Here is a 57,671-nt window from a genome sequence, read left to right as displayed (position 1 = left end):
GCTTTTCATCCTGGCCGGTTATATCCAGCAGGAGGCGGATGCGCGCGGCGGCGGACGTGGTGGTGGTGGACGGGGCGGCGGCGGATTCTCGCGCAGCGGTCCGGCGGCAAATGGCGGCTTCTCCTCGCGCGGCGGTTCCCAGCGCAGCAGCGCCTCCAGCCGAAGCAGCCAGCGTCCGCAGACATCGCAGCAGCGGCCCCCCCAAACATCCCAGCGCACGCAGGCCGCACAGCAGCCGGGCAATCAGCAGGCGCGGGCAGCGGACCAGCGTAGCCAGACCCGGCAGGACGGGCAGGTTGCCGCATCCGATCGCCAGACCCAGCGACAAGACACCAGCGGAGACAGGCAGACCCAGCGACAGGACACCAGCGGAGACAGGCAGACCCAACGCCAGGACACGGCCGGCGATCGTCAGCAGGATCGCCAGGACAACCAGGACCAGAACCGCGAGGACTGGCAGGAGCACGCCGATGATGCCCGCGAAGACCGGCAGGATTTCTACGACGACGAAATCGACGGTGACTGGGACAACGATTGGGACAATGACGACCTCGCCGAGGCAATCATCGTCGGTGCCGCTGTTGTCGGCACCGCAGCGGTGGTCGCCGCGGCAACGGCACCGGTCTATTACTCGACCCTGCCCTGCTCGGCAACGTTCTACAACGTGAGCGGCGTTGGCTATTACCGGTGCGGATCGTCGTGGTACTCACAATCCTATGCCAACAGCGGCGTGACCTATGTCATCGTCAACGCGCCGCCGGGCTACTGAGGCGGACCGCCCGGCGCTGCCCGCTCAGAATACCGCCCCGATCAGGCGGTTGAGCAGTTCCTCCAGAGGAATCATCGTGAAAACCAGAGGGGCGATGGGGGCCAGCGTCGCAACGAGCAGCATCCACAGCGTATCGCGCCCGAAGGGTACTGCCTTGATTTCCCGGATCACGCAGAACGCGGTGCCGAGGTCGGCCAGCGACTGCATATCGCCCGAACCGAGCATGCTCTCGCCGTCGTGGTCCGAACTGCGCAACCAGCGGCGATCGAATTCGCGCATGTAGTGACTGGCAAAGCGGCCGTATTCGCGCAGCCCTTGTCGCTTTGCGGCGAGGATTGCGGGCGCAAAGACGCAGAGCGGCAGCAGCACCATGAACAGCAGGATCAGGACCAGCAGGACGATCTCGAGCTTGAATGCCGCCAGCGAGGCCCCTTCATGAAAAATGTGGTTGGCGATGAGTCCGGCAACCGCGGCGCCGTGGGCCGCAAGCAGCGGAGCCTGTGCGTACGCGCTCTCACCGAGGAACCCGAGACCCGCCGCACGATCCGGGTGCGTTGGCAGCAGCGCAAGCTCGATTCGCGAAACCCGCCACAGGAAGCGCGCCCAGATGAAGAGGCGAAAGTACCACCTCAGTACCAGGAATTGCAGCAGGGGATTGCTGACCCACCAGTACCAGTATCCCGCAAGCGTGATATTGCCGCCCTCGACCAGCCGCGCGTACCAGGTTGGAACCTCCGGAGCGAGAAAATCCGCCCGCAGGTAGTAGGTGACCGGGACAATGATCGCCAGCAGCAACAGCTCGGCGAGCGTCGAATTGCGCAGCTCCATCGCCGACAGGAGAGCGGCACGAAATTGCCGCAGCGTGTGCCCCGAGACGAGCCTTCGCTCGAGAAACTGGGCCACGATACCACGCATGCGCAGATGCACGACGAGCTCCGCAACAACCAGGAGCGGCAATGCCAGCAAGAACCGTACATGGGTCTCGATGTCGCCGATGAAGGGGATTGCCACCCCGCCAAAGAGCGTTCCCTCTGCCAGGCACAGCAGCAGCAGCGGTATCCAGGCGATCCCGGCGAGGACGAAAATACGCCTCCTCAGATAATCCTCGGCCTGGTCCTCGAGGCGCAGCCTGCGGAACAGCTGGTACAGCGGCCCGCCGAGCACGAGCGAAAAATTGTCGAGCTCCGGAACGAGCTGCGGCGAGTCGCCGTCGTTCGCTGCATGCAGGGTATTTTCACTCATGGCCTTTGCCTATATTCTCAAATTGATTGTCCGGGAGCGTGAATCATGAGCAATTTCCAGCTGCTGTCCAGAACGCGCCAGATCACCGAGTATTCCTGCGGCGCATCGGCGCTGCAGGCGGTACTGGGCTATTGGGGGCGCGAGCTCGACGAGACCGCGATCATGAAGCTGATCGGCACGTCGTCCGACGTCGGCTCCTATCCCGAGAACATCGTGCGCGGCGTGCGGGCGCTGGGCCTCGAGGCGGAACTGCGCGATAACCTCAGCCTCGACGAGGTCCGGCGTTTTGGTCACCCGATGATCGCGCTGGCCCAGGTCTGGCGCAGTCAGCGCAGCTCCGCGTTGCGCCCGGAGGAAGACTGGGACAACGGCCATTACATCGTCGTGCTCGGCGTGGACGATGAGCATGTGTATTTCCAGGATCCCTACCTGCGCATGGGCAAGGCCTTTGTTCCCCGCGAGACATTCGAACGGCACTGGCACCAGATCATGGGTGGCGAGGCCGCGGCAAACCCGGTGCTCGATCATCTCGGCATCTTCATTCGCGGCGAACGCCCGGCAGCAGTAGCGACGACACCCGCCGCGCTGCCGCGCATGGACTTCGGCAAACTGGGCTCGCTCAACCTGATGGTGACGCACTTTCCGGGCGTGCTGTTGCCGTTCGATTTCATGGACGAACTGCGCGAGCTCTGGGCCAGCAGCGAAGTCAGGCCGGATGCGTTCGTGCTGGTGAGCAAGGATGCCAACGGCAAAATTTCGGCGATGGAGGGCGGCCGGCTCGAGAACGCCGACGACGCACCGGAAATCAACGCGCTGCTGGCCATGATCGCGAGCCGCCGGGCAGGTGCCGCGGAGTCCACGGCCGACCACATCGAATCTGCAATCCGTGCTGCCGCAGCGGGCGATTTCGGTCTGACGGTGGATGACATTCATTCGATAGCAGCGAAGTTGCTTCCGGATCACACCGCGATCATCGTTTTGTTCGAAAACGTCTGGGAGCGCCATTTCAGGGAGGTCGTGCACAAGTACGGCGGCGAGCTGCGTGCCCAGAGTTTCGTGTCGCCCGGCGAGCTGGTGCAACTGGCAAGCGAGATAAGAGCAGCCGGTAACTGATGTGCCATCCACGGTACGGCATGGCCGCGGATCAGTTGCCGCAGCCCCTCATACGAACATGATCAGCGTGCCGGCGACCGTGAGGATCACGTTGGCGAAGGCGTAGGTTCCGGTATAACCAAGTGCCGGTATCGCGCTCTTTGCCTCGCGATTGACCAGCGCCATGGCGGCCGCGCTGGTCATCGCACCGGTGAGCGCACCAAGCAGCAGCACCGGATGCAGGCGCAACACCTTGCGACCAAAGACATAACCGAGCAGGGCTGGTCCCGCGACCACCAGGATCGCGGCCAGGACCAGCGCCGGGCCCGCTTTTGCAAAAGTCGCGACGATCTGGCCACCGGCCTGCAAGCCGACGCCAACGATAAAGATCATCAACCCGAATTCCATCAGTATCCACCGCGCGGCCTCGGGAAACCTGCCGAAGGTCGGCCGAATGGCATTGAACCAGCCCACGAAAATCCCGGAGCCGAGCAAGCCCCCGGCCATGCCCAGTCCGATCGGCACCCCGCCCACATTGATGGCGAAAACGCCGATCAGGGCACCGAGCGCAATGCCAAACGCAAACGTCGCCATATCAGTCTCGGCAATGCCCGACTCCACCGGGCCGAGGACTTCCTGCATCTCTCGCAAGCCCGGCTTGGGTCCTGCCACGCTCAGCACATCGCTGCGCTGCAGACGCAGGTGACTGCTGAGCGGAAGCCGAACACCATCACGCCGCACCTCGGTGACGACGAGTCCGTGGTTGCGCGCGAGATTGAGTTCCGCGATCGTCTTGCCGACCGCGCCACGGCGCGCGATGACGACGTGGGTATAGTCCGCAGACATGTCGATTTCGGGCGAAACGGGAATTTCTTCCCCCAGTTCTTCGACTCCACCGCGGAAAAAGCTCGAGTCACCATAAGCGTGGAGCTCGTCGCCAAGCTGCAGGTGCTCATCGTCGCCGAGACGCACCCATTCGCCGTTGCGCAACAACTTCGTGACCGACATCGCGTCCCAGAAGCGGGCGCGAATCATCCTGACCGTGGGCTCGCATGCCTCGGGGCGGGTGACACGATAGGCGCGTGCCTGCAATTGACCGCCACGCTGCGGTTTGCCCGCTTCTTCCATCTTTGCCGCTTCCGCGGCCAGGTCGACGCCGACCACGCGCGGCAGCATGCGTATCGTCGCAATGATGCCAAGCAGACCCACGATATAGGTGATCGCATAGCTCGAGGCGATAGTGGCGAGCACGCTGTCCGCGCTTGCCCCTTCGGGCAGCGCCACGATGCCCGAACGGACCGCGTCCTGCGCCGCAGCGAGCGTGGGGGTAGTGGTCATCGCGCCGGCGAGCAGTCCCGCCGTGCCACCAAAAGGCAGATCGAGCAGCCGGCCGGCCGCGATCGCAATGGCTCCGCCGGTACCGGCCACGAACAGTGCCAGCGCCAGGTACTGCAGCCCCTGGGTTTTCAGCACTTCGAAAAAGCGCGGCCCCGCCTGGTAGCCAACCGCGAAAATAAACAGCGCGAAACCTACGGACTGGGCACCTTCGCTGACCTTGAACCCGAATTGCCCGAACACCAGGGACACGAGCAGCGCGCCGGCGACGGGCCCGAGCGAAACCGGCCCGATGCGCAACCGCCCCAGCAGATAACCACCGCCAAGAATGATGAACAGGGTAAAGACGGGGTTGGTCCGCAGAAAATCGATCACCAACGATCCTGATTGCACTTTCACTTACCCCATCGATTACCGGGAGTTACCAAACCGGGTGGCTGCGACGCGAACATGCACAAAGGAGCGCGATCGCACGGCGATGCCGATATCAGGCTGATTGCCGGCGTGCCGGCATCAGCCCCGCACCCTCAGTCGAAGCTGTACTTGAAGGACATCTGCATGCGCGTATCATCGGCCGTGCTGCCGTCCTTCAGCTCCAGTTCGCCATACATCAGCTCGCCACCGATCATGATCCCCGGCGCGGGATAGTACAACAGGTTCAGGTTGCCATACTGCGCGCTTTCGTAGGCGCTGCCGTACTGTCCTCGGGTGGTGTCCTGTTCCGCGATGCTCCAGCCGATGCTGCTGCTCCAGCGCTCGCTCCAGTAGTGGTCGTAATAGGCAAGTGCGCCCAGCAACGGAAGCAGTTCCGCACCCGTGAGATCGTCGTTCGGTGCAAGGTCGCTGCCGCCATCGTTGATATAACTCGCGATGCCCTCGCCATAGGCGAGCTGCAGGTGCAGCTTGTCGCGTCCGGTGACCGCAATGCTGGCGCTGCCATTCAAGCCCCAGCCGGTTTCCTCGCCCGAGGGATTGCCATTGGCGGTGTTGGCGGTCTCGAATCCCACCGAGCGCACGATGCCGGCCAGTTGCACATGGCCCCAGTCACCGCTCGAGCGCCACTGCGCGGTCAGGTCGGGCAGGTTGTTCTCGCTCTGGATCGACAGCGGGTTATCGTCGGGGTCGATGTCGGAGATCTTGCCGGTGTCCAGTGCCGAGGACGGCGATTCCAGGGCGATCGCAAACTGCTGGCCTGCCGTGCGGTACGGCGTCCAGCGCAGCTGCGGGTTACGCACGAAAATCATGCCGGTCGGACCCCAGTACTCGATGGTGTTGGGGAACACGTCCGGATCCATGAACAGCGACCAGGTCTGGCCGGCGCCGAATTCGCCGAGCTCCGCCCAGGCATGGCGCAGCCTCGGCGTGGTCTTCCCTTCGTCGGCACCTACGCCGAACAGTTCGAATTCGAGCTTGGTGTTCAGCTCGCCAATTTCCGTCGGGATCTTGCCGCGCACGCCGATGCGTGTCTGGCGCACCCCGAAAACGGTCTCGCCATCCTTGCCGCAGCCGGCGTCGTCGGGGCAGTTGATCGGGATCTTCGAGACGCGCAGCGCGTCCTTCCAGTTGGGGTCGGACTGATTGAAATCGTAGATCGTGTCGAGCTGCACGAAACCGTAGACATCGAGTTTGGCATCGTTGGAGGGCTGCGTCGCGGCTGCCGGCGCTACTGCCGGCGCCGTGGCAACGGCCGGAGCCATCGCTGCGGCGGCGGGAGCCGTGCGCGCGGATTCGAGATCGAGGATGCGCTGTTCCAGGCGCTCGATCGCGGCGCGCGAGGCCTCGAGCTCGCGTCTCAGGTCCGCGACATCGTCGGCGTGGGCCGACAATGGCAGCGCAAGCACCGACAACATCACCGCGAGGGCTGCGTGGGGGCGGGAAACCGTTCCGCGATGCGGCAATATCAGTTCTTTCATGTTGGGACTCCTGGATTTACGATCAAAAAATCAGTTGCAACTCTCGCCTCCGGCTCAGCTCATCAGCAATACGATTGCCACGCCCCACACGGTCAGCAGCGTATTGCCGACTGCATAGGTCACGGTATAGCCAAGGGCCGGAACCTTGCTCTTCGCCTCCTCTTCGATTGCGCCGAGCGCGGCCGTGGTGGTGCGTGCGCCGGCACAGGCGCCGAGGATGATCGGCGCCTTCATGCGAAACAGGTATTTCCCGGCGAGCAGGCCGATGATCAGGGGTACGGTGGTCACCACGATACCGGCGAGGAACAGCTCGAGACCCTGCGCCTTGAGTCCGGCGACGAACCCCGGGCCGGCGCTGATGCCCACCACTGCAATGAAAACATTCAACCCGATATTGTTGAACACCCACAAAGCCGGGCCGGGGATGCGGCCATAGGTACGATCCACGGAACGCAACCAGCCGCATACCAGCCCCGCGATCAGCGCACCGCCACTGGTACTCAGGCTGAGAGGCACGCCGCCGAGGCGGAATGTCAGCGCGCCGATCAGCGCACCGATCACGATACCCGCACCCATCACGACCATATCGGTCTCGTCGGTGGGACGATCGGCATAGCCCATCTGCGGCACCACGCGATCGACGTGGGTACGCGGACCCACCAGCGTGAGCGTGTCGCCACGCTCCAGCCTGAAGCCCATGGTGATCGGCATCTCGACCCCGGTGCGCAGGATCTTGCGCAAGAACACACCGCGCAGGTTGTCACCGAGCCCGCCGGTCGCGAGTTCCTGCAGCGACAGGCCGGCAACCTCCTTGCGCGTGATCACGACGTCGAGCCGCTCGATCTCGAGGTCGAGCAACTCGCGGTCATCGACTTCGACGCCAAGCTGCAGGGCGCGCTCGAGCACGACCTCTCGCCGCCCGGCGATGGCGATGATCGCGTCCTGTCGCAGCACCAGCTCGGGAGCCGGATCGAGCAGTTCACCGTCCTGGCGCAGACGCTCGACGAACACTCTCTGGCCGACGAAGCTGGCCTCGAATTCGGCGACCGTGCGCCCGACCCAGCTCGGGTCGGTGAGCCGGTAAGCACGCAACACGAATGTCGTGTAACCGGAAAGACGGTCGGGATCGTCGGCCAGCGCACCGCCCATCTCGGCCTCGTACTTGCGGCACTCCTCGGCGATATCCACGCCGAGGATCTTCGGCCCGAGGGTGGCGAGAAGCCACGCCGACCCGGCGGTGCCGAACAGGTAGGTCACCGCGTAGGCAACCGGCATCGCATCGAGCATCGCCTTCTTCCCGGAGGCGTCGAGCGCGAGCTGGTTGATGCTGTCGGTGGCGACGCCGAGTACCGCGGAGATGGTGCTGGCACCGGCCAGCAGGCCAGCCGTGCCGCCGGCGTCGTAGCCGAGCAGATAGCCGACGCCTGCCGCGGTAAGCAGCACCGCCACGCACTGCATCAGCGCGAACAATACCTGCGGAACACCGTCACCCTTCAGACCACGGAAAAACTGCGGTCCGACGCCATATCCCACCGCGAACAGGAACATCAGAAAGAACGTGGATTTGACGTGGGCAGAGATCGTGATGCCGAGCTGGCCAACGAGCACACCCGCGAGCAGGGTACTGGTCACGACTCCCAGGCTGAACGAACCGAACTTGAATTTCCCCGCCCAGAAGCCAAGTCCGAGGGTGAGGAATATCGCGATCTCGGGATTGCTCCGCAAGGTATCCGCGAACCACTGCCACATTGATTGTGTCTCCCGCCTGCGATGCCAACTACCCGTCAGCGCTTGCGCGCCGCGAGTACTTCCGGTTTGAGTATGCGCAGTCCCTGGGCGGCGTGGTAGCCGTGGATTTCCTTGACATCCAGCTCGCGCATGAAGGTGATGGTATCGGCCGTGATCACCTGCCCGGGCACCATGATCGGAAATCCGGGTGGATAGGGAATCACGAAATCGGCGGCGATGACCTGCGGCCCCTGCTCCAGACGGCGGTCCATTTCCGGCGAATTCACCGCCAGATACTCGCACTGGTCGGCGCGATAGGCGCTGTAGAAAGCCTCGCGCATATGACCCTCGGTGGTCGCGCTGCCCGGATCCTCGCGAAACGCATCATGGAAACTGCTGAAGTTCGGCAGGTCCGGCACGTCTTCCATCAGTGCTTTTACTCTTGCCGCGAATTCTGCCCGCGCGGCCGCGCCGCCACGGCGCAGTTGCTTGTCGATATCGCGGGCGATTTCGGCCAGCACGCGCACGATATGCGCTACATCGCTGCGCGTGTTGTTGATATTCGTCTGCAGCAGGATGCTGTTGCGCGAGGTCTTGTTGAGCTGGATGTCATAGCGCTCGGCCAGCAAGCCCTTGAACGCGGTGCCATCGTAGCCGGCCGTGCCGCAAACCAGGGTCAGGCGGGTCGGATCGAGTGCAATCTCGTCGTGATTCCAGGCGCTCGCCATCTGTTGCCAGTTGCCGTGCGGCGGGCCGTAGTCGCGGATGCCCGATGCGCGATGCGCGGCGGGCACCATCTCCTCCGGGCTGAGCACGCGAAAGTATTGCGCGATCTGCGGGTTGCCATTGACCTGGCGGCGGATGCGCAACGCGAGATCGGTCGAGCGCGACACCAGGCCGTAGCCTTCGAGTTCCATCTGCCGGCGCGCCAGATCGAGCGAGGCAATGATCTGCAGGTTCGGAGAGGTCGAGGTATGCGTGAAGAACGCTTCCTCGAACGCGCCGTGCACCTGCGCGAAGTCCTGATCGTGTACCAGGATCATCGAACCCTGGCGCAGCGCGGACATCGACTTGTGGGTCGACTGGGTGCCATAGACGCGGATGCGCACCAGATCCGGATCCGGCAGCAGGTGCATGTCGAGCAGCCGCGGGTCCGCCGGGTCGAGTTCACCGGCCTCGGCGCGAAACGCCGCATATTCCTCCCGGTAGGCAGCGCTGGCATAACGCTGTCCGAGTGCGGCGGCCGCGAACATCCCGGTACGCAGGCGATGGAAAGGCGAGAAACGGGCGAAGCCGAACCAGGCCTCGTCCCACACGAAAATCAGATCGGGCTTGATCGCCAGACACTGCTCCATCACCAGCCGCGGATTGTACATGTGGCCGTCGAAGGTGCAGTTGGTCAGGTCCACCATGCGCACGCGGTCGAGCTTGCCTTCGGCTTTCAATGCCAGCAGGGCCTGCTTGATGGCGCGCAGCGGCACGGCTCCGTACATCGAGTAGGCCGTCATCGGATAGGCCTCGAGATACAGTGGCTGCGCGCCGGAGAGCACCATGGCGTAATGGTGCGACTTGTGGCAATTGCGATCGATCAGCACGATATCGCCGGGGGCGAGCAGCGCCTGCAGCACGATCTTGTTCGAGGTCGAGGTGCCGTTGGTGACGAAATAGGCGTGCTCGGCACCGAAAGCGCGCGCCGCCAGTTCCTGCGCGCGCTTGATGTTGCCGGTCGGCTCGAGCAGGCTGTCGAGTCCGCCGGTGGTGGCGGACGATTCGGCCATGAACAGGTTGATGCCGTAGAACTGGCCCATGTCACGGATCCAGTGCGAGCGGAAAATCGATTTGCCGCGGGCAACGGGGAGCGCATGAAAAGTGCCGACGGGTTTGCGGCTGTAGCGTTTGAGGTTGTCGAAATACGGCGTTTCGTAACGCTCGCCGACCCCGTCGAGCAGGGCCAGGTGCATTTCCATGATTTCTTCGCGACCGTAGAAAATGCGCCGGATCGCCTCGGCTTCCGGTTGCGCGGCGAGCAGTTCCGGCCCGCGCTCGGTGAGAAAATAGATATCCAGTTCCGGACGCAGGCTTTTCAGCGTCGAGGCCAGCTTGAGCCCGTAGTCGCGCACATCGAGAGCCGCGGGATCGAATGGATTGGTGCGTGCCAGGGCCTCACGCAAGCCGGGAGCGTCGCGACTCGAACGGAACCCGAAACCGTCGCCGATCACGACCGCCTGCAGGTCGGGATTCGCCAGGGTCGCGAGGATCGCGTCCTCGAAACTGCCCGCTTGCAGCACTTCGTAGATGAACGGATCATCGGCGCGGCGCAGGCGCCTGAGTTCCCGGCGGTTGTGCTCGAAATGCGAGGTGTCGGCCGCGGCGACGATCAATACCTCGAAATAGGGGCGGTGACTGTCCTCGTGATCGAACGATGGCGGCAGAAATTCCGCCAGGGTGACCTCGGACTCTTCGCCCGGCTCCCACAGTACGGCATCATGGCGATAGGCACCCGAGGCAAGGCCTTCGTTGACACGCTGGGCCAGCGCGGCAAATCCACCGGCATCGGCGCCCTGCAGCCGCTCCTGAAGAGTCTGCATGAGACGCAGCCCGGGAAACGCAAAGAAATCCTCCAGCGTGACGATTTCCGCCAGCGCGCTGCGCGCGGCATCGCAGAGTTTCCCGGCGTCCTCGCCACGTGCCACGGCCGCAGCCCAGGCACGACCGACTATCGCTGCCTGGGCCCAATGGTCGGCGCGCGCATCCGGGATGGAAAAGCCATCGGAAATCATGCCGGTTCCACTCATGTACAACTCCTGATCATTGATGAATTCGTGAAGCCGTAGCGAAAGGCTGCGGCTTCACGCTGCTTAGCGGCGCGGTTGCACGGCGTAGGGGTTGCCGCCGAGCGCATTGGAAATATCCGCGATCGCATTCTGCGCGCGCACGCTGTTGCCTGCTGCATCCAATGGCGGAGAGATGACCGCGATACCGAAACGACCGGGCGATACCGCGAGAATGCCGCCACCGACGCCACTCTTCGCCGGCAGGCCGGTCCGGTAGAGCCATTTGCCCGAGTCGTCGTAAAGACCGGCCGTCGCCATCACCGCGAGCACGTTGGGCACATACTTGTTTTCCAGCACCTTCTTTCCACTCACCGGATTCTTGCCGCCGTTGGCCAGGGTCGCCGCCATGGTGGCGAGATCGCGCGCGTTGACGTTCACCGAGCACTGTTCGGTATAGATATCGGTGGCACGGTCGGGTTCGCTCTTGATATGGCCGTAGGCGTACATCAGCCGCCCGATCGCCTGGTTGCGCTGGTTGGTCGCGGCCTCGGATTCGAACACCTCACGATTGACCGCGAGCTTGCGACCGGCGAAATCGCTGTAATAGCCGAGGATCTTGTTCCAGATCTCCTCGCGCGAGGCACCGGATACCATGCTCGTCGCGGTGATGGCACCCGGGTTGACCATGGCGTTCATCTCCGAGCCGCGGTATTGCTCCACCGCAACGATCGAGTTGAACACCTGCCCGGTCGCATCCACGCCCATATTGGCGGCTATGGCGTCGGGCCCCTGCTCCTCGATCACCTTGGCCATGGTGAAAACCTTGGAGATCGACTGGATCGACACCTCCGAGCCTACGTCGCCGGCGGTGTACACCTTGCCGTCGGTGGTGACCAGCGCGATGCCGAAGATATTCGAATCGACCTTCGCGAGCGCCGGTATGTAATCCGCGTTGGCGCCCTCCTGCAGCGATTTGTACTTGTCATAGGCCGCATTCAACGCCGCCTCGATATCGGCCTTGCGCAGCTGCTCTGCCGCCTGTGCGCCAGCGCCGATGGCCAGCGCAAGCGCCAGCACGAACAGTCTTGAAATCATCGGGACTCTCATTTGATATCTCCTTCAAGCAAACGGGATTCGGTAAACAAAAAACCTCAGGCCGCATTCTCGAAATGCGGCGCCCTCGATCAGTACTCGTAGAACATCTGCTGGATACGCTTCGGGTCGCTGGTCCTGGTCAATGCGAGCTGCAGCAACACGCGCGATTTCGGCGGGTTCAGCTCACCCGAGGCGACGAAACCCATCTCGTCGTCATTGACTTCGTTGTTGCGCAGCACCAGGCCCATCGGCAACCGGGTGCTGCGCACCACGGCAACGCCGGACTTGGCGGCTTTCTTCAATGCCTCGAGCGCCGGGGTGGTCATGTTGCCGTCACCGACGCCAGCCACCACGAGTCCTTTCGCGCCGTTCCTGACTGCCGCATCGATCAGGTCCGCGCTCATGTTGGCATGCGCATAAATGATGTCCACCCGCGGCAGCTTGTCGAGGCCGTCAATCGAGAACTCGGTCGCCGCGCCGACTTTCCTGTCCATCGGCTCGAACCACTCGACGGTGCCGGTGTGCACCAGGCCCGCCGGTCCCCGGTTGAGGCTGCTGAAAGTCTGCACACTGGTGGTGTCTGTCTTCACCACGTTGCGCGCGTAGTGAAACTCGTCATTGAGGGACACCAGCGTGCCGCGACCCCTGGCTTGCGCGCTGGCCGCGATCGCGATGCCGTTGTAGATATTGCCCGGGCCATCGGCGCTGATCGCGGTGGCGGGACGCATCGAGCCGACCATCACGACCGGCTTGGGGCTCTTGGTGACGAGACTCAGAAAATAGCTGGTCTCCTCCAGCGTGTCGGTACCGTGCATGATCAGCGCGGCATCCACGTCGTCCGACTCGAGAGCCGTGGCGAGGCGCTTCGCGAGCGTGAGCCAGACTTCGTCGTTCATGTCCTGGCTGCCGATATTGACCACCTGCTCACCCGTGATGCGGGCGAGCTTGTCGAGGTTCGGCACCGCTTGAATCAGCGTGTTGACGTCATAGGCGCCGGATTTGTACCCGTAGTCCTGGGCGCTGGCCTGGGCACCGGCAATGGTGCCGCCGGTTGCGAGCACCCGGATGTTGGGCAGGGTTGCCGCCGCCTGCGGGGCCGCGCTTGCCACAGCCGCGACGGCGCTCAGGGCGAAAGCTGTCAGGAACCCGAATGTCTTTGCTGTCAGTCTCATGATCGCTCTCCCGTCTGATGTCTGGATGGGTCGTGGTGGCGGACCGGGGCGGTCGCAGCCGCAGCGCTGTTCACTCAGCGCTTGCCGGTCCCGCGGGGCTTGCCCGCTTTGCTGCCCTTGATGGTTTTGCCCGGCGCGGCGGTCTTGGCTTTGGTCACCGGTGGCGGCGCCAGCGACGCCTCGTAGGCCTGCTTGTAGCTGCGGGCGATGGCACGCACCGCGCGCCCGATATCGTCGTAGACATGGCTTTCGAGGTTGGCGAAAGATATCCGCACGGACCAGTCCGGCGCCTCGAAACCGCCACCGTTCAGCAACACGATGCCGTAGTCCTCGGCGAGCCGGAACACGATGTCGAGCGGATGGATATTCTCCCTGACCCAGTCGATCACTTCCTGGCCACCCGCATACTTCTTCAGCCAGAACTCGAAATCGATCAGCCCGTAGTAGTAATCGAACATCTCGTTCGGCGCGACCTCGATACCGAGGCCCTCGATGGTTGCCTCGACGCGCTTCTTGACGATGCCCAGACACGCCTTCTGATAGAGTTTTTTCTGGTCCATCAGTTCGTACAGCGAGAACAGGCTCATCATTACCTGCTGCGGCAGCGACAGCCCGGCGGTATGGTTCAACGCCACGTCGCGACTGTCGGCAACGATGCGGTCGATGAAACGGACCTTGCGCGGCTCGAGCACCAATGTGCCGTAACGCTTGTCGAGCTTTTTCTGTACCGGCTCCGGATGGCGGGCGATGAGTTCGTCGAGCAGGTTGTTCTCGTGCAGCGCGATCACGCCGAGGCGCCAGCCGGTACAACCGAAATATTTGCTGTATGAATACACGCCTATCGTGTTGCGCGGGAACGCGCCGAGCAGCGAGCGGAATCCGGGAACGAAGGTGCCGTAGACATCGTCGGTCAGCAATATCAGGTCGGGGCGCTTTTTCAGGATGGCGCCGATTTTCTCTATCGTCGCTGCATTCAGCGCCACCGCGCTCGGATTGCCCGGGTTGCACAGAAAGAATGCCTTGACCTTCGGATCCAGCAGCTTGGCCAGCTCCTCGTCGCCGAACTGAAAACGGTCCTCCTGTTTGGCCTCCACGTTGATCACCTTGAGATCGTAATCCTCGAGGTGGGGCATTTCGAGATAGGGCGTGAAGATCGGCGTGCCGAGCGCAATCGTGTCGCCGGCGTTGAGCAGGCGATTGGTCTTCAACGATTTGAAGATGTAGCACATCGCCGCCGTGCCGCCCTCGACGGCATAGAGCTCGAAGCTGCCCTTCGGGCGCGGCGTGCCGCACATCGCCCACTGCAGATACTCGCGCACGATTTTCTCGTTGTGCACCAGCATCCGGTCGGGGACGGGGTAGTTGTCACCGATGATCGAGTCGACCAGTTCGTGGACGAACGCGTCGGCATCGAAGCCGAACTCCCTGACGGCCCACGGCACCATCGCGGCAAGCACGGCGGCTCCCGGCAGCTCGTCATACTTTGCGAGCCAGGCAGCGAGGCGCGCGGCGACACCCTCCTTTCTTGGCATCCCGCCGACACCCGGGGGCAGATCGAGCACGCGCTTGCATTCGAGCACCGCAAACTGGCCGAGCAGGAAGAAGGCCTCGCGCGGTTCGGTCGCAACCCAGTTCGGATTGCCGCGCCCCGCGTTCATGTAACTGACGGCCGAAGCCTTGGTGGTCGAGGACGCGAGTCTCGCAAGGTCGTTCTTGATTTCGAAGGGTCCCAGGGATTCGTATTTTCGCAGCCTCAGCTGATCCACTTTCTCGTTACCTTTTGGCCGGACGCTATTACAGAAAGCATGAACATCATGTGACAGACCGACCGTAGGGCAGCGTTACAGTCAAATCTCTCGTCTCATGCGATTGCGGGATTTGATCATCAGGGAGGTCCGACAGTTCCATGCTAACAGCGGAATGTGGCAAAAAAAAGCTGGAACAAGCTTTTTTATGATGCGCATCAGAAAGCGCTTGCCATTCGTTCGAAAACCCATGACAGGAATCCGGGTGGATTGCGCGGGGAGGGGATTTGCGCAGCCACTTGCCGCGCGAATTGGCGCTCAGCGGCGCAGGATGTGAATCGCCAGCGCGGCCTCCTCGATCCCCTGCAGACCGCCACCGTTTTCCTGGATCGCATGGCGCGCTCCCGCAACCTGGCGCGCTCCTGCCTCACCCCGCAACTGCGTGACCAGTTCGTACAGCTGGCCCAGACCAGTCGCACCGAGCGGATGACCCTTGGACTCGAGGCCACCGGAGGTGTTGACGGGAATGCGTCCACCGAGGGTGAACTCGCCACGCTCGGCCGCCGGCCCGCCCATGCCGGGCGCGACCAGGCCGAGATTTTCCGCCTGGATGATCTCGCCCATCGCCGAGGCATCGTGCAACTCGGCGACATCCATGTCCTCGGGGCCGAGCCCGGCCTCGGCATAGGCCTGTTGCGCCGCCAGCCGCCCGATATGCAGTTCCGGCTGATCGAGGCCGCGATGGGTGAAGCTGCGAATCACGCTCGCCGCAATCCGGATGCAACGGCTGCGATCGGCGCCAATCCGCGCGAGACCCTCGTCGGTACCCAGGATTGCCGCGGCGGCGCCGTCCGAGAGCGGCGCGCACATCGGCAGCGTGATCGGATAGGTGATCGGTGGTGCAGCCAGGATCTCCTCGATGGTGAAGGCCTTGCGGAACTGCGAGTACGGATTGTGTACCGAGTGACCATGATTCTTCGCCGAAACCGCGGCGATCTGGCGCTGCGTGGTACCGTAGGTCTTCATGTGGTAACGGCACATCGCGGCGTAGATTGCCATGAACCGGCTGTAAGGCCGGTCCGATTCAGTGCCCGGCGGCACCTCGACCCCTTCACCCATTTTGGCCAGGGTCGCGAAATTCTCGTCGGCGCGCGATACATCCCAGCCCGCCTCGAAGATCGAGAACGCCCGCTGCTTGTCGGCAATGTTCATTTTTTCAGCACCGAGCACCAGCGCCACGTCGGTGGTGCCGGCGCGCAGGCTTTGCACCGCCAGGTTCACGGCTGAGCTACCCGAGGCACAGGCATTCTCGATATTGAAGATCGGAATGCCCTCGATGCCGATCTTGCTGAACACGACCTGACCGGGTATGGCGATCTGACCCTGCAGATAGCCATTGGTCATGCCGGAATAGAATGCGATGCCCGGATCCGCGCGGCTGCAGCCTGCATCGCCCAAGGCCCCGTCGAGAGCCTCGCGCGCAAGACTTTCGAGCGAGCGCTCGCCATGGCGACCGAAAACGGTCATCGCGATACCGGCGATATAGATCGGTGTCATGGTTGCTGCCCCGGGTTCAGATCTTGCGTTCGGCGTGCTGCCAGTAGTGCGCACGCAATTCCTTTTTCAGCACCTTGCCGACCGGACTGCGCGGCAGGGAGGCAACGAAATCGACCGACTTGGGCGCCATCACGCTGCCAAGACGTGTCTTGCACAGCGCGATCAGTTCCTGCCCGCTGACCTGTTGGCCCGCGTTGAGTTCGACCACCGCCTTGACCGCCTCGCCCCATTTTTCGTCAGGCACCCCGATCACCGCGCAATCCTGTACCGCCGGATGGCTCCAGATCACCTGCTCGACCTCGCTCGGATACACGTTGAAACCACCCGAGATGATCATGTCCTTTTTGCGATCGGTGATGTGCAGATAACCCTCACCGTCGATGTAGCCGATGTCGCCGGTATGCAGCCAGCCATCGACGATGGTCTCGGCGGTCTTTTCCGGCCGTTTGTAGTAGCCCTTCATCAGCAAGTCGCCGCGCACGCAGATCTCGCCGGCTTCGCCGCTGGCCAGCATCCGGTTGTTATCGTCCATGATCTCGACCCGGACCAGAGGGTTGGGGCGTCCCACCGAGGACAACCGCTCGTCGGAAGCCAGCGCACCGTCCACCAGGTGCTGATCGGGCGGCAGGTAGGCGATGCTGGCGGGTGCCTCGGTCTGGCCGTAGCCGCCGGTCATGATCGGCCCCCACAGCTTGATGGCTTTTTTCAGCTTCTCGATCGACATCGGTGCGGCGCCGTACATCAGGTACTTCACCGAGGAGAAATCCGCCTGCTCGATCCCCGGCAGTTCCAGCAGCTTGTAGATCACCGTCGGTGGCAGGAAAAATTCGCTGACCCGGTAGCTGGCGATTGCCGCCAGCATCAGCGCGGGCTCCGGTTTGCCGAGAATCACGACCGTACCACCCTGCGCGGTACACGGCAGCGACAGCAGGCCCGCGGTATGCGTCATCGGCGCAGCGGCAAGATTGACCGGTTTCTCGCTTGCCGTATAGCTGCAGGTGAGCAGGTAGTGCGCGACAAAGGTCTGCAGGCTGCGGTGCGTGTTCATCACGCCCTTGGGTTTGCCGCTGGTACCACCGGTCGGTGACAGCCACACGACATCATCCATGTCCACCGGCTGCTCGGGCCGCGTCGCGGGCGTGCCGGTGAGCCAGCGTTCCAGCGCCGGCGCATCCGCGCCTTCGGCATCGATGCAGATCCACAACCGAATCCTGCCCAGGCGCGGGCGCAGCGCCGCGATCACATCGGCGAACGCACTCTGGTAGAACAGCACATCGCAATCGAAGCCGTCGAGGACTAAGAGATTGTCCTCGGCCGAATTGCGCGGGTTCATCGGGATGCAGCTCATGTTGGCGCGCCACAGGCCGAGCGTGCAGATCCAGGCTGTCACATCATTCCCCGACCACACCGCACCCTTGGTCTCTTTCGGCAAGCCCAGTGCCAGCAGCCGGTTGGCGATGCGGCAGGACAGCTCGCCGACCTCATCGAAGCTGTGGGCGTGATCGTCCTGGATGTAGGCGGCGCCGCCCGGGTTGATGCGCCAGCCGCGGTCGAAAAAATCAATGATGGCCACGAGGCTGCCTCCTGCGCGGACTCAGAGTTGGGTGACCGATGCCCGAGCCAGACCGCGCTGCTCGAGGAAACCGAGCAGGTAGCGATGCCCGAAGGCCTTGGAGCCGGAAGCGAAGCCGACCTTGGCGGTCTCGCCATCGAGCAGCTTGAGCACCGCGGCGGCCTGCAACGCGCCGGTCGAGATATACGGCGTCACGCCATGCACGGTCGCACGCACCGCGCACAGCTGACCGCGCCCGATCGCGACATCGACACTGCGCTGAAGCGTGGTGCGCTCGCGCGGCGGCATGCTCGGCGTGGTGGTTTCGGCCAGGCTCTTGATTACCGCGTCCTGCTGCTCCTCGGGCAGATCCTTGTATTCCGCTTCCCACTTGCAGGCGAGTCCGTGCACCATGCGCATCATCGGTTCGGCGTCGTAGAAGCCGACCGCGGACAGGCAGCTGCGTACCCGTGCATCGTCCTGGAAATACACCGGCAGCGAAGTCCCGCTCCACGGCAACGCGAAAACCGGCTGGATGAATTCGGGCGCCACGATATTGAACGAGGCATCGACCGCATGCGCTACCAGCTCCTTCTCCCACAGGTAGAACGCCGGAGAACGCAGCAGTTCGAAAATCGACGCCGCCGAGCCCACGCTGACACCCGCCGAGCCGCCGCGCGGACCGCGGACCAGGGTCGCGGTTTCCAGCGCATCCACACCCTGGGTTTCCAGCGCCAGCTCGCAGGCAATCTCGGCAAAGCTGTACATATAGGAAACGGACGGCGCCACCAGCAGGCCGGCCTGGCGATACAGCTCACCGAACTGCTCGCGCACATTGCGCACATAGGACTGCTCGCCGGTGGTGTCGAGATGGTGACAGCCCGCCTTCAGCGCGGCCTCCACCGCGAGCAGACCGAACTTCACGAACGGGCCGACGGTGTTGCAGACGATCTTCGCGCCCTTGAATGCCTTGACCAGCGACTCGACCGTGTTCTCGGCCTCGATGATCTCGTAGGTCGCAGACTCGAGCCGTACCACGCGCTGCGCCATCATTTCCCTGGTGCGCTGCACATTGCGGGCAACCGCCGTGAACGGGATGTTCTGATCGATCAGCCAATCCATGATGAGCATGCCGGTATAGCCACTGGCGCCATAGATGACCACGGGATACTTTGCCATTTGAATTCTCCTTGAATCGAGCGGTGTTTGGCGGATTGCCGTCAGTGGGCTTGCTGCTCAGTTCCGGGCCCAGCCGTCTTCGTACAGTTGCTGGCAGAGGAAGCCGAGCCGGGTCGTGAGCATGGTGTTCTCGCCGTCCTCGATCAGCGCCGCGCGGACATCGCGCACCAGTTTTTCGATGGGGTATTCGCGCGTGGTGCCATTGCCGCCGAACAGCCGGAACGCATCGGCGACGATTTTCTCGGCTTCCTCGGTGACCGTGACCTTGGCGGAAGCCGTCGCCCAGGGATGGCCCGCGGGGGTCAGTCTCGCGTAGGCGAGAGAGCGCCGGGCAACGGAGCGACAGAGCTCGACACGACGCATCATGTCGCCCAGGCGGTAACGCGTCAGCTGCTGATCGATCAGCAGCTGGCCGCCCTGCTTGCGTTCGTGACAGTACTGCAAAGCCATCTCGAACGCGGCGCGCGCCACCCCGGTGAATATCTGGCTCATATGGGTCCCGGCAAAGGACCATGCCGATGCGACGTTGCCGTAGTACTCCTCGCGCAGCGCGACCGCGAAACGCTTCGGGATCCTGACATTGTCGAAATAGACTTCGCCCTGGGGCAGGGCACGCTGGCCGATCTTTTCCAGCGGCTTGCCTTTCGAGACACCAGGCAGATCGAGCGGCACGATCGCACAGACGCCGTTGGGGCGGCCATCGGCATCGAAATATCCGTCACCGTAGTCGGCGCTCATATAGGTCAGCGCAACCTGAGCGACCGCGCCGTTGGAGACCCAGGCCGAGCACTGGCCGTTGATCACGATCTCGTCCTTGCCGACCTTGGCCAGCAGACTGCCCTTGTTGCCCTGTTGCCGGGGCGCCCATTCGCGCTTCATGTCGAAGGCACCGACATCCGTGCCCTTGTCAGGATGGGTGATCATCCAGCAGCCGATCTTGCCGGTGCTCAACTCGATGAGCTCCTGGTTGCCGGCAGCCCTGGCCATTTCCAGCGGGAACTGCGTGACGACGAGCGAAACCGCGAGCCCCGCGTCGCCCCAGCCCATTTCCTCGCCGATCATCGATTCGACACGAATCGCCATCTCGGGCGGCAACTGCTCGAGCAGGCCAGGGTCCATGCCGAGCTTGGCCGCTTCCGCGAACAGCGTGTAATAAGGCGAGCCGGGGGCAACGACCTGCTCGGCGGTCAATTTGTCCAGCTCCCGACCCAGCGGGCGCAGCACATCCCTGGCAAACTGGTGCGCCGCGGACTGGATCGCGCGCTCTTCCTCCGCAAGCGGAGTTTCGAATCCGGTCAATGACACCGAGGGCAGGCTCAATTTGGATCCCAGCTTGAGCATGGCGACATCTCCTCTGGCTGACGTGGTGGCGAGGCGTGGAATCATGCGTCGTAATGACCACGATTGATTGCGCCGATCGCGCCATCTTTATCAAATTCCGCTCACCGCTGTTACACACGCTGACGGGCGCCCAATTCGCATTCGCCTGTTCGATGGATCGCCGCTGGACAGGGTGGCAACCCCGGAATATGGTTAGCGCCCTGCTTCCCCGGAAAGGCGCGCATGAGACCGCTTTACCCAAAGTCATTGTCGCGTGCCGCCATCTGCCTGCTGTTGTGGGCCAGTCACGTCGCAAGCGTCGTCGCCCAGGACATCGAACCCCGACGCTGGAGCCAGTTCCCGACCGGCAGCCGCTTCTCCGGCATCGGCTACATGTACACTTCCGGAGACGTCGAGTTCGACCCGGTGCTGCGTATCGACGAGGCAAAAGCCGACACCCACACGGTCGCGCTCTCGTATATCCAGTATTTCTCGCTGTTCGCACAAACGGCACGATTCGACCTGCAACTGCCACTGCACAACAGCGAGTGGGACGGCCTGGTCGATGGCGCGCCGACCTCGGTCGGCCGCAATGGACCGGGCGACCCGCACGCGCGCCTGTCATTCAACTTCGCCGGCGCGCCGGCACTCAACGGCAAGGAATTCCTGGCCTGGCGCGCCGCACACCCCGTCGGCACCTCGGCGGGAATCGCGCTCGACGTGCAGTTGCCGCTGGGCCGCTACGATGAAGACAAGCTGATCAACCTGGGCCAGAATCGCTATGTGTTCCGACCCCAGCTGGGCGTACTCCACACACGCGGGCCCTGGTCCTTCGAACTCACCGGGTCCGCGTACTACTTCGGGAAAAATGACGAGTTCTACGGCGACAACACCCTGGAACAGGATCCGCTCTATGCGCTGCAGACGCATGCGGTACGAAGCTTTTCCACAGGCTGGTGGGTCTCCACGGGTGTGGCCTACGGCTGGGGCGGGCGCTCGCAGATCAGCGGCGTGCGCAAGGACGACAGCAAGCGCAACCTGCTGTATGGTGCATCGTTCGGGATGCCGCTGGGCCGCAAGCTATCGGCCCGCTTTGGCTATAACCGGGGGCGTCCGCTGGAAGACGTCGGGACCGACAGTCACAACCTGTTTGTCACCTGGACTCTGCGCTGGTGAACTCGCCCACCGTGGGAATCAGCGGATAGCGGGCGCGAGTACTGCCGGCGATCGCCCTGCATTGTTGGCAAATTCCGCTCATGGCAGGACGGCATGGAACGTTGGCGACGCGTACGCAAGGATCTGGGTACCGCACCGATCGTCGAAGGCATGATCAACGGCGCAACCCCGCTATATATGGAGCGTTATCTTTTCAGCACGCGCGAGCGCAGCGTGGCCGGCGTCAGCAGTCTGGTGCTGACGGTCCAGCTCGGTGGCATGCGCGTCAAGGAGGGAGAGGAGGGGCACTGGCGGATCAACAGCTTGCCGAGCCAGTCGGTGCTGATCCCGCCGCGCTGCCCGACGCACTGGCACTACAACGGAATCGCCGACTTCGCGGTATTTTATTTTCCCGAACACCTCTGCGGGGTCGGCGACCGGCTCGCGCGGCTCGCCAGTGCCAGGGGCGGGCCGCTCCAGTTCAATGATGCGCTGGTCGCCGCAAGCGCGGTGCAGATGGCGGACGAGCTGCAGAAGGGGGGTGGTGCGGATGATCGCTTCCTGTCAATGCTGGCCGCCGTGATGCTCGAACAGGTGTACCGCGCACTCACCGGCCCGGTAACCGGCGGTATCCGCCCGCAACACATCCACGCGCTGCGCCTGCAGGTGGTTCTCGACCATATCCGCGAGCACCTGGCGGACAGCTTGCCGGTGGAAAAGCTCGCAGAGCTGGCCGCCCTCAGCGTGGCGCATTTCCGGCGCCTGTTCCGGGAAGCGATGGGCGTACCACCGCACCGCTACATCCAGGCCGCGCGACTGCAGCAGGCGCGCAAGCTGCTGGCGACCACCGGCCTGCCGATCGCGCGTATTGCCGAGGATTGCGGTTACAGCAGCCAAAGCCATCTCAGCGCGAGTTTCCGCGCGGCCCACGCGGCAACACCTGCCGAGTTCCGCGCGGGCGCCAAACCGTAACAGGTCGCAATCCAGGTGAAGCCGGTTTATTTGCGGGCCCGGTATTCGCTGGGGGAATTGCTGGTCCAGCGCCTGAAGGCCCGGGTAAACGTGGCGGTGTCGGCAAATCCGAGCAAGTAAGTGATCTCCTTGATGGCCAGGGACCGCTGTTCGATGTAACCGAGCGCGAGCTGGCTCCGGGTGCTGTCGAGCACCTCCTGAAACGTGGTACCACGCGCCGCGAGCCTGGCCTGCAGGTTGCGCGCGCTCATATGCAGCCGCTCGGCAACGCTCTGCCTGTTCACGGCCCCCGCCGACAGATCGGCAATGATCATGCCGCGTACCGAGGTCACGATATCGGATTTGTCCAGGCGCGCCAGGTAGCGGATCACGACCTGGTCATTCTGCAGCGCCAGCTCCGGATTGGAGCCCGGCAGCGGTTCATCCATGTGCCGCTCCTCGATCGCAACGCGCAGCACGGGTGCAGCAAAGCGCACCGGGCAACGGAAATATTCGAGAAATGGCTGGGCATCGGGATGCGGGCAGGGACGCACCAGTTCCATCCACAAGGGGTCGAGCTCGCGCTGATAAAGGAACCGCATGTAGCGCACCATGAGCACCGCGAACACGTCCTGGCTTTCATGACAGACACTGGCGCGGACATTGCTCGCTTCCAGGATACAGGCACCGTCCTGCGAGAAGTGGCGAAAATCCGCATTCGGCGAGGCCAGGCGGTAATAATTGCAGACGCGCTGATAGAAATCGCGCAAGGTCGCGCTCGCCATCAGGCCGTAGCCAAGCGCATGCAAGTAGCTGAACTGCAGCAGATTGCCTACCGCGATGCCGAAATACGGATCACCGGTAGTCCGCGTGGCCACCTCGAACAGGCGACTGACCTCCTCGTTGCGCAGCCGTGCCAGCGGATCGGGCGACGCCTGGAATTCGACGCCGGCTTCACGGAATACGGCGCGCGCATCGACACCCCGGCTGTCCAGCGCCGAGGAAATCGCATGCACATAGGATGCGATGACGGAATACTGTTGTGCTTCGCGTGTCACGACGGCTGACGGTCCCACAAGATCGTCGCAGTCTAGCATGCACTCCGCGGAACGCCGCGCCAGGCACGAAGCCGCCCGTCAGGCGGTTTCGTGCACCACAAGAACGGGACTCAGAAGTTGTATTGCCCCTGCAAACCCCACACGCGCGGTTCTTCCACCCAGCCCGCATAGATCCCGGCGCTCAACGGCGCGTCCACCATGAAGGTGTAGGTAGTCTCGTCGGTGAGGTTGCGCCCGTACAGCGCCACTTCCCAGCGATCGTCGGCGGCAGCGAGCGCTATGCGCGCGTTGACCTTGACATAGTCATCCTGCAGCGTGTTCGGATCCAGGTCGCTGTCGAGGTACATCTCGTCCTTGTACATGCCATCGACACGCAGCCGCAACAGCAGATTCTGGCCAACTGCGTGCTCGTAGCCGGCGTAGACCGTGCCGCTCCATTCCGGGGCGTAGGGTCCACGCTCGCCCTCGAGGTCCTGGGTACAGGCCTTGCCCACCGCGGCAACCTGGTCGATCGTGCACGAGGCGTTCGCGAACGAATCAAACTGGCTATCGAGGTATGCCAAGGAACCACCGATCTCGATCTCGTCGGTGAGCGCGATCTGGGTTTCCAGCTCGACACCACTGCTGGTGAGTTCGGCGGCATTGCCGACCTGGAAGGTGGTGCCCCGGAACGAGGTGACCTGCAGATCCTGGATTTCGGTCTGGAACACTGCCGCGCTGATGCGCATGCGCCCATCCCACTGGGTGGTCTTGATGCCCAGTTCCCAGGCTTCCGCGGATTCATCCCCGAACGTGGTGCCGGGCCCCGGCGTGCCGTCCGGGTTCGAGGTGTCCGAAGAGGTGTTGAAGCCGCCGGATTTGTAACCCTCCGACCAGCTGAGGTAGACCATGGTGTCGTCGCCGACCTGCCAGCGCAGGCGCGCCGAGGGATCGAAATGCTCTTCGTCGCGCTCGAGCTGCTGATCATGCGCCCAGGTGCCCAACAGCGGCCCAAAGACCAAGCGCACCAGTTGACTGTTCAGCGGATCGAGATTGCCGGTGAAGCTGCCGTCGGGATTCTGTACCAGAACCGGGGAAGTCGGCGCACCGGCGCCAAGCGAGTTTCGTTTATGGTCTTTCTTGGAATCCTCGGAATAACGCCCGCCGACATCCAGCGCCAGCTCCTCGGTCAGGTCGAAGGTGAGTTCGAGAAAAGCCGCCATCGTGTCATTATCGAAATCGTTGGTCGGGTTACGGTAGATTGTGCCCTGCTCAGCCCCGATCAGCGGCGCGTACGCCGGATTCTGCGCGGCCAGCACGCGTCCATTCCAGAGACTGTTGATACCAAGCGCCGAGAGCGGCACCGGCGGCAGCGCCGGGTTCAGTGCGCTGGCCGGCAGCTGGCCAAATACCCCGCCAAGGGTTCCATCGACAAAGGTCTGCTGATCGCTCGAGAGCTCCTGCTCTTCGTAGTAGAGTCCGGCAACGAAATTGAGCCGGCCCTCGAAATCACTGCTCAGGCGGAATTCCTGGCTGTACAGGTCATGTGATTCCTCCTCCAGGGCGTGCACCACGTTGCCGCTCTGGAAGTCCACGTCGTGATTCTGATCGAACGAGAAATCGGAGTAAGCGCTGAGAGAAGTCAGGGTCAGATCGCCGATTTCCCAGTCCACGCGCACCGAGACATCAGTGGATTTGGTGCTTTCGGTGTCCGTGCCGCCCGGATAATAGGCTTCGTTGGCGACCCATGAATCGTATTCCTTGCTGCCGCTCGAGGCTTGGTAGCCGGGCACGGACAGCGCGGCAATCGTGCCCATCACATCGGTCAGGCCGAGCATGTTGGTCTTGGCTTGCATGCCGGCAAGCAGGCTGCGGTCGACGACCGGGTTGGTCATCTCGACGCCGTCGGCATCCATGTCGACGTGGCTGAGCTTGGCCGTGACCTGCACGGAATCGCTCGGCGCCCATACCAGGGTCAGACGCGCCAGCTGGTCTTCTTTCTTCTGCTCGTCGCCACGCTGGTGATTGTCGACATAGCCATCGGACTCCTGGTAGCGCAGCGCAACGCGCGCCGCAAGGGTGTCGGTCAACCCGCCGGAAAACACCGCGGTGCCGCGCGCCGTCGCCTGGTCCGGCTCGTAGTCGGCGGTGAGCGAGCCATTGAACTCATCACCGATTCGGACTCGCCGTCTCTACCTTGATCGCACCGGCGATGGTGTTCTTGCCAAACAGGATGCCCTGCGGTCCGCGCAGCACTTCCACCCGCTGCAAATCGACCAGCGAGGCAGTGAACTGGCGGCTGCGCAGCTGGTAGACGCCATCGACGTACATCCCTGCCGATTGCTCGAAGCCCTTGTTGATACCGGAGCCAATGCCGCGGATATAGATGGCGCTGGTCTGTGCGGCACGACCAACCTGCAGGCCTGGCACCTGGGAACTCAGCTGCTCGAGGTTGGTCACCCCAACCTCGTCCATGGCTTTACCCTGCACCGCGGTGAGCGATAGCGGGGCGTCCATCAGGCTCTCTTCGCGCTTGCGCGCGGTAACAATTATTTCATCGAGCTTCTGCGCCTGTGCCGGGGCGACATCGGCAACGACAAATTCCACGGCCGCTACCGCAACCGCCAGCATGGTGCGCTTGAATCCGGATTGAATCATCTGTTGTTCCTCCATCTGTTTTTTAGAAGTCGATTCGAATGATTCGAATCGGCACCGTCACCGGCCGGAAATCCGGCAGATTGAACTGCGCAGACTAGCGGCGACCGGCCCGACAGTCCCGTCCCTGCGAGCAAACCCGTTGACTTTGCGGACGGATATCGGCGAATTGCATCAAATCGGGGGCTCGCAAGACCGGCACGCCGGGACCGAAGTGCCGGTTCAGGCGCCGACGGCAGATTGCCGCGTCGCCCGGTGCAACTTCAGGTAGATCAGCATCGCAAGCAGGGTGATCACATCCGCCCCGAGCAGCGTCCTGGTCATCGGCGCGGTTATTTGCCCTGCCTCGAGCAGATCGGCGAACAGGCCTATCGCATAGGTTCCACTGCCGATTACCAGCACATTGGCGACGAACATCGTGAAGCCGACCGCGGTCGACTGGATACTGGCCGGTGCATGATCCAGCACCAGCGAGAAAATCGCACCGTAGGGAAAGGCGAGGAGGAACACCGCCGCGATCATGCCCAACTGAAACATCATGGAGCCGGGAGGCGAGAGGCGAAACACAATCAGCAACGGGCCGCTGAGCGCCATCACCAGCACCACGAACAGTGCCCGCGTGGTGGCAAAACGCCGCGTAAACCAGTCGGCCGCGATACCGCCGAGCAGCGATGAGGGAATCGCGCACATCAGGTAGACACTGCCGTAGAGCGATGAAGCCGCCGACTGCTCCATTGCCTTCTCCGCCACCAGCCACAACTGCGTGAACTGACCGCTGGCGTAGATCATGTGGATCAGCGACATGGCCAGCACCGCATGGCGGAAATTCGCGTTGCCGCGAAACGCCTCGATCAGTTCGCCCAGCATCTCGCGCACGGATCGCCGTTCGTCGCCATGAGCCCCAAGTCCGGGCTTGTCCAAATCCGCGACTGTCGTTCGCGCTGCAAGCAACATCAGGGCGCTCAGCACGATACCGATCACGCCGAGAACATGAAACATGCTGCGCCAGCCAATCGTCTCGCCCAGGGTGCCCGCAAGCCAGTACGCAAGCCCCAACCCTATCTGGCTTCCCATGAAGAACAGCCCGAACACGGTCGCCCGGTACCGCGGCGTGAACAGCCGCCCAAGAATGCTGGCGGCAGCCGGATGCAGCGTGGCCTCGCCTACGCCGATCGCCATGCGCGGCAGCAATATTTGCAGAAAACTCTTTGCCATGCCGGTAAAAACGGTCATGACGCTCCACAGCAGGATGCCGCAGGCAATGACCTTTGCCGCATTGAGCCGGTCGGCGAGCACGCCCATCAGCGGGCCGCTCAGCGCATACACGGTCACGAAGGCGAAGCCCGTCAGCAGGCCGAACTGTTGCCGCGAAAGATCGAGATCCGCGGATATCTGGCTGGCAAAGGCCGGCAACAGGTGACGATCCACATAGCTCAGTATGTTGATTGCCACCAGCAGCAGGAACAGGGTGTAGCGGTGCAAGGGTTTCGGTCTCCCGGGGCTGGTGCGCGCAGGCCGCGCTCACCGCGGTGACGTGCTGCCACGATCATTCGCGGCAGCACCGCGACATGGCAAGGTGTTGTTTTCAGGATTGCTGCCACGGCAGGCCGGCGGCACGCCAGCCACCGATCCGGTTGCGCTGGCCATGGGCGTCCTTGTCACCCTCGAAACCCTCCAGCACGTTATAGCAGCGGCCAAAACCGGCGCTCGTGACGGCGGTCGCGGCAAGATGGGATCGTCCACCGGAGCGGCAGATGAACAGCAAGGGGCTGTCCTTGGCCGCAACCGCTTCGAGCATATGGACGAAAAGCGCGTTGAGCGCGTTGCCGGGGTAGCCCATGAATTCAACTTCTATCGCGCCGGGAATTCTTCCCACCCAGTCCCATTCGGCCCTGGTGCGCACATCGACCAGCTTTGCTTCGGGCATCAGCGTCAGCAGCTGATGGGCCTCCGCGGGCGTGAATACTCCGGCGTAGGGTGCTTTGAATTCGGTGGCGCGCTGACCGGCCATTGCCAGCAGTTCGTTCAAACGATCCATTGATTTCTCTCCCTTCGATTATCGAATCTTCAAAACGCGACGGCCCTGGAACGAGCGCCCGCAAACACCAGACCATCCGCAGCTGCGCCCGCATATCATGACCAAACTCCAAGGTGGAGCTTACTGATACCCGGGCGCTGTTTCCCCCCCTTTGTCGGGGGGCGGTCCCGTGTTTTGGGCGCGGGGTGCCCGCTCATTATTTTGGTATATTGAACGCGCAGTTCCCTGATTGCGGAAATCGTCGGCTTCGTCGGCAAATATAATGGAGGCAGCGCCCGATGGCGCTCGGAGCGACCGATCCACAGCTGGTATTGAAAACCACCCCGCCGCGAATTCCAAAAACCGTGCTGGAGCGCACTCGCCTCGGCAGCGGGCTGGCCGAATTCGCCGAAAAGTCGGTCATCACCCTGCAGGCCGCCGCCGGCTCCGGCAAGACATCGCTGCTGGCGCAATGGCGCAAGGAAGCCCTGGTGGCCGGAGCCATAGTGGCGTGGCTTACGCTCGACGACGGGGACAACGACAGCCAGCTTGCGCGCGGACTGACCGTCGCGATGCGGGCGAGCAGCGGCCGGCCGGGCTTCGGACAGGAATGCCTGCGCGCGGCCGAGTCGGAACAGCGTTCGCTGGAGGCGATCACCGAATGGCTGGCGGAAGTTGCCGCAATGGCGACTGAATCGCTGCTGATACTCGACGATGTGCATGCGCTGCCCGAATCCACGCTGAACAGCTCGCTGGTCTATTTGCTGCTCAATGCGCCGGCGAATCTGAAAATCGTTCTTGCCTCGCGCAGGCCAATCAAATTGCCGGTCTCCGGTCTGCCCGGTCGCGGCCGCTTTGTTTCACTGTCCACTACCGATCTGCGCTTTGACCAGGCCGAGACAGTGGCGCTGCTCAAGGATCGTTTTGGCCGGCGCATCGACCCGGATTCGTGTGTGCGCCTTCACCAGCTGACAGAGGGCTGGGCGCTCGGCCTGCAGCTGGCGATTTCGACGATCGAGCGCAGCCCCGACATACCCGGGGCAATTGCCGGCTTCTCGGTACTATCGAGCGATGTACATCGCTATTTCGTCGAATGCCTGATCGATCAGCTGCCACCGGCATTGGCACGCTTTCTCGTTTGCATATCGATCGTGGATGACCTGTCGCCGTCGCTGTGCAAAGCCATGACCAAGCAGAACAGCAGCACCGCCAAGCTGCGTCGTCTGCACCAGCAGACCCCCGTTTTCACCGAAGCCGCGCATACCTCCTGGCTACGGATTCATCCCCTGGCACGGGAATTCCTGCAGGAACGTTTCGCAAAACTGCCGCGGGTCGAGCAGCTCGAATACCACACGCGAGCCGGCGACTGGCTGGCGGAGCATCAGCTGTTCGAGGAGGCAGCGCGACACCTGCTCGAAGCCGGGCTCGAGGACCGGGCCTACGGGCTGATCGAGCGCTCGCTGCATGAGCTCATGGTCAAAGGGCAGGTCTCCAGGGTCGCCGACTGGGCCGAGCGGCTGCCATCCTCCGAAATCGAGCGCCGCACCAGCCTGCGCCTGACCGTCGGCTGGATGCTCGCGCAAAGCGAGCGGCACACCGAGGCAGCCAAGCTGGTGGCTTCGATCATCGATGACGCAAGCGCGAGTGCCGGCGAGCGCTGCGAGAGTGCCGAAATTTGCGCGACCGCCGCTGTTTTTGCCGATGACATCGATCACATGGGTCAAATCGTCGCTTCCTGGTACGAGGCTCTACCAACCCACTCGCCGTTGCTTCACCTGGTTGGCATCAACCAGCTGGCGCTGCTGACGCTCTACCGCGGTTCGCCCGAGCAGGCCCGCTACGGCTACGCACAGATTGATTCAGGCGATGAGCAGGCTGGCGGCTATGCGCTCGGTTGGCGCGACTGGATCGTCGGCATCAGCTATATCTGGGAAGGTCATGTCGAGCTGGCGGCACAAAAGCTGCGGGTCGGACTCGGCCGCGCCGAAGTGCAGTCCGGACGGCGCAGCCCGATTGCGGTGATGCTTGCTTCCGCGCTGGCCACCGCCTTGCTCGAGTGCGACCGGCCCGAAGAGGCCGCCGCGCTGCTTGCCGATCGTCTCGACATCCTCGAAAGACGAGCCCCCCCAGATGCGATCGAAATGGGTTTCGTGACTGCCGTGCGCCTCGCGCTGATCCATGGCGAAGAACGCCGCGCCTTCGATTTGCTCGATCATCTGCTGGCACTGGGCGAGGCGCGCAAGCTGCCGCGATTGTGCATTGCCAGCCTGGCCGAGCGTATCCGGGTGCACGTCCAGCGCGGACGCGGCGATGTCTGTGCGGTGGCGGAGCGCAAGCTGGTCGAGTTGATGGCAACGCTGGAAAATCATTCCTGGGGACTGCTGCGGCCGGTGGTCGAATCGCAAACCGGCCTGGCCCATGCCTACGCGGCGGTGGCGCGTCGCGACTGGCAAAGCGCGCTCGAACGGCTCGACACGCTGGTCCCGCAGGCGGAACGGTTGCGCCGCGGGCGCGAAGCCCTCCAGAGCTACCTGCTGCGGGCCCTGGCCAGGGAGCAAAGCGGCGAGAATGGTGCTGCGTTGCTGGAAGAAGCGCTGAGCATGGCCGGCATGTGGGGGCTGGCGCGGATCGTCGCCGACACGCACCCCGAGCTCGCGCCATGGCGAAACCGTTTGCATGGAACTGTACCGGCAGCCCGTGAGGACGCCCGGGGGCGGCTCACGGACCGGATTCCGGCGACCCGTGTTCGCGTGGCAGGCAGTTCGTTGCTGTCTCCAAAGGAGCGCGAAGTACTGGAGTTGCTTGCCGGCAATATGTCGAACAAGCAAATCGCGCTGGCGATGGACGTCAGCAGCGAGACCGTCAAGTGGCATCTCAAGAACCTGTTCGGCAAGCTCAACGCCGGAACCCGCAAGCACCTGCTCGACCGCGCCCGGATGATGGGCATACTCGACACGCCTGGCTGAAACCCGGCACCCGGGCGAGTCCGTCACGGCGACTGTGCAATCCCGTCGGCGACATGATGCGCCCATGCCGCGATCGCTACCGACGGTGGCCCGCCGGGTGCCGACGGCAATGCAGCCCCGTCGGCGATGTACAACCCCGGGTTGCCATAAACTTCGCCACGTTGATCGACAACACCGTGATCGGCATCCGCACCGAGGCAGGCGCCTCCCCACGGGTGCACGCTGAGCGGCTTTCCCAATACCCGGACCTTGTCGCCAGACTCGCTGGCGAGTATCCGGAGGCCGCTGCGGATTGCGTCGTAAATGGCTTCCTTGCGGTGGTCATAGCCGAGCTGCAGATGGTCATTTTCGAAGGTGACCGCGGCCTTGCCGCTATCGGCTCCCATTCCATAAAGGAAGAACATCCTTGCCAGCCTGCGCTTGACGAACATGGGCAGGGGCAAGCTCTGGACGCCGGGAAAGCCGCCGAGGCCAAAGCTCACGGCCTCGTGCCCGTCCACCTCGAACGCCCCTTGCGAAGGTGTCGATGTGAAACTCGAAACCGCCGCGGTTGGCCTGCTCCAGGCGGCCATCAGATCGCCGTTGCCGCCAAAAGTCCTGCCCAGGGACGGCATCGGCACCAGGCCGGAGGGCATTCGCGAACTGGTAAATAGCAAGCGCACACTATTCATGGTACCTGCGGCGAGAACGACCCGCCCGGCCCGAACCGCTGCGTTCTCTCCGGTTGTCAGATCGGAGAAATGCACCAGGTAGCCTGCGCCGTCGGCGGCTCGCAGGGGCTGAATCGTGTTCGCCCGGCAAAGATCGCGAACGGTGACCCCTTTGCCGAGAACCGGAGCCAGGTAGACGAAATCGACCGACGCCTTGGCGCCGCCCCGCGAACCCAGGAAGCTGTCGCCGTCGAACGCACAGTATTGCCGCTCCAAACCTGCGGAAACCGTGACCGTGCGCCCGGCTTCAGCCGGCGATGGCGGCAGCAACAATGCCATGCAGGGTTGCGGATCGGCCGGGTGGCAACGGTCGCCTGTGGCATCGGGGAAATGGGTCCACACGGATTGCGGCAATGTTTGTTCCGGAACGAGCCGCACGCCGCCCATATCGGCGCGTATCTTTCCGTAGTAACGCTCGATGCTCGCCGGGTCGAGTTGCGGGTGACGGTCGTGCCAGAATGCGGGCTCACGTGGCGGCTCGAGCAGACCGCCGAACGCCATACTGCCACCACCCACTGCCGAGGTGCTGAGCACATTCAGTCCGGGGAACGAGAACAGTTCGTACATGCCGGCCTTGTTCAGGCGCAGGTCCCACCGCCCCCGGTGCAGCGAATGCAGCAGGTGGGTGAGTGCCTTCACGCCATATGGAAAGGGCGAGCGCCGCTCGACGCCCATGGAGCGCACCGGCAGCGAATCACGCCAGGGCCCCCGCTCCAGCACCAGCACCCGCTGCCCGGCCAGCGCCAGGCGATTCGCCGTGACACTGCCGCCAAAGCCGCTGCCGATGACTACGATATCGAATTGAGCCGAATCAGGCGGGAGTGGCATGGTCAGCCCGGCGCAGGATACGGTTCGGGTGCCAGATCCAGAGCACCACGACAATTATCAGAAGCGTCGGTATGTCTGCCCACAGGTGGGCGTGCTCGTTGGGGTAATAGAACGACTGCGGAAACATCACCAGCGCATGCAGCACGCTGGAGAGTATGCCGAAATCGAACAGCGCGGCATTCGCCTTCGGATCCCGTGCCCCCCGGATCATCAGGATGCCATAGGCGACGTAGAGCGCAGCGAGCATGAAGAGATAGGGGTGCAGGGCATCATGGGGCGAGGGCGGGTGCGCGGGCCCGATGTGCGGGAAAGCGCTATCCGGCGAGACCGCACCCCAGAGAAAACCCGGTGGGTAGACAAACAACAACGCGATCAACCCGACCGACAACCCCCATCCAATCAGCCTCATGACCAGCGCTGCCTGGCGCAGCCGTGTTTCCGACCTGTTCATGTCTTTCAGCCTCGTTCCGGAAAATATGTGCCCGACGCCCTTGCGATATAGATTATGGCCTGACCCCTCGGCGATGCCCCCCCCCGTTCATGGGGGGGGATGTCACGAGCGGATTCTCCAACATGCCCTCACTGGAGCCAGAAACCTGTAGGGCGTGGCCGTCCGTAGCGTGAGGAATGGCTACAGCCGGCACTTCCGAGGAACGACTGTATGCAGATCGATTTTTCCATCATCAGCGAAAACCTGGCCAACACCTATGGCGACGCTGCGTGCATCGTCAATATCGAACGTGAGCGCCGCTACAGCTTTCGCGAGTATCACCTGTTGACCAACCGTATCGTCAACATGATGCACACACGACTCGATCTGAAGCGTGGCGATACCTGGCTCGGCATACTCAACAATGACAACCTCTCGTTGCTGAGCCAGTTCGTGGCGTTCAAGGGCGAAGCTTGTGCCTGTTATACCAACACCACCGATACGCTGGAGGATCAGGCGCGCCAGCTCGACCTGGTCAAACCGAAGGTCGTGTTCATCGAAGCGGACCTGCTGGCTACGCATTATGCACTGCTGAAGGAGCGCGGCCTGCGCATCGTCAGCATGGATCCGGCGCCGCGCGGATTCCCCGGTGTGCTCGATTTCTGGACCCTGATGAAGCGCGCGAGCGCGGCCAATCCCAACGTGCTTCATGACGATCGCGATGATTGCGTCTACCTGCGCTTTACCGGTGGCACCACGGGTGCCGCCAAGGCGGTGATGTACAGCATCGACAACTGGATGGCGACCAAGGATCTGCATTACGCGACGCCTGATTGCATTCCGGTAGGGGCGGCGCGCCTGCTGCATTTCGGCATGATCAGCCACGCCAGCGGAATCGTGGTTCCCCCGATCATGTTCAAGGGCGGCTGCAATATCACGATGAACGATCGCAATCTTGTGACCTGGTGCCGCGCGGTCGAGCGCGAAAAGGTGAGCGCCTCGCTGATGGTACCGTCGATGCTGTACCGTTTGCTCGAAGCGCCCGAAGCCCGCGACTTCGACCTGTCGTCGCTGCAGACGATGTATTACGGCGCATCGCCGATCAGCCCGTCCAAGCTGAAACAGCTGATCGCGCGTTTCGGCAACATCTTCGTGCAGCTCTACGGCAGCTCGGAGCACTCGTCCGCGGTGGCCTTTCTGGCCCGCGAGGATCACCTGATCGATGAAGGCGGCGACGAATCGCACCTGGCTTCGGCCGGACACGTCACGCCCGGTGTCGAGGTCCAGATTGTTGACGGCCAAGGGCGTCCGGTGCCGCAAGGGCGGGATGGCGAAATCTGGATCCGTTCGCGAGCGATATCGATGGGCTATCTGCACGCACCGGAAAAAACGGCCGCGGAATTCTGCAATGGTTACTGGAAGTCGGGTGATTTCGGCCGTATTGACGCCAATGGCTATCTCTACGTTCTGGACCGCGTGAAAGACACGATCATCTGCAATGACAGGAAGGTTTATCCCTCGCAGGTGGAAGCGGCACTGAGCTCGCATCCACAGGTGCTGATGGCGGCGGTAGTCGGCATCCCCGATGCGCGTTGCGGCGAATCGGTGCACGCCGAGGTGCTGGCGCTCCCCGGCGAGTCCATCGAGCTCGAGGAGTTGCGGGGCTTTCTGGCAAAGCGGCTGCCGCGCAACAGCTTGCCGCGTACAATCACCATTGCGACTTCGATTCCGCTCAGCCCGGTGGGCAAGGTTCTGCGCCGCGCGGTTCGCGAGTCCTGCCTGCGCAGCGGCAGCGCAGCCGCAGCGAAAAAATCCGGCCCCTCCACCAAGCGAGCACCAGCGATGCCGAAGAAACCGGCCGTCGGAAAGCACTGAGCGACACCATGCAGGCGCAACGCCAAGCCTTGCGGACGGGTCACGATATAACGAGGAATCCTGATGTCCAGCGTCAGCAACCGCAACGCAAGGCCGAAGTCGCACGCGGGACTCGCAAAGAAACCGCAGCGGGCTTTTGGTGGCTATCGCAAGAGAACCATCACGGCACGGCAGTTTGTTGCCAGCATGGTGGCCTTGGCGCCTGAAGCGTGTTCAATTTACCAGGTATGGGCCAAGCACGATCTCGATCCGGCTTTTCGCGAGGAGCTCATGGTCGCCGTGTCGCGACTCAACGATTGCCGCTATTGCACCTGGGGACACCACGAGTGGGCCAATACGCTGGGTGTTTCCGATGAGGAACTGGCCCATATCGAACAAATGGATCCGTCCGGATTCGACCGCCGCAAATGGATCGCGATTTCCTACGTGCGGGCGCTGGTGTCCGCCGACTTCGCGGAGGTCGCGGTGGATCTCGGCAAGGAAATGCGGGCCAATTACACCGCCAGGGAAGTCAAGGACATCGATCTGGTCGCCCGGGTCATGAATATTGCCAATCGCGGCGGCAACACCTGGGACGCGATGTTGTCGCGGTTGAGAGGCGCACCATCGGCCGACAGCCGGGTGTTCGATGAAATCGTGCTGAGCGGTGCCTTCCTGGTGACGGTGCCGATTGTTTTGCTGCTGCTGTCGCGCGCATCGCACCGCTCCTTCTTCGGAATGGCCCGTAGCCTGATCGATTACACCAAGCATTATGAGGAGAAGAATGCGGTGCCGGCGCAGTCGGAATAACTGCATGGTGCTGCGACCTGCGCGATATCCGGTAAATCTGTCGGACGAACACCTGGCCATCGCGTATCCTGCGTGTTCAACCGGTGCTGGAGACAAGAATGCAAGCGTTCGACGCGGACCTGTTCGTTATTGGCGGTGGTAGCGGCGGAGTGCGCGCGGCACGAACAGCGGTGCAACGCGGGGCTCGCGTGATGCTGGCCGAGGTCGGTGGCCTGGATGGCCTGGGCGGGACCTGCGTGAATGTCGGCTGTATTCCCAAAAAGCTGTACAGCTATGCCGCGCACTACGCGGAGGGCTTCGGGGAAGCGCGTGGTTTTGGCTGGGAAGGAAACTCGGCGACACTGAACTGGACCACACTCAAGAACAATCGGCGCAACGAAATCTCCCGCCTCAACGGCGTGTATCACAAGCTGCTCGAGGGCAGTGGCGTGCATGTCATTACCGGGTATGCGCGCCTGGTGGATGCACATACGCTCGAGGTCACTGGCGGGACCGGGGGCCAGACCGAAACACGGCGTTTCAGGGCCCGTCATATCCTGATTGCAACGGGTGGACGACCACATATCCCCGAATTCCCCGGCAACCAGCACGTGCTGAGTTCGAACGAGATCTTCGACATCGATCCGTTCCCCAGGCGGCTGCTGGTGGTCGGTGGCGGCTACATCGCCTGCGAGTTCGCATCCATCTTCAACGGCCTGGGTTCCCGGGTTACCCAGCTTTACCGGGGCGTGCAGGTGCTGCGCGGTTTCGATGACGATGTGCGGCATTTTCTGGCCGCGGAAATGCTCAAGAAAGGTGTCGACCTGCGCCTGGACAGCAGCGTTGCATCGGTCGAACACACGCCCGGCGGCCTGCGGGCAAGCTTGCAGGACGGTGACAGCATGGTGGTCGATGCGGTGCTCTATGCCACCGGTCGTGTGCCCAACGTCGAAAGGCTCACCCTGGACAGCGCGGGCGTGGCACAAGCCAGCGACGGCGCGGTGCTGGTCGACGAGTTCTATCGCAGCAGTGTGCCTTCCGTGTTTGCAGTGGGTGACGTGACCTCGCGGGTCCAACTCACCCCGGTCGCGCTGGGCGAGGCGATGATGGTTGTCGATCAGTTGTTCGGCCCGGCGGCCGGCAAGACTCCGCGCACGATGAACTACGAGTTCATTCCAACGGCGGTTTTTACCCATCCCTGCATCGGCACGGTCGGATTTTCCGAAGCCGACGCGCGCAGGGAATTCGGGGACGTCAGCATTTATCGCAGCGAGTTCAGGGCGCTCAGGCATACCCTGAGTGGCAGCAGCGAACGCACGCTGATGAAGCTGGTGGTGGACAACGCGAGCGATCGCGTCGTCGGATTGCACATGGTGGGTGCCGATGCCGGCGAGATCGTCCAGGGATTTGCCGTCGCCATGAAGGCCGGCGCAACCAAGAGCGTGTTCGACAACACCATCGGCATCCATCCGACCGCCGCCGAGGAATTCGTGACCATGAGGGAGCCGGTGGCACCCCGCTCCTGAGGCCGCGTTCCGGATTCGGCCCCCGCTGTCCGGGCAGGCCATGCCTGCCCGTCGCGACGTGCGCGGCGACCTCAGGCGCCGTAGGTTTTCCTGAGGTATTCCTTGATGTCCCGGGTCTGGAACATCTGTTTCCTGGTGTTCGGATCCACGATGAAAGGCACCATCATCTTGCCAGCCCGGGCAATCAGTTTTTTGCGGTTCTCGGTGGCGGGCATGTAGTTCTTCATCTTGTTATGGCGAATGATCGGAGGGAAAAATTCGGCATAGGCGCCCGGGCTCTTGCCCACGTTGCGCACGATGTAGGTCGTTTCCAGCTCGCAAAGAACTTCCCTCACCAGCCGTACATAGGGGCTGCCTTCGAAGGAATATAATTCCAGCGGCCTTGTGGCGGCCTTGCTGGGAGCCGCGAACATCCCGCTCCTGCCGCGAGTGGCCGTCGCCAGCGTGGATGACCACAGCTTGCGTTCGGGCACTTCGATGCCTTCGATTCCATACTCCTTGTAGAGATACTTGACGATGGCTTCGGACTCGTAGAGTTTGGTGCCGGTGTTGGGGTCGTGCAGAAACGGGATCTTGGCCTTGCCGCCGGCCTTGATGAGGCGCTGCTGGTAACGCTTGCCATTCTTGGGCACCGGAAAGATGCGCGCATCGAGGTCCAGCTCGGTCAGCGCTTCGCGAACGTGGCGGCAGAACGGGCAATATTCGGCCTCGTAGAGCTCGAGCAATTTCGCCGGCTCCTTGCGATGACCGCTGACAACCACGCCGCGATCCGCCCGCAGCAGGCTGGTACCAAACGATGCAAGCGCGGCGACAACGGTTTTCGGATCGTGCCTGGTTTTTTCGACTTTCATTTTCATCTCCTTTGCAGATGATCGGATGATTTTGGGGCATGCGCAGCAATGCTCATGCGCATGCCCTGCTCAGAATGTGAATGGCCACGGCAGCGTCCTCGATACCCTGCAGACCGCCACCGTTTTGCTGAATGGCGTGGCGCGCTCGCGGAACCTGGCGCGCTCCGGCTTCGCCGCGCAATTGGGTGGTCAGTTCGTACAACTGACCAATCCCCGTCGCACCGAGCGGGTTGCCTTTTGATTCGGAACCGCCCGAGGGGTTGACCGGAAGGCGCCCGCCGAGGGAAAACTCGCCGCGCTCCGCGGCCACGCCACCTTCCCCAAGATAGGCAAAACCGAGATTCTCGACCTGTATGATCTCGCCCATCGACGAGGCTTCATGCACCTCGGCCACATCCATGTCCCGCGGACCGAGACCCGCTTGCTCGTATGCCTGATTCGCCGCAAGCCGACCCACGTCCAATTCAGGTTGATCGATCCGGCGATGCCCGAAGCTGCGCATCACGCTCGCGGCAATGCGGATACAGCGCTTGCGATCGGCGCCGATGCGCTCGAGCCCATCCTCGGTACACAGGATCGCAGCGGCGGCGCCGTCGGCCAGCGACGCGCACATCGGACGCGTCAGCGGGTAACTGACCGGGGGCGCGGCGAGGATTTCCTCGACGGTGTAGCTCTTTCGAAGCTGCGAGCAGGGGTTGTGCACTGAGTGAGCGTGGTTCTTTGCGGCGACGGCCGCGATCTGTCGTTGCGTGGTTCCGCGTGTCTTCATGTACAGGCGGCAGAGACCGGCATAGAGGGCCATGAATTGGCCTTGAACGCCGGTCGGCTCCGGGTCTGGCGCCATCGCGGCAAGCTCGCCCATGCGCAGCAGCGCCTGGCAGTGTTCCTCGGTGCGCGAAACATCCCAACCCGACTCGAACAACGACAGCGCCATTGCCTTGTCCAGCACATTCATTTTCTCGGCCCCCAGGGCCAGTGCGACATCGGTACTGCCCGCGCGCAGGCTCTGGATCGCCAGATGAACGGCCGTGCTACCCGAGGCGCAGGCGTTCTCGACATTGAAAATCGGGATCGAATCGATGCCAATCCGGCTGAATACCACCTGCCCAGGGATCGAACGCTGTCCTTGCAGGCAACCCTGCGTCATGCCGGAATATATCGCGACCCCGATGTCGGAAGCCGCGCAGCAAGCGTCCCGCAGAGCGCCTTCGAGCGCCTCGCGTGCCAGGTCGTGTACCGGGCGCTCGAGATGGCGGCCAAATGCCGTCATGGAGATGCCCGCTATATAGACGGGGATCGTGGTCATCTGGCTTCCCGCGTGGACTCAAGTTCACGTTCGAAGAATAACGCCGCGGCCCGCGGCTTGACCCCCCCGCGACAGGGGGTCGGTTCGCGGTATTCGCGCTTCAGGGTGAAACTGACAGTAGGCCCGACCCGCCCGATCAGGAGGGAGCGACGGCGCGAGGTCCGGACGGATTCGTGATCCTACTCGAGGCTGGAGTTTTCGGTCTGGAAGCGCTTCGCATCGGCGGCATAGTGACGACGGGCAAGCAGAAAACTAAGGCACGCCAGCAGGCTCGCTGCCGGCATGACGGTCATCGCCTGCTGCAGGCTGCTGCTGTCGGCAATGAGCCCGGTGATGAACGGTCCCGGTGCCATTCCCAGCAGGCTGATCGCCAGCGCAACGGTTGCCATGACCGTGGCACGGATACGCGGATCATTGACCTCGGTGGCGATCGCGGTCGAGGGTCCGCTGTGAGCACCCGAGAGAAACATGCCGAGCGTGATCAACACCATCTGCACAGCACCGGGTGCCAGCGAGAACGCGATGATAAACAACAGCGTGGTGCCACCGGCATAGCCGGCGGTGATGCCCAGCTTGCGACCGGGCGCAGCACGCGAAAGCCAGTCAACGATCCCGCCCCCGAGACTCATGCCGACCGCGGAGACCAGCACCAGCATGCCGGCCTTGAGGCCCGCTTCGCCGGGGTCCATGCCGTAGTAGCGATTGAGGAAGCTCGGTATCCACGCCAGCGTCGCGCCGACCGTGAACATTTGCAGTCCGCAACCGAGGTACAGGTATATTGCGGTGCGAGCGGAAAACAGCGCGCGTACCACCTCGCCCAGTGCCATCCGCGAAGGTGCGGGTTCAGCATTCGCGGCGCCTGATTGCCTTGCCTCTCGCACCACCAGCCGGAACAGCACCGCGAGCAGCAAACCTATGGCGCCGATCACGAAGAAAGCGCTGCGCCAGCCATAACTGCTCGCAACCAGGCCGCCAAGCGCGACACCCAGCACCGATCCAAACAAACCCGCGGCAAGAAAGGCGCCCATCACGGTGGAATGCAGACGGGGCGGAAATACGCCCAGCAGGATCGCACCACCGGCACTGCCAAAACCTGCCTGAGCAACCCCGAGCAGTATTCTCGCCAACAGCAACAGCATGAAACTGGCTGCCATGCCACCGACGATGGTGGCGGCGCTCCACACCAGGGCCATCAGGGTTGCCCCGATCACCCGCCCGTGACGATCCACCAGCAGCGAGATCGGCACGGTCAGCACGCCGACCGTCAGTGCCACGATGCTGACCAGCGAACCGAGCTGGGTATCCGACAGTCCCCACAGCGCCTTCAGGAACGGAAATACCGCAGTGACGACCTGCCGCGACATGTAGTTCGAGAGCATCAACCCGAAGACCAGGGCAAACACCAGCCACACGTACGCCCGACTCAAACCTGGACTCGAAACCGGCGCTTGCTCGCGCGTATTGTGTTGTCCGCTCAAGGGTTGTGCTTCCGGTGTTGGGTGGTGGTTGCGCTTCGCGCCCGCAGAATCGTCGATCAGGCTTGCATCTGCATCAGTTCGCGAACAGCTCTTTCCCGGTCCAGTGTTGGGGTGACGTTTTTGACCAGGCCGCCACGCGGTGCAGACGGCGCGCCTGGTTACCCAGATCCGCGGTGACGCCATAGTGCGTGGTTCCAAAATTGTCCCATATGGCCACATCACCCTTGCCCCACTGATAACGCACCTGGAACTCGGGGATTTTCGGCAATTCGTTGGCGATTTTCAGAATCAGCTCGCTCATTTCCGCCGTGTATCCGTGCACTCTTTTGGGATAAGCATTGCCGACAAGAAGACCAAGTCGGCCGGTGAACGGATGGTTGACGACGGCCGGATGGGTATTCGATTCGCCGAGCTTCAGCATTTTTTCCGCGGCGGTGCTGGCGTCACCGAAATCGTGGCGCAATACCAAGTAGGCAGCGTCATGGTCGATATCGAGATTCAGGAACAGCAGTTTCAGCGCATAAGGCAGGCTGTCGTAGGCGGCCGTGGCGCTCGACCACATGGTATCGCCACCAAACGGTACTTCTACGGCCTGCAGAATGGACATGATGTTCGGGTGCTTGCGCGCGGTCACGTCGTGGTGCCAGATATCCGTGGTGGTCTTGGCCTTGTCCGACGCGTACTTCTCGATCAGCAGCACCTCCGGGTGCCCCTGGTCCGCAAGCGTCGGGGCGAAGGAATGTTTCTCCAGCTCTTCACCGAAGTACAAGGCCACCTTCTTCTGCTGGTCCGGCGTCAGGTTCTGCCTGCGCGCAAACAGCACGCCGTAATGCCACAACGCCTGACGCAGCTCTTCTGCCGACTCGTCGTTCAGTTCGGACAGGTGCAGGCCCTCGATCATCCCGCCGATCCGCGGCGTCACCGCGGTTACCGCGAAATGCCTGAATACCGGCGCGTCAGCCCGAGCCGTGGTCGATGGTGTGTTCATCGAATACTCCTGGTGTTGATCCTGCGTGGCCGATTTGCCGGGTGATTCGCGGCCCGCGTAGCCGGCTTTGCGTCGTGCGCGGAAAAGACGCACGAGATGGTCACATCGTGACCCCGGCTCTTGTTGAAATTTTGACGATGCTAGCGCAAGCGGCCTTCATAAACAACGTATTCACGCTGTATGTGCCGAACCCTTGGCGTTGTGCCTGGTCGGCGGGAATTCACGACAGCCTGCCGCTCGACGTGATGCGCGCTAGAATGCCCATGTCGCAACTGATGCAACGTCGTCCCATGCCGAACCAGACCCTCGATGTAGAGAACAGCTTCCTGCGCCGTGCGCGCTACCCGAAGGGCCGCAGGACCCTGCAGGCGATCATGAATGCAACTTACGAGATCGTGATCTCGGAAGGGATTGGTGCCGCATCGCAGGAGGCGATAGCGAAACGCGCCAAGGTCACGCAAAGCGCGGTACGGCATTATTTTCCTACCAAGGAGGAACTGCTTTTCGCATTTTTCTCGACCGGCATCGAGCGCCTGCAGCATTTGCTCAACATCAGGATGGCGGCCACCTCGTCGGATCCACGCACGCTGCTGATCGACAGCGTCGCGCTGCATTACCAGCAGATACTCGATGTGGAAGACGTCTATTATTTCGAGGCTGCGGCCTACGGGGCGCGCAGCCCGCAATTTCGCGCCCTGCGCGACCGCTGGTACCAAAGCGTGAACCTTTACTACACCGGCCTGATCGGAGCCATTCACCCGGACTGGGACGCGAATCGCTGCACCGCCACCGCCTTCCAGGTTCTCACCCTGATCCTCGGCGGATGGATCACGCTGGGCAATTCACGCGGGGTCCACAAACGGCGATCGCGCACAACCCTGAAGGCGATGTTGCTGGACGGGGTCGAGCGGTTGATTGCCTAGCAAGCGATGAGGCGCTTTCTTCAGAAAGCGCACATCCCCTATTATTTTCTTTAAAATCAATATGTTATTATTTTTTTAGGAACAAGCACTCCTCCGTGGAGCGCTTGTTTGTGCTTTGAGGCGCCCGGCAAATGACTCAAATATCCAGATTCGAAACCGCCAAAGCGTTTTTCTCGATGAACTCGCGCCGCGGTTCCACGTGATCACCCATCAGGGTGGTGAACATCTGGTCCGCGGTAAAGGCATCTTCGATCGTGACGCGCAGCAGCCGCCGTGACTCGGGGTCCATGGTGGTTTCCCAGAGCTGCGAGGGGTTCATCTCGCCGAGACCCTTGTAGCGCTGTATCGAGTAGCCCTTGCGCGCCTCTCCCATCAGCCATTCCAGCGCATCGCCAAAGGTCTCGACCGCCTGCTCGCGTTCGCCGCGACGCACGAAGCCGTCAGCCTCGATCAGGCCAGCCAGGGTTTGGCCCAGACCAGTAATTTCGCGGTATTCGCCCGACATCAAGAAATCGCGGGAAAACACATAATGCGTTCCGACGCCATGGCTGATCACTTCCACGGCCGGCAGCGATTGATGACGTTCCTCGTCCTCGTGGGAATAGAAATGAAAGCGATCATCGCCCGAGCGATGATCCCCGCTGAAACGCTCGCCCATCGCCAGCAGCCACTCGTCCAGTCGCGCGCGATCGCCGAGATACTCCAGGTCGAGATGCGGCATATGCATCATTTCTTCGAGCACGCGGTACGGGTAAATGCGTGACATGCGCTCGATGATGCGAATCACCCGGCGGAAGTTGCTCACCAGCGACTCGAGCGCCTCTGCGCTGATGCCAGGCGCTTCACGATTTACGTGCAGCGCGGCGTTTTCCAGCGCGGACTGGGTCAGGTTCTGGTTCAGCGCATCGTCGTCCTTGAGATACTGCTGCTGCTTGCCCTTGCTGATCTTGTAGAGCGGCGGCTGGGCGATGTAGATATAGCCGCGCTCGATCAACTCGCGCATCTGGCGGAAGAAAAAGGTCAGCAGCAGGGTGCGGATGTGCGAGCCATCCACATCGGCGTCTGTCATGATGATGATGCGGTGATAACGCATCTTGTCGGCGTTGAATTCGTCACTACCGATGCCGCAACCCATCGCGGTAACCAGCGTGCCGATTTCCTGTGAACCGAGCATCTTGTCGAAGCGCGCTTTCTCGACGTTCAGGATCTTGCCTTTCAGCGGCAGGATGGCCTGGGTACGCCGGTCACGGCCCTGCTTTGCCGAGCCGCCAGCCGAATCACCCTCGACCAGGAACAATTCGGACTGGGCCGGGTCCTTTTCCTGGCAATCGGCCAGTTTGCCGGGCAAGCCGGCAATATCGAGCGCACCCTTGCGGCGGGTCAGTTCGCGCGCCTTGCGCGCCGCCTCGCGGGCGCGGGCCGCGTCAATCATCTTGCCCACCACCGCCTTGGCCTCGGCCGGGTTTTCCAGCAGATAGGCGCCAAATTCCTCGTTCATGGCCTGTTCGACCGCGTTCTTCACCTCCGAGGAGACCAGCTTCTCCTTGGTCTGCGAGGAAAACTTCGGGTCCGGCACCTTGACTGAAATGACTGCGGTCAACCCTTCGCGGGCGTCATCGCCGGTGGTCGAGATCTTGGCCTTGGCGGCAATCCCTTCCTTTTCGATATAGGTGTTGAGGTTGCGGGTCAACGAGGCACGAAAGCCGGCCAGATGGGTTCCACCGTCGCGCTGCGGGATATTGTTGGTGTAACAGAATACGTTTTCCTGGTAAGAATCATTCCACTGCATCGAGATTTCCACCCCGATGCCGTTTTGTTCGCTGCGAAAATGCAGCGGGCGATTGATGGGGTTCTTGTTCAGGTTCAGAAACTCGACGAATGCGAGCACCCCGCCGTCGTATTTGTAGCGCACCTCCTCGCCCGAGCGCTCGTCTTTCATGAGGATCTCGAGGCCGGAGTTCAGGAAAGCGAGCTCACGCAGGCGCTTGGCCAGAATATCAAAGTGAAATTCGATGTTGTGGAAGGTCTCGGCACTGGGATGGAAACGGATCTGGGTGCCGCGCGACGTGGTATCGCCAACCACCGTCAGCGGCGAATCCGCCACACCGTGGCGGTATATCTGCTCATAAACCTTGCCGCCACGGCGAATACGCAGCACAAGTTCCTTCGACAAGGCGTTCACAACCGAGGCCCCGACACCGTGCAGACCGCCTGAAACCTTGTAACCGCCCGTTTCCTCACCGAACTTACCGCCGGCATGCAGGGTTGTCATGATCAACTCGGCTGCGGATACACCCTCTTCGTGCATATCCGTGGGAATTCCACGGCCGTTATCGGCCACGGTTACCGATTCATCGGGGTGCAGAATGACCTGGATCTGGTTGCAATGGCCGGCCAGCGCCTCGTCGATCGAGTTATCGACCAGCTCGAACACCATATGATGCAGGCCGGTGCCATCGTCGGTATCGCCTATGTACATTCCCGGACGCTTGCGCACCGCGTCGAGCCCTTTCAGCACCTTGATGCTTTCGGCACCGTAATTTGCTTCGATTGCGTTCTCCGACGCCCCCATCTGCTCCATTTCTTCCATTTTCAGTCCTTTATCCTTGATTCAATCTGGCGTGGCGAAACGGCCCTGTTCCACGTGAAACACTTTGGTGACCCCACCCGGCAGTCCTTCCCAGCAACCGTCGAGGTCCGTGGCATCGACACAGCTCACAAAAACCTGGCATTCCAGCGCTCCGAGCAACTGGCACAACACCCGTCGATGACGACGATCGAGCTCGGAAGGCAGATCATCGACCAGAAACACGCAATCCTGACCATTGGCGGCCGCAAACACGCGTCCCTGGGCCAGCTTCATCGCGCAAACCACCAGCTTCTGCTGGCCTCGCGACAGTACCTCGTCCGCACTCAGGCCGCGCACTCGTACCCGCAGATCGGCCCTGTGCGGTCCGGCTTGGGTAAAACCACGATCGCGATCGCGCTCGAATTGGTCGTCGAGCACCTGAAACAACTCGCGGCCCTTGTCCCAGCCCCTTAAATAGCCGAGTTCGAGACCTTCGATATCGGTCAACTCTCCCAGTGTGCGACGAAACACCGGCAGGAAGGCTTCGAAATAACGATGCCGCAACAGGTCGAGCTGCGTCGCGGCCGCTGCCAATCGGAGGCTCCATGCCTGCAGCTGATCGGCGGGAATTCTAGCATGCCGCAGCAGGCTGTTGCGCTGGCGCAGGCACCGGTGCACATCTATCCACAACTGGTGGAAACCCTGTTCCACGTGGAACACGCCCCAATCCAGAAACTGCCGACGAACCCGCGGTCCGCCCTCGAGCAGATCAAACGTCGATGAGTTGATCAGCTGTATCGGCAGTTTGCGCGCGAGGTCTGCCGAACTGCGTACTGCTTGCCCCTGAATCCGCCCCTCAAATCCGCCGTCGCGGTGTCGCGACAAGCCCATCGCCACCGGAGCGCCACCGCCTTTTGCTTCGATTGAAGCGAAAACCGTGCATTGGCTTGCGCCGTGATTTATGACGGGCTCCAGCCGTGTCGCCCTGAACGAACGTCCCGAACCAAGCAGAAACACGGCTTCCAACACGCTGGTCTTGCCGCTGCCATTGGGGCCGCAGATCAGGTTGATCCGCGCAGGGTCGAGTTCGGCATCAAGAATATTCCTGAGCTGACTGATCCGCAGGCGACGTATGGACATCCGGCGTGTCGCAGACCTCAGAGGCGCATCGGCATCACGACATAAACAGCGCCTTCGCTGCCGGGTTCGTCGATGAGCACGCTGCTGTTCCCATCGGAAAGCAACACTCGCACCTCGTTGCCGCCGAGCACCCCGAGAACATCGATCAGGTAGCCTACGTTGAAGCCAATCTCGACACGCTCACCACCGTACTCAACCCCAACGGTCTCCTCGGCTTCTTCCTGCTCGGGATTGTTGGCCAGGACCTGCAGGTTATCCCCGCTCAATACCAGGCGAACACCGCGGAATTTCTCGTTCGAGAGGATCGAGGCGCGCATCAGCGCAGCGCGAATATCGTCGCGCGCGCCCAGCATGGTTTTGTTGGTACCGCGCGGCAACACCCGCTCGTAGTCCGGAAACTTGCCATCCACGAGCTTCGAGGTAAACGTGAAATCGCTGGTGGAGGCCCGGAACAGGCTGTTGCCCAGCACCAATTTCACCTCTGCATCGGGGTCCTGCAGCAGGCGCTGCAATTCGACCACGCCCTTGCGCGGCAGGATCACCTGCAGCTCGGAGCGCACCCCGGGCAACTCGCCATCCAACGTAGCCATCGCGAGCCGGTGACCGTCGGTTGCTACCGCGCGCAAGCGCTTCGGTGTCACCTCGAACAGCATGCCGTTGAGGTAGTAACGCACATCCTGCTGTGCCATCGAAAAGGCCGTGCGATCGATCAGGCGCCGTAACTGTCCCTGGTTGACGCTGAATTCGAGCACCCCGGCAGCCGGCTCGATGTTCGGGAAATCGCTGGCCGGAAGCGTCGACAGCGTGAACCGGCTGCGGCCGCAGCGTAGCAGGAGGCGCTGCTCATCGAGCGAAAAATCGAGCCGGCTGGCTTCCGGCAGTGACTTGCAGATATCGGCGAGCTTGCGCGCCGGCACCGTGACTTCGCCGCTTTCGGCCGCCTCGGGGAGCGTGATGCGCCCGACCAGTTCGACCTCGAGATCGGTGCCGGTCAAGGACAACGCATCACCATCGAGACTCACCAGCACGTTGGACAGCACCGGCAGGGTCTGGCGCCGTTCGACCACGCCTGCCACCAGGTTGAGCGGCTTGAGCAACGCGTCTCGCGAAATCGAAAATTTCATCCGTCAATTCTCCGCCTTGATATTCATCGGTACCGACTTCATGTCTGCCGATCAGGTAGACAGCGAGCGATACAAATTCTTGTGGTCTTCGCGAATATCCGAGTCGTATTCGCGTAACTCCTTGATTTTCCTGCAAGCGTGCAAGACCGTCGTGTGGTCCCTGCCACCAAAGCCCTCACCGATCTCCGGCAGACTGTGATTGGTCAATTCCTTCGCCAGTGCCATTGCCAGCTGTCGCGGCCGCGCAACCGAGCGGCTGCGCCGTTTGGACAGCAGGTCTGACAACTTGATCTTGTAATACTCGGCCACGGTGCGCTGGATATTGTCGAGGCTCACCTGCTTGTCCTGCAATGCCAAGAGATCGCGCAGCGATTCCTTGATCAGATCGATATCGATACGCCGGTGCATGAACTGCGAGCTGGCGATCACGCGCTTCAGCGCCCCCTCGAGTTCGCGCACATTGGACTTGATGCGCTGTGCGACGAAGAACGCCGCCTCTCGCGGCAGATCGATATTGGCCTGCTCGGCCTTTTTCATCAGGATCGCAACCCGGGTTTCGAGCTCGGGCGGCTCGACGGCCACGGTAAGTCCCCAACCAAATCGTGATTTCAGACGCTCTTCGAGACCATCGATCTCCTTGGGATAGCGATCACAGGTCAGGATCATCTGCTGCCCGCCTTCGAGCAGTGCGTTGAACGTGTGGAAGAATTCCTCCTGCGAGCGCTCCTTGCCGGCAAAGAACTGGATGTCATCGATCAGCAGCGCATCGACGCCGCGGTAATAACGCTTGAAGTCATTGATCGCATTCAGCTGCAGGGCCTTGACCATATCGGCGACAAAACGCTCGGAGTGCAGATATACCACCCGCGCGTTTGGCTTGCTGTCGAGCAAGGCATTGCCAACCGCATGCATCAGGTGCGTTTTGCCCAGACCCACCCCACCATAGATGAACAGCGGGTTGTAGGAACCACCGGGATTCTGTGCCACCTGCTGCGCGGCGGCTCGCGCGAGCTGGTTGCTCTTGCCTTCCACGAAACTCTGGAAGGTGTGGTTTTCCATCAGAAAATTATTGTGTTTTGGACCGTTTTCGGTATCGGTCCTGCGCCCAACCGGTACCATCGGTCGCGAGTGCCGTGGTTCCCTGGGTGTTGTTTCCACGGCAAGAGGGGCGCGCTGCAAGGTGTCGCTGCGCGGTGTCTCGAGTTGCACTTCCGCGATGCGTCCGCCCGAGACCTCGGCCACCAACTGCCTGATCCGATCGAAATACTTGTCACGCACCCACTCCTTTACGAAGCGATTGGGAGCGGTCAATTGCAAAGCGCCGGCGGATTCCTCGGCACGCAGCGGGCGGATCCAAGTATTGAACTGTTGCGGTGGCATTTCGTCACGCAAAAAGCTGCTGCAGCGCTGCCAGGTTACATCCATTTCGTTCTATATCCCGAATTCGCCGCGAAAGGGGCCACCGCCGACCCCTGAATTTATAGATTCTGGTGCTTTGAAAATATTCTCTGCCCCGGCAAGCAAGGAGCGGGCGCATTCTAGCCTTTTTCCACAAATGTTATCCACATGCACTAAAAAACTTTTTATGATTATAGTGTTTTATTCTTTATAATCAATGTGTTATAAATTCGTCTCACATGCAAAACCAGGCTGTATAAAAAACGTCCATCTATGAAGCTCTGTGGATAACTTGTGATTATCTGTTTGAAAAGATGTTGGTTCAGGGTAGAAAAGCGGGTATCGAAACGTAGCACTACACCTCATTTCCAGACCTGTATACACCGGGATTCAACAACATGTGCTTTGGCCAAGCACATGATCGACGAGTAGTTTTTCGAGTTATCCACAGATGTGTCAACGCTCATCAAGACACGGTTTAGCACCCCTGCAAATATTCCTGTGACGACGCAGGCTGCGCGGGGAGTCGTCATATTCCCGCTGCTTTGATCCGCGCCGTGTTTGCTCCTGCGCGCAGTTTTCTCTAGAATCCCGCGTCTTTTTCGGCACTTCCGGGTTCAACCCCGGCTCACAGGCGATACCACCATGAAAAGAACTTTCCAGCCCAGCAATCTGAAGCGCAAGCGCACCCACGGATTCCGCGCCCGCATGGCGACCCGTAATGGTCGCCTGGTATTGAAGCGCCGCCGCGCCAAGGGCCGCAAGCGTCTTTCCGCCTGAGCTGGACGCGAGCCGCGTATGTATGGCGGAGGCCACATTTTCGCGGCGCGTGCGCTTGCTCGATGCACAGCAATACAAGGCCGTATTCGACGACGCACCGTTTCGCGTATCTACCCGGGAACTCCTGTTCCTGTCGCGGCCGAACAGCCTGCCGGTGCCGCGGCTTGGATTGGTAATCAGCAAGAAGAGTTGTCGGCTCGCCGTGCAGCGCAACCGCGTGAAACGTCTGGTGCGGGAATCATTCCGGCAGCATCAGGGCAGTCTGACGGGCCTGGATATCATCGTTCTCAGTCGGCGCGGCATTGCCGAGCTGGATAATCACACGCTGACGCAGCTCATCACGCAATCATGGACTCGGCTCCTCAAACGCTCGCAAACCGCGGCACCAGGCAACTCCGACGCCAGCTCGGCGTCCTGATGATCGGCATGATCGATGCCTATCGATTTTTTCTGAGCCCGCTGATCGGCCCGCACTGCCGCTTCTATCCGAGCTGCTCCGCCTATGCACGCCACGCCATCAGCGCGCACGGCCCGTTCAAGGGAGCCTGGTTCGCAGTTCGCCGATTGCTGCGTTGCCACCCTTGGTGCGCCGGTGGGCATGATCCGGTTCCCGGCCTGGCAACAACCTGTGCGCACCGCGCGCCCCCACCAACGGACACCGCCACCTGATGGATATCCAACGTAACTTGTTGATCGCCGCGCTCGTCCTGGTATCGGTCATGTTGCTCACCGAATGGGTAAAGTTTCGTGACGCCCACCCCACGGTCGCAGTGGCAACAAGCAGGCAGGCTCCAGCAACACCTGTGACCAATTCTGCCCAATCTTTCGAACTTCCGGCCCCGCAAAGCGCATCCGGTGCCGACCTGCCGCAGGTTGGCGTCGGCCAATCGAGCACTGCCGCGGCGGTCTCGGCACCGACGCAGGATCGAATTCGCGTCAGTACCGATACCCTGATCGTCGAAATTTCCCTGGTAGGTGGTGATATCACGTCGGTGGAATTGCCGCGCCATCTGGCAGAACTCGGCAATTCGTCTATCCCCTTCCAGCTTCTCGAGCAGGGCGCCGAACGCAGTTACATCGCGCAAAGCGGCCTGATCGGCCCCAATGGCACCGATACCTCCGCCGGCAGGCCCCGCTTCCGGAGCAAAGTCAGCGACGCCGCCATGCTGCCTGATCAGAATGAGCTGCTCGTGGATCTGAGCTATGAAACGCCCGATGCCGTGACGATCACCAAACGTTTTCACTTCACCCGCGGCGAATACCTGGTTGGAGTCGAGTACCTGATCGCAAACCATGGCAGCCAGAACTGGCAGGCGGCGCTGTTTGGCCAGCTGGTGCGTGACAACAATCCGGATCCTGGTGCCAACGGCGGCTCGCTTGGCATCAAGCCATTCATCGGCTTTGCGACCCACACCACGGAAGAGCCGTATCACAAGTTCACGTTCAAGAAAATCGAGGAAACCCCATACCAGGGCAAGACCATGGGTGGGTGGATTGCGCTGGTACAGCATTACTTCATCAGTGCCTGGATACCAGATGCCGGGCAGGAAAACAGCTACGAGATGCTGAAGTCCAGCACCTCGCAGAATATCGGGCGTTTCACGACCCCCACGCTGAGCGTAGCTCCGAATACCAGTGGCAGCTTTGGGGCCGGGTTCTACGCGGGTCCAAAGGATCAGTACCGGCTGCGTGATATCTCTCCTGGTCTCGACCTGACAGTCGACTATGGCTGGTTATGGTGGATTGCCCAGCCATTGTTCGCCCTGCTTTACTTCTTCGCCACCGGCCAGCTGCACATCGCTGGCTGGGAGATGAGTCTCGGCACCGGCATAGGCAACTGGGGTGTCGCGATCATCCTGCTGACGGTACTGGTCAAGCTGGCTTTCTTCCACCTGTCCGCGACCAGCTACAAGTCGATGGCCAAGATGCGCAAGCTCCAGCCGAAAATGCTCGAGCTCAAGGAGCGCTTTGGAGAAGACCGGCAGAAACTCTCGCAGGAGACCATGGACCTGTACCGCAAGGAGAAGGTCAATCCGCTCGGCGGCTGCCTGCCGATCCTGATCCAGATGCCGGTGTTCCTGTCACTCTACTGGGTGCTGCTCGAGAGTGTCGAATTGCGCCACGCCCCGTTCATGGCCTGGATCCACGATCTGTCGGTGATGGACCCGTATTACGTGTTGCCGCTGCTGATGGGCGCTTCGATGTTCTTCCAGCAGAAGCTAAATCCGGCGCCACCCGATCCGATCCAGGCCAAGGTGTTTCAGTTCATGCCGATCATCTTTACGGTGTTTTTCCTGTTCTTCCCGGCTGGCCTGGTTCTTTACTGGCTGGTCAACAATGTTCTTTCCATAACCCAGCAATGGATCATCACACGCCAGATAGAAAGGGTGTCTTGAGCTGTGTGAGCACGCACTTACATCACGACACGATCGCGGCGATCGCTACCCCACCGGGTCGCGGCGGCATTGGAGTAATCAGGATATCCGGATCGCAGGCCCCGGCAGTTCTTGAAGCCATTTGCGGGCGCCTCCCGCCACCGCGCCAGGCAACGCTGCTGGATTTCCACGACTGTGTCACTCAAGAACCCATACCGGTTCTCGATCGCGGCATAGCCTTGTATTTCCCCGCGCCCAACAGCTTCACCGGTGAGGATGTCTGCGAACTTCAGGCGCACGGTGGTCCGATCGTTCTCGATATGCTGCTCCAGGCAATCATCCGTCTGGGTGCACGCCAGGCACGACCCGGTGAATTCAGCGAACGTGCCTACCTCAACAACAAGCTCGACCTGACCCAGGCCGAGGCGATCGCGGATCTGATAGACAGCTCCACCCGCCAGGCAGCCCGCAATGCGATGCGATCCTTGCAAGGTGCCTTTTCCCGCCGCATCGACGATCTGCTGGAGGAATTGATCGGTTTTCGCGTGTACGTCGAGGCAAGCATCGATTTTCCGGAAGAGGAAGTCGACTTCCTCGCCGAGCCGCAACTGACCGATCGCCTGGACGGCCTGCTCGAAAAAGTCGAGCACGTTCGCAGCAGCGCTCGCAATGGTGTCTTGCTGCGCGATGGCATGACGTTGGTGCTCGCTGGAAAGCCCAATGCCGGAAAATCGAGCCTGATGAACCAGCTGGCAGGACGCAATACTGCTATCGTCACGGCGATTCCCGGCACCACCCGTGATCTGCTGCGTGAACAGATCACGCTCGATGGACTACCCCTTCATATCATCGATACCGCCGGATTGCGCAGCACCACTGATGAAATCGAGCGCGAGGGGGTACGCCGCGCCATCGAGGAGATCCGCCGTGCCGATCGCCTGCTGCTGGTCGTCGATGCCAGTGGCACGGATAGCCCGCAACAGGTCCTGGAAGAGTATTTCGGTGCCTTCATCGATGAACTGCCGCCCATCACCGTATTGATGAACAAATGCGATCTCACGGCAACCGAACCAGCGATCGAACTCGACGGCAGCTACCCGCTAATCGCGCTGTCCGCGCGCAGCGGTGCCGGACTTGAACTGCTGCGCGATCACCTGAAGCAAAGCGTCGGATATCAATACGCGGACAGCGGCGATTTCTCCGCGCGTCGCCGTCATCTCGACGCCCTCGAACGTACCCTTTGTGCCTTACAGTCCGCGAAACAGCAATGCAATGCCGGTGAACTGCTGGCCGAACACCTGCGCATGGCGCAACAAGCACTCGGCGAAATCACCGGGGAGTTCACCCCGGACGATTTGCTTGACCAGATATTCTCGAGTTTCTGCATCGGCAAGTGAAATAACGTGTGCAAGCTGTGCACAACGGGTGCGCTCCAGTGTACGCATTGCGCCGCTCGTGCCCGCCTCCATATCCATCCCCAGGCAGACCGCAGGCACCGCACGGCTTGCGAGCACCGAACCCATGTACTTTCAGACACCGTAACTGTTTGTATTCGTTCTGTTAAATGAGCTTTTCCACAACATGGTACGTGCTCTATAACTACTGCTTAAGAATTCCTTTCTATATACAGATATATAAATATTCATCTGGAACAGATTTTGTACAGCCATCCAATGCGGCGATATACTTCGCGCCCTTTTCCGGAGGGTTCTCCGTGGAATACCCGAAACACTATGGTGTGATCGTCGTGGGTGGTGGTCATGCCGGCACCGAAGCTGCTCTTGCCAGCGCCCGCATGGGTGTTGCCACGTTGTTGCTGACCCAGAGCATTGAGCAACTCGGGCAGATGTCATGCAACCCGGCGATTGGCGGCATCGGCAAGAGTCATCTGGTCAAGGAAATCGATGCGCTGGGCGGGGCGATGGCCCGCGCAACCGATCGCGCCGGCATCCAGTTCCGGGTGTTGAATTCCCGCAAGGGTCCGGCGGTACGCGCGACCCGTGCCCAGGCAGACCGGGTGCTCTATCGTCACGCCATCCGTGCTCTCGTTGAAAGCCAACCCAAGCTCGATGTTTTCCAGCAACCGGTAATCGACCTGATTGTCGAAGGCGAGCAGGTACGCGGAGTGCTGACCCAGATGGGACTCCGCTTTCGCAGCGAAACCGTGGTGCTGGCAACCGGTACGTTTCTGGGTGGCAAGATCCATATAGGGCTCGAAAACTACGGTGGCGGGCGGGCGGGTGACCCGGCCGCAAATGCACTCGCCAGCCGGCTGCGCGAATTACCTTTCGCTGTTGCGCGTCTCAAGACAGGCACCCCGCCGCGTATCGACGCCCGCTCGGTGAACTTCGAGGGTCTGCAGGAACAGCCCGGCGACACCCCGGTTCCGGTCATGAGCTTTATCGGCGATGCAGCCGAGCACCCACGCCAGGTTTCGTGTCATATCACGTACACCAACGAGCGCACGCACGAGATCATCCGCGCGGCGCTCGATCGTTCGCCGATGTATACCGGCGTGATCGAAGGTGTCGGACCGCGCTATTGTCCGTCGGTGGAAGACAAGGTGATGCGCTTCGCGGACAAGAACGCGCATCAGGTATTTATCGAACCCGAAGGTCTCGACTGCAACGAACTCTATCCCAACGGAATTTCAACCAGCCTGCCTTTTGACGCGCAGCTACAACTCGTGCGGTCGATGCAGGGTTTCGAGAACGCCCATATCACGCGCCCGGGTTACGCAATCGAATACGACTTTTTCGATCCGCGCGGCCTGCAACACTCGCTGGAAACCCGGTTCGTTTCCGGGCTGTTTTTTGCTGGCCAGATCAATGGCACCACCGGCTACGAAGAGGCCGCGGCACAGGGTCTGCTCGCCGGGGTCAATGCTGCACGACGCGTGCAGCAGCGGGACGCCTGGTATCCGCAGCGCCACGAAGCCTATCTCGGCGTGCTGGTCGATGATCTGGTAACTCTGGGCACCAGCGAACCTTATCGGATGTTCACCAGTCGCGCGGAACACCGCTTGCTGTTGCGCGAGGATAATGCCGACCTGCGTCTGAGCCCGATTGGCAGGGAGCTCGGCCTGGTCGATGATCGACGCTGGTCCCATTTCTGCGCCAAGCGTGACGGCATTGCAGTCGAGAACGAACGTCTGCACAACACCTGGGTGCGCCCTGGCACGACCGAGGCCAATGCCTTTTCCGCTCTTGGCGACGGCCGCTGACCCGCGAATACCGGTTGCTCGAATTGCTGAAGCGCCCGGAGATCAACCACCGTCATATTTGCGAAATCTGTGCGTTTCACGACGTTTTGCCGGAAGTCGCGGAGCAAGTCGAGATCCAGGCGAAGTACGCCGGTTATATCGAGCGTCAGCAACAGGAGGTCGAGCGCCTGCGACATTTCGAGAACACACCGCTCGGCGCCGAATTCGATTATCGGCAAGTGGATGGCTTGTCCAACGAAGTGCGGCACAAGCTGCTGAGCGCCCGGCCGGTGACACTAGCCCATGCGCAGCGCATTCCGGGCGTGACGCCAGCGGCAATCTCGCTGCTGCTGATTCACCTGAAAAAGCGCGGATGGCTCGAGCGCCGCTCTGCCTGAGGCACCATGAGGAATTTTGATGTTCGCTCGATCGAGCAAAGCCTGGCGGCCGGCCTGACAGGACTCGGCATCGAAAGCGATCCTGTACTCTGTACCCGATTATGCGAGTATCTGCGATTGCTCGCACAATGGAACAGGGCGTACAACCTGACCGCGATCGAAGACCCTGTCGACATGGTGGCCTGTCACCTGCTCGACAGCCTGAGCATCGCTCCCTATTTGCACGGACAACGCATCCTTGATGTCGGCACTGGCGCCGGACTGCCAGGGATACCCCTGGCAGTCCGTTTTCCCGAGCGGGAGTTTCATCTGCTCGACAGCAATGGCAAGAAGATGCGCTTCCTGTTTCAGGTCAAACATACGCTCGCCCTGAACAACGTCGTTCTTCACCAGACACGGGCAGAGGACTTTCGCGAACCGCAGGGGTTCGATTGTATCGTGAGCCGTGCACTCGCCAGCCTGCGGCAGATCGTTGCTTCGAGCGCGCACCTGCTTGCACCCGGAGGATGTTTTATGGCAATGAAAGGACGCGTCGATGACAGCGAACTCGCGGGGCTTCCAAGCCCCTATAATGTCGCGGCGTTCATCCGCCTGGAGGTACCGGGCATCGATTCTCTGCGCCAGTTGCTGCGCATAGAGCGTGATCCAAGCTTCGCTGACAACATGGCACCCGTGTGACAATCATCGCGATAACCAATCAAAAAGGTGGCGTGGGCAAAACCACAACCTGTGTGAATCTCGCCGCCTCGCTCGCTGCCAACAAGCAGCGGGTACTGATGGTCGATCTCGATCCACAGGGCAACGCCACGATGGGTTCCGGCGTGGACAAGCACGTGATCGAGAGCAGCAGCTACGATGTGCTGATCCACAACGCGCGTATCGAGGACGTGCGCCAGCGCTCGCAGAGTGGCAGCTTCGACGTGGTACCGGCGAATGCCGACCTGACGGCGGCGGAAATCGAGCTGGTTACCGCTACCACCAAGGAAAACCGGCTGCGCTACGCGCTCGCCCGGGTCAAGCATGAATACGATTATGTGTTGATCGACTGCCCGCCCTCGCTCAACATGCTGACCATCAACGCACTGGTTGCTTCCGACAGCGTGCTGGTACCGGTGCAATGCGAATACTATGCGCTCGAGGGGCTCTCTTCGCTGCTCAACACGATCGCGCGGGTCCAGAAAGCACTGAACCCGGCCCTCAGGATCGAGGGCCTGTTGCGCACCATGTACGATGCGCGCAATACGCTGACCAATGAAGTGTCGATGCAGCTGATAGGACATTTCGGTTCCCGGGTCTACTCGACGCTGATCCCGCGCAATGTCCGTTTGGCCGAAGCACCCAGCCATGGCCAGCCCGCACTTGTGTACGATCCGACGTCGCGGGGCGCAATCGCCTATCTCGCCGCCGCATCCGAAATGCTGCGCCGTCATGGCAAACAGGCGAGCGTGCTGACACCCGATGTCGATACATCCTCGGCTACCGATTAATCACCGACACTCATTGCGGGGAATGCATATGACGGTAAAGAAGCGTGGCCTGGGGCGAGGGCTTGACGCGTTGATCGGTGCAACCGGCGTGGGACGCAGCGCCGAGGGTGAAGCAGGAGCAGCGCAGACGGATCTGCGTCAGCTGCCGATCGACCTGGTGCGGCGTGGGCGCTACCAGCCGCGGCGCGACTTCAACGAGGAGGCGCTGCAGGAGCTCGCCAATTCGATTCGTTCCCAAGGCCTCATCCAGCCGATCGTGGT

General features: G+C 61.9%; 44 protein-coding genes and 1 pseudogene (2 of these 45 running past the window's edge). 18 read left to right on the top strand and 27 right to left on the bottom strand.

Annotated elements, in window-relative coordinates:
- A protein-coding gene (locus IPF49_10115; GenBank protein ID MBK6287967.1) for a hypothetical protein crosses the window boundary here: on the top strand, nucleotides 1-769 show its 3' portion. The gene continues 44 nt to the left of window position 1, outside the view; 769 of the gene's 813 nt are visible here — the last part of the coding sequence; its start codon lies off the left edge, out of view; it ends in the stop codon at nucleotides 767-769.
- A gap of 24 nt (nucleotides 770-793) precedes the next feature.
- Here IPF49_10115 and IPF49_10110 read toward each other — a convergent pair whose 3' ends face one another.
- Nucleotides 794-2,011: a hypothetical protein gene (locus IPF49_10110; protein MBK6287966.1), complete on the bottom strand. Its 1,218-nt coding sequence runs from the start codon at nucleotides 2,009-2,011 to the stop codon at nucleotides 794-796.
- A 45-nt stretch (nucleotides 2,012-2,056) separates the two neighbouring features.
- Here IPF49_10110 and IPF49_10105 point away from each other — a divergent pair, with 45 nt between their 5' ends.
- The gene (locus IPF49_10105) at nucleotides 2,057-3,124 is read left to right on the top strand and encodes a C39 family peptidase (protein MBK6287965.1); all 1,068 of its coding nucleotides are present in this window, start codon (nucleotides 2,057-2,059) and stop codon (nucleotides 3,122-3,124) included.
- 48 nt (nucleotides 3,125-3,172) lie between these two features.
- On the opposite strand, the gene IPF49_10100 is transcribed toward IPF49_10105, so the two are convergent.
- The 11 genes from IPF49_10100 to IPF49_10050 all read right to left on the bottom strand — a co-directional run bounded on the left by IPF49_10100 (nucleotide 3,173) and on the right by IPF49_10050 (nucleotide 20,494).
- A complete protein-coding gene (locus IPF49_10100) occupies nucleotides 3,173-4,813 on the bottom strand; it encodes a hypothetical protein (protein ID MBK6287964.1) in 1,641 nt (546 codons plus the stop codon).
- Nucleotides 4,814-4,965: 152 nt separating this feature from the next.
- Nucleotides 4,966-6,351 carry a porin gene (locus tag IPF49_10095; GenBank protein MBK6287963.1) on the bottom strand — a complete coding sequence of 462 codons (1,386 nt, stop codon included), beginning with the start codon at nucleotides 6,349-6,351 and terminating at the stop codon, nucleotides 4,966-4,968.
- A 54-nt stretch (nucleotides 6,352-6,405) separates the two neighbouring features.
- Nucleotides 6,406-8,100 (bottom strand): aspartate-alanine antiporter, encoded by a 1,695-nt coding sequence (gene aspT / locus IPF49_10090; GenBank protein ID MBK6287962.1) that lies wholly within the window; start codon nucleotides 8,098-8,100, stop codon nucleotides 6,406-6,408.
- 35 nt (nucleotides 8,101-8,135) lie between these two features.
- Nucleotides 8,136-10,859 carry a decarboxylase gene (locus IPF49_10085; protein MBK6287961.1) on the bottom strand — a complete coding sequence of 908 codons (2,724 nt, stop codon included), beginning with the start codon at nucleotides 10,857-10,859 and terminating at the stop codon, nucleotides 8,136-8,138.
- A 78-nt stretch (nucleotides 10,860-10,937) separates the two neighbouring features.
- Nucleotides 10,938-11,960, bottom strand: a complete 1,023-nt coding sequence (gene glsA / locus IPF49_10080) for a glutaminase A (GenBank protein MBK6287960.1) — start codon at nucleotides 11,958-11,960, stop codon at nucleotides 10,938-10,940.
- Between the two features lie 77 nt (nucleotides 11,961-12,037).
- Nucleotides 12,038-13,120 carry a type II asparaginase gene (locus IPF49_10075; protein MBK6287959.1) on the bottom strand — a complete coding sequence of 361 codons (1,083 nt, stop codon included), beginning with the start codon at nucleotides 13,118-13,120 and terminating at the stop codon, nucleotides 12,038-12,040.
- Nucleotides 13,121-13,194: 74 nt separating this feature from the next.
- A complete protein-coding gene (locus IPF49_10070) occupies nucleotides 13,195-14,886 on the bottom strand; it encodes a bifunctional aspartate transaminase/aspartate 4-decarboxylase (protein ID MBK6287958.1) in 1,692 nt (563 codons plus the stop codon).
- 297 nt (nucleotides 14,887-15,183) lie between these two features.
- A complete protein-coding gene (locus tag IPF49_10065) occupies nucleotides 15,184-16,422 on the bottom strand; it encodes a thiolase family protein (protein ID MBK6287957.1) in 1,239 nt (412 codons plus the stop codon).
- 16 nt (nucleotides 16,423-16,438) lie between these two features.
- Nucleotides 16,439-17,995 carry an AMP-binding protein gene (locus IPF49_10060; GenBank protein MBK6287956.1) on the bottom strand — a complete coding sequence of 519 codons (1,557 nt, stop codon included), beginning with the start codon at nucleotides 17,993-17,995 and terminating at the stop codon, nucleotides 16,439-16,441.
- 21 nt (nucleotides 17,996-18,016) lie between these two features.
- Nucleotides 18,017-19,153, bottom strand: a complete 1,137-nt coding sequence (locus IPF49_10055; protein ID MBK6287955.1) for a saccharopine dehydrogenase NADP-binding domain-containing protein — start codon at nucleotides 19,151-19,153, stop codon at nucleotides 18,017-18,019.
- A gap of 57 nt (nucleotides 19,154-19,210) precedes the next feature.
- On the bottom strand, nucleotides 19,211-20,494 hold the full coding sequence (locus IPF49_10050; GenBank protein ID MBK6287954.1) for an acyl-CoA/acyl-ACP dehydrogenase: 1,284 nt from the start codon (nucleotides 20,492-20,494) through the stop codon (nucleotides 19,211-19,213).
- Between the two features lie 222 nt (nucleotides 20,495-20,716).
- Here IPF49_10050 and IPF49_10045 point away from each other — a divergent pair, with 222 nt between their 5' ends.
- Both IPF49_10045 and IPF49_10040 read left to right on the top strand, forming a co-directional pair.
- Nucleotides 20,717-21,649, top strand: coding sequence for a transporter (locus IPF49_10045; GenBank protein MBK6287953.1), 933 nt, complete (start codon nucleotides 20,717-20,719; stop codon nucleotides 21,647-21,649).
- 93 nt (nucleotides 21,650-21,742) lie between these two features.
- Nucleotides 21,743-22,600: a helix-turn-helix transcriptional regulator gene (locus tag IPF49_10040; protein ID MBK6287952.1), complete on the top strand. Its 858-nt coding sequence runs from the start codon at nucleotides 21,743-21,745 to the stop codon at nucleotides 22,598-22,600.
- Nucleotides 22,601-22,626: 26 nt separating this feature from the next.
- On the opposite strand, the gene IPF49_10035 is transcribed toward IPF49_10040, so the two are convergent.
- From IPF49_10035 to IPF49_10015, 5 genes are all read right to left on the bottom strand, one after another.
- On the bottom strand, nucleotides 22,627-23,637 hold the full coding sequence (locus IPF49_10035; GenBank protein ID MBK6287951.1) for an AraC family transcriptional regulator: 1,011 nt from the start codon (nucleotides 23,635-23,637) through the stop codon (nucleotides 22,627-22,629).
- Nucleotides 23,638-23,747: 110 nt separating this feature from the next.
- Nucleotides 23,748-25,706 carry a TonB-dependent receptor gene (locus IPF49_10030; GenBank protein MBK6287950.1) on the bottom strand — a complete coding sequence of 653 codons (1,959 nt, stop codon included), beginning with the start codon at nucleotides 25,704-25,706 and terminating at the stop codon, nucleotides 23,748-23,750.
- Between the two features lie 79 nt (nucleotides 25,707-25,785).
- A complete protein-coding gene (locus IPF49_10025; GenBank protein ID MBK6287949.1) occupies nucleotides 25,786-26,274 on the bottom strand; it encodes a TonB-dependent receptor in 489 nt (162 codons plus the stop codon).
- 219 nt (nucleotides 26,275-26,493) lie between these two features.
- Nucleotides 26,494-27,753: an MFS transporter gene (locus tag IPF49_10020; protein MBK6287948.1), complete on the bottom strand. Its 1,260-nt coding sequence runs from the start codon at nucleotides 27,751-27,753 to the stop codon at nucleotides 26,494-26,496.
- A 103-nt stretch (nucleotides 27,754-27,856) separates the two neighbouring features.
- Complete coding sequence (locus IPF49_10015; protein MBK6287947.1) at nucleotides 27,857-28,309, bottom strand: rhodanese-like domain-containing protein; 453 nt, start codon at nucleotides 28,307-28,309, stop codon at nucleotides 27,857-27,859.
- Nucleotides 28,310-28,587: 278 nt separating this feature from the next.
- On the opposite strand from IPF49_10015, the gene IPF49_10010 reads away from it, so the two are divergent.
- Complete coding sequence (locus IPF49_10010) at nucleotides 28,588-31,254, top strand: LuxR family transcriptional regulator (protein ID MBK6287946.1); 2,667 nt, start codon at nucleotides 28,588-28,590, stop codon at nucleotides 31,252-31,254.
- A 23-nt stretch (nucleotides 31,255-31,277) separates the two neighbouring features.
- On the opposite strand, the gene IPF49_10005 is transcribed toward IPF49_10010, so the two are convergent.
- Together IPF49_10005 and IPF49_10000 are read right to left on the bottom strand one after the other, a co-directional pair.
- Nucleotides 31,278-32,792, bottom strand: a complete 1,515-nt coding sequence (locus IPF49_10005; protein ID MBK6287945.1) for a GMC family oxidoreductase — start codon at nucleotides 32,790-32,792, stop codon at nucleotides 31,278-31,280.
- Nucleotides 32,776-33,243, bottom strand: a complete 468-nt coding sequence (locus IPF49_10000; protein ID MBK6287944.1) for a hypothetical protein — start codon at nucleotides 33,241-33,243, stop codon at nucleotides 32,776-32,778. Before IPF49_10000 ends, IPF49_10005 begins: the two co-directional genes overlap by 17 nt.
- A 210-nt stretch (nucleotides 33,244-33,453) precedes the next feature.
- On the opposite strand from IPF49_10000, the gene IPF49_09995 reads away from it, so the two are divergent.
- From IPF49_09995 to gorA, 3 genes are all read left to right on the top strand, one after another.
- The gene (locus tag IPF49_09995; GenBank protein ID MBK6287943.1) at nucleotides 33,454-35,097 is read left to right on the top strand and encodes an AMP-binding protein; all 1,644 of its coding nucleotides are present in this window, start codon (nucleotides 33,454-33,456) and stop codon (nucleotides 35,095-35,097) included.
- Between the two features lie 63 nt (nucleotides 35,098-35,160).
- Complete coding sequence (locus IPF49_09990; protein ID MBK6287942.1) at nucleotides 35,161-35,886, top strand: carboxymuconolactone decarboxylase family protein; 726 nt, start codon at nucleotides 35,161-35,163, stop codon at nucleotides 35,884-35,886.
- A 98-nt stretch (nucleotides 35,887-35,984) separates the two neighbouring features.
- Entirely contained in the window at nucleotides 35,985-37,391 is a 1,407-nt protein-coding gene (gene gorA, locus IPF49_09985) for a glutathione-disulfide reductase (protein ID MBK6287941.1), read from the top strand.
- A gap of 71 nt (nucleotides 37,392-37,462) precedes the next feature.
- Here gorA and IPF49_09980 read toward each other — a convergent pair whose 3' ends face one another.
- The 4 genes from IPF49_09980 to IPF49_09965 form a co-directional block, all read right to left on the bottom strand.
- Nucleotides 37,463-38,242, bottom strand: a complete 780-nt coding sequence (locus tag IPF49_09980) for a glutathione S-transferase N-terminal domain-containing protein (protein MBK6287940.1) — start codon at nucleotides 38,240-38,242, stop codon at nucleotides 37,463-37,465.
- A 52-nt stretch (nucleotides 38,243-38,294) separates the two neighbouring features.
- Nucleotides 38,295-39,548 carry a thiolase family protein gene (locus tag IPF49_09975; protein ID MBK6287939.1) on the bottom strand — a complete coding sequence of 418 codons (1,254 nt, stop codon included), beginning with the start codon at nucleotides 39,546-39,548 and terminating at the stop codon, nucleotides 38,295-38,297.
- A 179-nt stretch (nucleotides 39,549-39,727) separates the two neighbouring features.
- A complete protein-coding gene (locus IPF49_09970; GenBank protein MBK6287938.1) occupies nucleotides 39,728-40,927 on the bottom strand; it encodes an MFS transporter in 1,200 nt (399 codons plus the stop codon).
- A gap of 172 nt (nucleotides 40,928-41,099) precedes the next feature.
- A complete protein-coding gene (locus IPF49_09965) occupies nucleotides 41,100-42,014 on the bottom strand; it encodes a TauD/TfdA family dioxygenase (GenBank protein ID MBK6287937.1) in 915 nt (304 codons plus the stop codon).
- A 137-nt stretch (nucleotides 42,015-42,151) separates the two neighbouring features.
- On the opposite strand from IPF49_09965, the gene IPF49_09960 reads away from it, so the two are divergent.
- Entirely contained in the window at nucleotides 42,152-42,937 is a 786-nt protein-coding gene (locus tag IPF49_09960; GenBank protein MBK6287936.1) for a TetR/AcrR family transcriptional regulator, read from the top strand.
- A 136-nt stretch (nucleotides 42,938-43,073) separates the two neighbouring features.
- On the opposite strand, the gene gyrB is transcribed toward IPF49_09960, so the two are convergent.
- Genes gyrB through dnaA form a run of 4 tightly spaced genes read right to left on the bottom strand, consistent with a single transcriptional unit; the run spans nucleotide 43,074 to nucleotide 49,195 of the window.
- A complete protein-coding gene (gyrB, locus tag IPF49_09955; protein ID MBK6287935.1) occupies nucleotides 43,074-45,509 on the bottom strand; it encodes a DNA topoisomerase (ATP-hydrolyzing) subunit B in 2,436 nt (811 codons plus the stop codon).
- Between the two features lie 39 nt (nucleotides 45,510-45,548).
- Nucleotides 45,549-46,646, bottom strand: a complete 1,098-nt coding sequence (gene recF, locus IPF49_09950; GenBank protein MBK6287934.1) for a DNA replication/repair protein RecF — start codon at nucleotides 46,644-46,646, stop codon at nucleotides 45,549-45,551.
- A gap of 17 nt (nucleotides 46,647-46,663) precedes the next feature.
- Complete coding sequence (dnaN, locus tag IPF49_09945) at nucleotides 46,664-47,770, bottom strand: DNA polymerase III subunit beta (protein MBK6287933.1); 1,107 nt, start codon at nucleotides 47,768-47,770, stop codon at nucleotides 46,664-46,666.
- 51 nt (nucleotides 47,771-47,821) lie between these two features.
- A complete protein-coding gene (gene dnaA / locus IPF49_09940) occupies nucleotides 47,822-49,195 on the bottom strand; it encodes a chromosomal replication initiator protein DnaA (protein MBK6287932.1) in 1,374 nt (457 codons plus the stop codon).
- Between the two features lie 618 nt (nucleotides 49,196-49,813).
- Here dnaA and rpmH point away from each other — a divergent pair.
- The 9 genes and pseudogenes from rpmH to IPF49_09895 form a co-directional block, all read left to right on the top strand.
- Nucleotides 49,814-49,948: a 50S ribosomal protein L34 gene (rpmH, locus tag IPF49_09935; GenBank protein ID MBK6287931.1), complete on the top strand. Its 135-nt coding sequence runs from the start codon at nucleotides 49,814-49,816 to the stop codon at nucleotides 49,946-49,948.
- A gap of 22 nt (nucleotides 49,949-49,970) precedes the next feature.
- Nucleotides 49,971-50,366 carry a ribonuclease P protein component gene (rnpA, locus tag IPF49_09930; GenBank protein ID MBK6287930.1) on the top strand — a complete coding sequence of 132 codons (396 nt, stop codon included), beginning with the start codon at nucleotides 49,971-49,973 and terminating at the stop codon, nucleotides 50,364-50,366.
- Complete coding sequence (yidD, locus tag IPF49_09925) at nucleotides 50,297-50,617, top strand: membrane protein insertion efficiency factor YidD (protein ID MBK6287929.1); 321 nt, start codon at nucleotides 50,297-50,299, stop codon at nucleotides 50,615-50,617. The genes rnpA and yidD overlap by 70 nt, the downstream gene beginning before the upstream one ends.
- The gene (gene yidC / locus IPF49_09920; protein ID MBK6287928.1) at nucleotides 50,617-52,344 is read left to right on the top strand and encodes a membrane protein insertase YidC; all 1,728 of its coding nucleotides are present in this window, start codon (nucleotides 50,617-50,619) and stop codon (nucleotides 52,342-52,344) included. Before yidD ends, yidC begins: the two co-directional genes overlap by 1 nt.
- Entirely contained in the window at nucleotides 52,308-53,720 is a 1,413-nt protein-coding gene (gene mnmE / locus IPF49_09915; GenBank protein ID MBK6287927.1) for a tRNA uridine-5-carboxymethylaminomethyl(34) synthesis GTPase MnmE, read from the top strand. Before yidC ends, mnmE begins: the two co-directional genes overlap by 37 nt.
- A gap of 317 nt (nucleotides 53,721-54,037) precedes the next feature.
- Nucleotides 54,038-55,923 (top strand): annotated as a pseudogene (mnmG, locus tag IPF49_09910) (tRNA uridine-5-carboxymethylaminomethyl(34) synthesis enzyme MnmG).
- Nucleotides 55,924-55,929: 6 nt separating this feature from the next.
- Entirely contained in the window at nucleotides 55,930-56,601 is a 672-nt protein-coding gene (rsmG, locus tag IPF49_09905) for a 16S rRNA (guanine(527)-N(7))-methyltransferase RsmG (GenBank protein MBK6287926.1), read from the top strand.
- A complete protein-coding gene (locus tag IPF49_09900) occupies nucleotides 56,598-57,410 on the top strand; it encodes a ParA family protein (GenBank protein MBK6287925.1) in 813 nt (270 codons plus the stop codon). The genes rsmG and IPF49_09900 overlap by 4 nt, the downstream gene beginning before the upstream one ends.
- A 28-nt stretch (nucleotides 57,411-57,438) precedes the next feature.
- Nucleotides 57,439-57,671 carry the 5' portion of a ParB/RepB/Spo0J family partition protein gene (locus IPF49_09895; GenBank protein MBK6287924.1) on the top strand. It continues 646 nt past the right edge of the window, so the window shows 233 of its 879 coding nt (coding positions 1-233); the start codon lies at nucleotides 57,439-57,441; its stop codon lies off the right edge, out of view.

Source organism: Gammaproteobacteria bacterium, assembly GCA_016705365.1.
Taxonomy (GTDB): Bacteria; Pseudomonadota; Gammaproteobacteria; order Pseudomonadales; family UBA5518; genus UBA5518.
This window is presented reverse-complemented; position numbering and strand designations above follow the sequence as displayed.

Excerpts from the sequence above, each read along its gene's own strand:
- IPF49_10110 (MBK6287966.1), bottom strand. The coding sequence starts at position 2,011 with ATGAGTGAAAATACCCTGCATGCAGCGAACGACGGCGACTCGCCGCAG.
- IPF49_10105 (MBK6287965.1), top strand. The coding sequence starts at position 2,057 with ATGAGCAATTTCCAGCTGCTGTCCAGAACGCGCCAGATCACCGAGTAT.
- IPF49_10095 (MBK6287963.1), bottom strand. The coding sequence starts at position 6,351 with ATGAAAGAACTGATATTGCCGCATCGCGGAACGGTTTCCCGCCCCCAC.
- aspT (MBK6287962.1), bottom strand. The coding sequence starts at position 8,100 with ATGTGGCAGTGGTTCGCGGATACCTTGCGGAGCAATCCCGAGATCGCG.
- IPF49_10085 (MBK6287961.1), bottom strand. The coding sequence starts at position 10,859 with ATGATTTCCGATGGCTTTTCCATCCCGGATGCGCGCGCCGACCATTGG.
- glsA (MBK6287960.1), bottom strand. The coding sequence starts at position 11,960 with ATGAGAGTCCCGATGATTTCAAGACTGTTCGTGCTGGCGCTTGCGCTG.
- IPF49_10075 (MBK6287959.1), bottom strand. The coding sequence starts at position 13,120 with ATGAGACTGACAGCAAAGACATTCGGGTTCCTGACAGCTTTCGCCCTG.
- IPF49_10065 (MBK6287957.1), bottom strand. The coding sequence starts at position 16,422 with ATGACACCGATCTATATCGCCGGTATCGCGATGACCGTTTTCGGTCGC.
- IPF49_10055 (MBK6287955.1), bottom strand. The coding sequence starts at position 19,153 with ATGGCAAAGTATCCCGTGGTCATCTATGGCGCCAGTGGCTATACCGGC.
- IPF49_10050 (MBK6287954.1), bottom strand. The coding sequence starts at position 20,494 with ATGCTCAAGCTGGGATCCAAATTGAGCCTGCCCTCGGTGTCATTGACC.
- IPF49_10045 (MBK6287953.1), top strand. The coding sequence starts at position 20,717 with ATGAGACCGCTTTACCCAAAGTCATTGTCGCGTGCCGCCATCTGCCTG.
- IPF49_10040 (MBK6287952.1), top strand. The coding sequence starts at position 21,743 with ATGGAACGTTGGCGACGCGTACGCAAGGATCTGGGTACCGCACCGATC.
- IPF49_10025 (MBK6287949.1), bottom strand. The coding sequence starts at position 26,274 with ATGATTCAATCCGGATTCAAGCGCACCATGCTGGCGGTTGCGGTAGCG.
- IPF49_10015 (MBK6287947.1), bottom strand. The coding sequence starts at position 28,309 with ATGGATCGTTTGAACGAACTGCTGGCAATGGCCGGTCAGCGCGCCACC.
- IPF49_10010 (MBK6287946.1), top strand. The coding sequence starts at position 28,588 with ATGGCGCTCGGAGCGACCGATCCACAGCTGGTATTGAAAACCACCCCG.
- IPF49_10005 (MBK6287945.1), bottom strand. The coding sequence starts at position 32,792 with ATGCCACTCCCGCCTGATTCGGCTCAATTCGATATCGTAGTCATCGGC.
- IPF49_10000 (MBK6287944.1), bottom strand. The coding sequence starts at position 33,243 with ATGAACAGGTCGGAAACACGGCTGCGCCAGGCAGCGCTGGTCATGAGG.
- IPF49_09995 (MBK6287943.1), top strand. The coding sequence starts at position 33,454 with ATGCAGATCGATTTTTCCATCATCAGCGAAAACCTGGCCAACACCTAT.
- IPF49_09990 (MBK6287942.1), top strand. The coding sequence starts at position 35,161 with ATGTCCAGCGTCAGCAACCGCAACGCAAGGCCGAAGTCGCACGCGGGA.
- gorA (MBK6287941.1), top strand. The coding sequence starts at position 35,985 with ATGCAAGCGTTCGACGCGGACCTGTTCGTTATTGGCGGTGGTAGCGGC.
- IPF49_09980 (MBK6287940.1), bottom strand. The coding sequence starts at position 38,242 with ATGAAAGTCGAAAAAACCAGGCACGATCCGAAAACCGTTGTCGCCGCG.
- IPF49_09975 (MBK6287939.1), bottom strand. The coding sequence starts at position 39,548 with ATGACCACGATCCCCGTCTATATAGCGGGCATCTCCATGACGGCATTT.
- IPF49_09970 (MBK6287938.1), bottom strand. The coding sequence starts at position 40,927 with ATGCTCTCGAACTACATGTCGCGGCAGGTCGTCACTGCGGTATTTCCG.
- IPF49_09965 (MBK6287937.1), bottom strand. The coding sequence starts at position 42,014 with ATGAACACACCATCGACCACGGCTCGGGCTGACGCGCCGGTATTCAGG.
- IPF49_09960 (MBK6287936.1), top strand. The coding sequence starts at position 42,152 with ATGCTAGCGCAAGCGGCCTTCATAAACAACGTATTCACGCTGTATGTG.
- gyrB (MBK6287935.1), bottom strand. The coding sequence starts at position 45,509 with ATGGGGGCGTCGGAGAACGCAATCGAAGCAAATTACGGTGCCGAAAGC.
- recF (MBK6287934.1), bottom strand. The coding sequence starts at position 46,646 with ATGTCCATACGTCGCCTGCGGATCAGTCAGCTCAGGAATATTCTTGAT.
- dnaN (MBK6287933.1), bottom strand. The coding sequence starts at position 47,770 with ATGAAATTTTCGATTTCGCGAGACGCGTTGCTCAAGCCGCTCAACCTG.
- dnaA (MBK6287932.1), bottom strand. The coding sequence starts at position 49,195 with ATGGATGTAACCTGGCAGCGCTGCAGCAGCTTTTTGCGTGACGAAATG.
- rpmH (MBK6287931.1), top strand. The coding sequence starts at position 49,814 with ATGAAAAGAACTTTCCAGCCCAGCAATCTGAAGCGCAAGCGCACCCAC.
- rnpA (MBK6287930.1), top strand. The coding sequence starts at position 49,971 with ATGGCGGAGGCCACATTTTCGCGGCGCGTGCGCTTGCTCGATGCACAG.
- yidD (MBK6287929.1), top strand. The coding sequence starts at position 50,297 with ATGGACTCGGCTCCTCAAACGCTCGCAAACCGCGGCACCAGGCAACTC.
- yidC (MBK6287928.1), top strand. The coding sequence starts at position 50,617 with ATGGATATCCAACGTAACTTGTTGATCGCCGCGCTCGTCCTGGTATCG.
- mnmE (MBK6287927.1), top strand. The coding sequence starts at position 52,308 with ATGGATCATCACACGCCAGATAGAAAGGGTGTCTTGAGCTGTGTGAGC.
- rsmG (MBK6287926.1), top strand. The coding sequence starts at position 55,930 with ATGAGGAATTTTGATGTTCGCTCGATCGAGCAAAGCCTGGCGGCCGGC.